Consider the following 42,171-nt stretch of genomic DNA (forward strand, 5'->3'; position numbering starts at 1 on the left):
AGGAGGGCGAGGTCCTCTACATCGACAAGGTCGAGAGCCGCTACCCGGTGCGCATGTACTCGCGGATCGGCAAACCGGTGGCCATCACCGTCGCCGCCGTCGCCAAGCTGCTCCTGGCCGACCTGCCCGAGCCCGAGCGGCGGGCCCTCGCCGAGAAGCTCGACTACCCCATGTACACGGCCCGTTCGACACCGAACGCGGAGGCCTTCCGCAAGGAGCTGGCCAAGGTGCGCGAACAGGGCTGGGCCACCGACCTCGGTGGCCACGAGGAGTCCATCAACTGCGTCGCGGCCCCCATCCGCGGCGCCGACGGCCGGGTCGTCGCCGCGATGTCGGTCTCCGCGCCCAACGTCGTCGTCACCGCCGACGAACTCCTCACCCTGCTCCCGCAGGTGCGCCGTACCGCGGACGCCGTCAGCGGCGAGTACTCAGGCAGAACCCCGATCAAGGAAGCACCCTAAGGAAGCCCCCTGATGACCGAGAAGACCGCCCTCACCCCCACGACCCACACCACCCCGCCCGCCAAGTTCTCGCACGGCGTGCGCAAGGGCAACATCCTCCAGGTCGCCGGCCAGGTCGGCTTCCTGCCCGCCGAGGAGGGCAAGCCCCCGACCCCGGCCGGCCCGACGCTGCGCGAGCAGACCCTCCAGACCCTCGCCAACGTCAAGGCGATCCTGGAGGAGGGCGGCGCCTCCTGGGACGACGTGATGATGATCCGCGTCTACCTGACGGACGTCGACCACTTCGCCGAGATGAACGGCATCTACAACACCTACTTCGAGGAGCAGGGCCTCACCGCTCCGCCCGCCGCCCGCACGACGGTCTACGTCGGGCTGCCCGCCGGCCTCCTCATCGAGATCGACGCCCTCGCCGTCCTCGACGCCTGACCTCCCTCTCGTCACCCGCACCCCCCGCACACCGCACGCCGGTCACGGTACGGCGCCGCCCCGGGCGCCGTACCGCGATCCCCCCTGCCCGAAAGCACGATGTTCCCCAGAAGAGGACCCCCATGTCGTCCCTGCCTCTCGCCGCTCCCGCACCGGCACCGGCCGCTCCACCCCACACCGGAGGCCTGCTCCTCCTGCTCGACGGCACCGCCGGTCTGCTGACCGTCGCCGCCATCGGCATCGCCCTGCTGCTCTTCCTCATCATCAAGGCGCGGCTGCAGCCCTTCGTCGCCCTGCTCACCGTCTCCATAGCCGTCGGCCTGCTGGCCGGTCTCTCGGTCACCGAACTCTTCGGCACCGTGCAGCGTTCGGACGCCGTCTCCACCATCGAGTCCGGCATGGGCGGCATCCTCGGCCACGTCGCGATCATCATCGGCCTGGGCACCATGCTCGGCGCGATCCTCGAAGTCAGCGGCGGGGCGGAGGTACTGGCGGGACGGCTCCTCGGCTTCTTCGGGGAGAAGCGGGCGCCCCTCGCCATGGGCCTGACCGGACTCGTCTTCGGCATCCCGGTCTTCTTCGACGTCGGCATCTTCGTGCTGGCCCCGCTCGTCTACGCGGCCGCCAAGCGCGGCGGCAGGTCGATCCTGCTGTACTGCCTCCCGCTGCTCGCCGGTCTCTCCATGACCCACGCGTTCCTGCCCCCGCACCCCGGCCCGGTGGCCGCCGCCGCGCTGCTCCACGTCGACCTCGGCTGGGTCATCCTCATGGGCGTCGTCTGCGGCATCCCGGCGGTGCTGGCCGCCTGGGCGTACTCGGCCTGGATCGGCCGGCGGATCTTCGTCGCCGTGCCGCAGGACATGGTCGAGGCGGCCGACGAGGCCAGGCAGGCCGTGCTGGCCGAGCAGCGGGCGTCCGGCGTCGAGCCGCGGGAGAAGCCCGTCGCGCTCGGCACGGTCCTCGCCATCATCGGTACGCCCCTGGTGCTGATCCTCGCCGCGACCTTCTCCTCCATCGCCCTCGACCCCTCCACCGGGCGCTCGGTGATCGAGTTCTTCGGTACGCCGATGGTCGCCCTCACCCTCGCGCTGGTGCTCGCCTACTACCTGCTCGGCATCCGGCGCGGCTGGTCCCGCAAGTCCCTGGAGGCGGTGTCCACCGCGTCCCTCAAGCCGGTCGGCAACATCCTGCTGGTGGTCGGCGCCGGCGGGATCTTCGGCGCCGTGCTGAAGGCGAGCGGGGTCGCCCAGGCCCTGTCCGACACCTTCCACGGCGTGGGCCTGCCGGTGATCGTGCTCTCCTACCTGATCTCCGTGGTGCTGCGGGTCGCGCAGGGCTCGGCGACGGTGGCGATCGTGACCACGGCCGGCATCGTCGCCCCGCTGCTGAGCGAGGGTCACCACTCCCAGGCCTTCGTCGCCCTGGTCATCATGGCGGTGTCGGCGGGCTCCATCTTCGCCTCGCACGTCAACGACGGCGGATTCTGGATGGTCGCCAAGTACTTCGGCATCAGCGAGCGCGACACGCTGAAGACCTGGACCGTGCTGGAGACGGTTCTCTCGGTGGCCGGGTTCGCGGTCGCGGCGGTGCTCAGCCTCTTCGTGTAGGCGTCTGATAACGAAGTCGGGGCTGGCTGTGTCCGGCACAGGTTCTTGGACCATACTGCCCGCTGTGGAGCAGCGCATAGGAGCCAACAGCCAGCCCCTGGAAGGCGCCGGATTCGACCCGGCCTTCATCCCCGGGCTCACCTCGCCCGTGTCCGCCGGTCCGGCGGACGCCGAGGCGCGGGCCGCCGGTGCGGAGGAGGCCGGGGCCGTGCAGGACACGGCCCGACCGGCGTCCGCGAGCGGTGACGAGGTCACGACGGACGGCGCCACGGCGGACGAGGACGACGCGGAGGCGGCCGCCGGCGGTCCCCGCTTCGAGGCCTCCGACCGGCGCGCCCGGATAGTGGCCGACCGCCAGGGCGTGCGCCTCGCCCTCGACGAGGAGAACTGCGAGTTCCGCTGGGACGAGATCGGCGCGATCGAGACCGAGACACCGCGCTTCGGGAAGCGGTTCACGATCACCGTCCACACGCCGGAGCGCCGCTGGTACCCCATCGAGATCGAGGCGACGTCCCGCTCCCGCTTCAAGGAGTGGGAGGACGACCTGGACGCCGTCCTGGACGCGTACTTCGAGGACGGCGAGGAAAAGGCGGACGCCCCGGAGCCGGAGGAGAAGACCGAGGCCGAGGCCGGGGCCGAGGCCGAGGCCGGAGTCCGGGCCGAGGACCAGGTCCCCGACGAGAAGTAGTCCGGCGCGGGCGGCCCCGGCCCCGGGTCCGTGGCCGCCTAGCCGCAGTACTGGGCTTCCTTCCCGATCGACCGGTACATGCAGTCCGCGTTCTCCAGCAGCTGGAACACCGCGTCCCGGTTCCTGGAGGTCTCCCGTTCGATCACCTCGTCGGGCGGATAGAACCCGCCCGACGAACTGGACGTCGGATACATCTCGAACGTGAAGTCGAAGATCTTCTGGGTGCCCCAGAGATAGTCGTCGATCGACCCGTCCGTGATGTACAGATCGCTGGACTGCTCCGGCGTGTAGCCGTTGCTGGCCGCCATCTTGCGCCCCACGGCCTTGAAGGCGGCCGCGTCGTCCGCGGTCATCCCGGTCGCGGTGTCGGCGGTCGTGTACCCGTAGGGCCACAGCACCAGTTCGCTGTACGTGTGGAAGTCGATCCCGGCCTTGATCTGCTGCTTGCCGCCGACGACCCGGCCGCGCACGAAGTCGGCGACGACCTTCACCTCGGGCGCCGACTCGGCGGCCGCGCCCCGGTAGGTCTCCGCGGACGCGCTGCCCGAGGACCCGCCGCAGCAGCCCCACTTGTGGTTCCAGTTCCGGTTCAGGTCCGTACCCACGTACGAGGAGCCGGAGTTGGGCTGCCGGTTCTTGCGCCAGGACCGGTAGGAGCCGGTGGCGATGTCGTACTCGCCGCCGTCCGGGTTGAGGTCCGGCACGATCCAGATCTCCCGGCTGTCGACGATGTTCCGCACCCGCGAGTCGGTCGCGTATCCCGCGCCCAGCTCGCGCAGCAGGTACAGCGCCATCTCCACCGTGAGGTGCTCGCGCGCGTGCTGGTGGAAGGTGAGGAGGACCTCGGGTTCGTTCTCGTCCGTCGCCACGTTGTCGCTGACCTTGACCGCGACGATGTCCCGGCCCTGGTACGACCTGCCGATCACCCGTTTGCTCATGATGTCCGGGTAGGCGGCGAGACGCTGGTCGATCTCGGCGTTCGCCTCCGCGTAGTTGTGGTACTTCGCGTCGGCCGTCGGGAAGTCGAACAGGCGCAGTCCGTCGGCGGCGGTGGACCGGTCGGGGGCCGCGCCGAGCGGGGTGACCTCGTAGCCGAGGCGCTTCAACGCGGCGATCTGCGAGGCCCGTCCGGAGACGACCACCGTCTCCTCGTCGGCCTCGTCCACGGTGACGCCGGTCCGTTGGATGGCGGCGCGGGTCACGGGGGTGGTGCTCCGGTGGATCTCGTACTGCCGGACGTCGTCGGCGGAGGACGGCGCCGGGCGCGCGCCGGCCGCGGCCGCGTGGCCGCCCGCCGCCGAGACGGGGGCCGCGAGGGCGAGGGCCAGCAGGGTGCCGAGTACGGCGGTCCGGCCGCGGCTGCCGGAGCCGCGCATGCGAAGTCGCATGAAGTCTCCTGGGGGAGGTGGGGGTGGTTCAGTGCGACGTATCTGTGCAGTTGTCGTGCGGACGCTGTGCGGGTGCCGCTCATCGTCCAAGGAATGGCATGAACAGGTCAAGATGGTAAAACCGGCCGTGGGAACGGGCCGCGCCGAAAAGCCGCGCAGTGTACGCCTTTACCCCTGACCGCAGGAGACCCCCACCGAAGTGCACCCGCCCGCGTGACACCCGGGTGTGTGTCACCCGTCCGGCGGGAGACCGTGGACACACGGACGGACGCACGGCCGGGCCGGGGCCGGCCGGTCGCGGGCGGACCTGCGCGGTGCCGGGGCCGGGCCGCGGCACCCCGCTCGCCGCCGGGCGCCGCCCGGCGCTGACGCACAGGAGACCCGATGAGCACCAGCACGAGCGCCCGCACCGGCGCGGGCCAGGGGCGCTTCGACCACCGGATGGCCGTGTACGGCTAGCACGACGCGTTCGTCGCCGCCGCGCTGCCCTTCCTCGCCGAGGGCCTCGCCGCCGCCGGTGAGCCCCCGCCGGTCGCGATCGCCGCCCCCGGGCCGCTCGCCGCCCTGCGGGACGCGCTCGGTCCTGACGCGAAGGAGGTCGGGTTCGTCGACCACACCGACTGGTACACCGGGACCGCCGCCAACGCCGTGGCGCAGGCGGCCGGATTCCTCGCCGCGCACGCCGGACCCGGGGGCCGCATCCACCTCGTCATGGAGCCCGACTGGGCGGGCCGGGCCGGGCGTTCGGCGCGCGAGAGCGCCGAGTGGATCCGCTACGAGTCGCTCGCCAACCTGCTGTTCGCGCCGTTCGCCACCACCGTCCTGTGCGCGTACGACACCCGGACGGCGGGCCCGGCCCTCGTGGACGCGGCCCGCCGCGCCCACCCGGGCAGCGGGGTGTACGAACAGCCGTCGGTCCTGGTGCGCGAGCTGGACGCCGTACCGCTGGCGCCGCCGCCGGGGACGGTCGTCCGGCTGGCGGCCGCGGAGTCGGTGGCCGCCTGGTCGGCGGCACAGGGGCTGGCGGCCGAGGAGGCGGAGCTGTTCGCGCGGGCCGTCGCGGCGGCCGCCGCCGCCCACGGGCCGGTCGTCGACTTCGTCGCCTGGGGCGAGGCGCCCGCGTGCGTGTGCGAACTGCGGCTGTGCCGGGCCGTCGCCGACCCGCTCGCCGGGTTCGTGCCGCCGGCCGACGCCGAGCCGGAGCCCGGCCACGGACTGTGGTTCACCCGGCAGGTGTGCGCGTACGTCGACGTGCGGGACGGCGCGGCCGGGGACGGGGCGAGGATCAGGATCCAGTACGGGTGAGCGGAGCGCGCCGTGCGGGCCGCGGCGATGGGGGGCGTCGCGGCCCGCGGGCGGGGACGGGAGCGGCGTGGTGGGGTCCCGTCCCCGACGGGGCCGCACACCGGTGCGGCCCCGCGCCTGTCCGGGGTGCTACGGCAGTGCGTGGACGTGCGCACCGACCGAGTTGGACCAGGCGTTGCCCGAGGACGCGTCCCAGTTCGTCGACCAGGTCATCGCGCCGCGCAGGTCGGGATAGGCCTTCGACGGCTTGAAGGAGCCGCAGTTGGTGAGCTTGGTCAGACAGTCCAGGGCGTTGTTGACCACCGTGGGCGAGACGTAGCCGCCGCCCGCCGCGCTGGTCGACGCCGGCAGGCCCAGACCCACCTGGGAGGGGCTGAGCCCGCCCTGGAGCTGGATGCAGGCCAGCGCGGTGAGGAAGTCCACCGAGCCCTGGCTGTACACCTTGCCGTCGCAGCCCAGCATGGAACCGCTGTTGTAGTACTGCATGTTGACGACCGTGAGGATGTCCTTGACGTTCAGGGCCGTCTGGAAGTACCCGTTGGACGTCGACTGCATGTCGATCGTCTGCGGGGCCATCGTGATGATCAGCGACGAGCCGGCCTTGGACGACAGCGAGCGCAGCGCCTGCGACATGTAGGTCGCGTTGATGCCGTTCTCCAGGTCGATGTCCACGCCGTCGAAGCCGTACGTCTGCATGAGCGAGTAGACGGAGTTGGCGAAGTTCGTCGCGGACGACGAGTCGCTCACCGAGATGGTGCCGTTCTGGCCGCCGATCGAGATGACGACCTTCTTGCCGGCCGCCTGCTTCGCCTTGATGTCGGCCTTGAACTGGTCGGCCGAGTACCCGCCGAGCCCGGCCGAGTCGAGGGTGAAGCTGACCGCGCCCGGCGTACCGGTCGCGTCCGCGAAGGCGACGGCGATGATGTCGTAGGAGGAGGGCACGTCGGAGATCTTCTGCACGGTCGCGCCGTTGTTGAAGTTCTGCCAGTAGCCCGTCACCGCGTGCTTGGGCAGCGTGCCGCCGCCGTTGCCGCCGGAGGCGGTCGTGGTCGCCGTCACCGCCGACGACTTGCCGGACTCGCCCGCCGAGTTGGTCGCGGTGACCTGGAAGGAGTACGACGTCGAGGCGGCCAGGCCGGTGACGGTGGCCGAGGCGCCGGACACCGCGGTGACCTTGGTGCCGTTGCGGTAGACGTTGTAACCGGTCGCGCCCGACACCGCGTTCCACGCCAGCGACGCGGAGGACGAGGTGGTGCCGGAGACGGTGAGGCCGCCCGGGGTCGCCGGGACGGTCGGCGCCGGGTCGGTCCCGCCGCCGCCGTCGGGGCCGAAGACCGAGACGTCGTCGGCGTAGTAGGCGGCCTGGCCGTACCAGCCGTGCGTCCAGACCGTCACCGAGGTGGTCGAGGCGCCGGTGGTGAAGGTCGTCGACAGCTGCGTCCAGGACGTGTTCGGGGTCCAGGTCGACACGTCCGTGGTGCCGGTGCCGGTGACGCCGAGGTAGGTGTAGGAACCCTGGACCCACGCGCTCAGCGTGTAGGTGGAGTTGGCCTTCACCGCCACCGTCTGGCTGCACTGGGCGTAGTCCTGCCCGGCCGGGGTCGCCTTCAGGGCGGCGGCGCCGGAGTGGACGGGGGAGGAGACGGTCGTGCCGCTGGCCGCGGAGCAGGTCCAGTTGGCGAGGGCCGACTCGAAGCCGGCGTTCTTCACGTTGTTGACGTCCGCCGCGGCGGCCGGGGAGGAGGCCAGGCCTGCCATCGCGAGTGCCGTGGCGAGCGCGGCCACGGCCGACCAGGTTCGGATACCTCGCTGTCCGGCATGCCGGGACACGAGTCGGGGGATGAGTCTGGGCATGACAATCAAGGTGGTCCAGACCAATTCACGTGTCAATAGGTCCAGACCAAATTCCGTGCGAGCGCTGACCGGATCAGACCCCGGACATATGCTCAACCTGTCCCGATTTGGCGCACCTTGTATGGTCACGGATCCCAGACAGCTGGACAAACGCTGTTCTCCGGCCACAGAGGCGTGGTTACAGTGCTGAGGTAGTCACGCAATGAAGTCGTCCCGGCTCATTGGAGTAACACCGGTGGGCCGCCGGGGTGTGAAGAGCGGGGAGCTGCGCGTGCCAACTGCCATTGCCGTGACCAGCGCCGACATGGCGCTGCCGGTGCAGGACGAGCGGACCGTGCCCGCGGTCGTGCTCCGGGACCTGGACAAGCGGCCCCTGGACCAGACCCTCGCCGAGTTCACGGGTCTCCTCGAACAGCACGGACACGTGATCGTCGTCTGCTCCGCCGCCGTACCCGACGCCGTCACGCGACGCCTGCACACCCTGCGCGGCCTGCTGGAGAGCGACCGGATCGCCCTGTTCCGCCCCGACCTGCCGCCCCTCGGCATCGCCGTGCTCGCCAGGCAGCTGCGGCAGCTGGCCTCCTGCGACCTCAGCCCCGGCGTCCTCGCCTCGGCCGGCCGGCTGCTCACCCACTACATCCACTCCGGCGCCGTCCTCGGCTCGGTCACCAAACTCGACCGGGTCCCGGTCACCCTCAAGGCGCACGCCAAGTCCTGGATGCCCGGCACCCAGTTCGCCGTCGTCGCCCATCCCGTGCCGCAACTGGTCCGGGTCGGCCCGGACACGACCCTGACCGGACCCGAGTTCAGCACCTGGATGCTGGTCGCCCGCGGCCAGCTGCAGACCGAGTGGGTCGGCGGCCTCGCCAAGTCCTGGGGCGCGTACGGGCTGCGCGAGACACCGCTGCCGGCCGAGTCCTCCCTCTGGTGGGGCACCGGCCGGATGATCGAGTTCACCAGCTACCTCGCCGACCTGTCGGTCCTCTACCAACTGGTCACCTCGGTCCGGCAGACCAGCTGCCACTGGTGCGGCATCGACGTCATCGGCGACCGCTGCGTCTTCTGCTCCGCCACCCCGCCCGACTACGACCCGCCGCCGCACCGCGCGCTGGAACGACGGACGACGCCCGCCTGACCCGCACCACCCACCGATCCGGTCCCCCACTTCCCCGCTTCCCCGATGAGGTCGCACGGTCCATGAACTCCCGTCAGCGCCGCGGCGTGATACTCCTGATCCTGTCGGTGATCTGCGCGCTCGGCGCGTTCGCCGGCGTGCTCTCGGTCATCGACAACGCGAAGTCCGAGGTCGGCCCCAAGGTCACCGCCTACAAGGTCCGGTCCGACGTCAAGCCGTACACCACCCTGAGCGCCGACCAGTTCCAGAAGGTCGAGATGCCCGAGCGGTGGCTGTCCGCCAACGCCGTCACGAGCCTCGCCGCGCTCCAGGGCAAGATCGCGGTCACCACGCTGAAGAAGGGCTCCCTGCTCCAGTCCGACATGATCGTGGACCAGCCCGCGCTCAAGGCCGGCGAGCAGGAGGTCGCGATCATGATCGACGCGGCCACCGGAGTGGCCGGCAAGATCACCCCGGGCTCGCTGGTCAACGTCTACGCCACCTTCCAGGGCAAACAGCAGAGCGACCCCGACCAGTCGAAGATCGTCGTGACCAACGCCCGGGTCCTGGACGTCGGCGCGCAGCTCAGCTACGTCGACCCGGACAACCGGAACCAGCAGCCCAGCGACGCCGTCCCCATCACCTTCGCGCTGTCCACGCTCGACGCCCAGCGCCTCACCTACGCGGAGTCCTTCGCCCAGCGGGTCCGGCTCGCCCTGGTCGCGCCCGGCACGACCACCACGGTGCCGGACAAGGACCGCACCTACGAACTCGCGACGGACAAGTGAGAGGCGCCTCGCATGCCCATCAGGATCCTCCCCGCCGTCGGTGACGTGGACGCCGCCCGCTCCCTCATGTCCCTGCTCAGCCAGCTGCCGGACTGCGAACCGCTGCCGCCCGTCGTCGACTCCACCCAACTGGTCGACACCCTGGCCCGGTTCGCCTCCGAGTCCGTCGACGAACTCCCCGAGGTCGTCGTCGTCCACGAACGCATCGGGCCGGTCCCGGCGCTGGAACTGATCCGCGAGGTCGCCCTGCGCTTCCCGGCGGTCGGCGTCGTCCTCGTCACCACCGACACCAGCCCCGGCCTGTTCGCCGCCGCGATGGACTCCGGCGCCCGCGGCCTGGTCGGGCTCCCGATGAGCTACGAGGAACTGGCCGGCCGCGTCCAGGCGGTCGCCCAGTGGTCCACCGGCGTACGGCGCCATCTCGGCCACGGCGCCGACGCGTTCGCCGGCGTCGGCGGGACCGTCGTCACCGTCAGCGGAGCCAAGGGCGGCACCGGCGCGACCCTGGTGGCGATCCAGGTCGCCCTCGCCGCCCAGGCCTCCGGTCACTCCACCGCCCTGGTCGACCTCGACCTCCAGACCGGGGACGTCGCCTCCTACCTGGACGTCCAGTTCCGCCGCTCGGTCGCCGACCTGGCCGCGGTGGGCGACATCTCGCCCCGGGTCATGGCCGAGGCCGTCTTCCGGCACGACTCCGGTCTCGCCCTGCTCCTCGCGCCGGCCGAGGGCGAACGCGGCGAGGAGGTCACCGACCGGGCCGCCCGCCAGATCCTCAGCGCCCTGCGCTCCCGCTACGAGATCGTGGTCGTCGACTGCGGCGCCCAGCTCGGCGGCGCGGGCGCGGCGGCCGTGGAGACCGCCGACCTGGCCCTCCTGGTCACCACCCCCGACGTGGTCGCCGTACGCGCCGCCAAACGGACGGTGCGCATGTGGGACCGGCTGCAGATCCGCAAGGCGGAGGAGACCACGGTGGTCGTCAACCGGCACACCAGGGGTACGGAGATCCAGCCGGCGCTGATCCAGCGGATCACCGGCACCGCGCTGGCCGGGACGGCGATCCCCGCCAACTTCAAGGAACTCCAGGGCGCGGTCGACGCGGGCCGCATGCACGAACTGGACGCCCGGAGCACGGTGAAGCAGGCGCTGTGGGCCCTGGCGGGGGAGCTGGGCCTGGTCCGCACGGCGGAGGGCACGGTGCCGCGCCGGACCGCGGCCCGCGCCCGCGGCGGGGAGCGGGCGGCGGTCGGATTCCGGCGACGGAAGGAGCTGCCGTGAGGATGCGCGGGGCGGGCCGTGGGGCGGGTGCGGATGCGGGCGGTGGCGGGGCGGGTGCGGCGCCGCTGTGGCCGGTCGCGCAGTTCCCCGCGCCCCTTGGGTACGTTTCGCCGCGGCGAGTCCGTCCAGGGCGCCCCGGGAACGCGCCCCTCAGGGGCGCGCGGAACTGCGCGAACGGTCCCCACCGGCCCGCGCCCGGCCCACGACCCACTGGTTCCGCCCCCGACCGCGGCCAGGTCTCCATAGAGCTCCTCGGCATGACCCCGATCATCATCCTCACCCTGGTGCTCATGTGGCAGGCCGTTCTCGTCGGCTACGCCTTCACGCTCGCCGGGAACGCCGCCGACGAGGGCGTGCGGGCCGGCACCGCCGTCCCGCCGGGACAACGGTTCGCCGCGTGTCAGCGCGCCGCCCTGGAGGACCTCTCCGGCTCCTGGCGCCAGGGCGCCGAGGTGAGGCAGTGCGGCGGCACCGGCATGGTGACCGCCGACGTCTACCTGCGCGTCCCGGTGCTCTTCCCCGGCTCGATCGACTTCCCCGTCACGGTGCACGGCCACGCCGGCACCGTGGAGGAGGTGAAGCAGTGACGCACCGCGTATGGCACGACAGAGGCCAAGTGGCCGTCGAGTACCTCGGGTTCATCCCGGTCCTGCTCATCGTCGGCCTGGCCGGCATCCAGCTCGGCGCCGTCGCCTACGCCGCCGAACAGGCCGGCACGGCGGCCCGCGCCGGCGCCAGAGCCGCCTCGCTGCGGCAGGACGTCGGCGCCGCCTGCTCCGCCGCGGCCGGCCTCGGCGTGACCTGCGCGACCTCCGGCGGCGGCGACTCCGTCACCGTCACCGCCACCGTCCACATCCCGAAGATCCTCTGGGTGGACCTCGGCAACGCCACCAAGTCCGCCACGATGCCCGTCGACCACTGAACGAGGAGCACGGCAACCATGAGCCTGCGGGCACGGATCAACTCCCCCGAGGAGCACGGCAGCCGGGGCGAGGACGGCCATCTGGTCTCCTCCTACCGGGCCAAGCTCCTGGAGGAGATCGACCTCGCGGAGATGAGCGCGCTGGCCGCCGCCGAGCGCAGGGCGCGCCTGGAACGCGTCCTCGGGCACATCATCAGCCGCGAGGGCCCGGTGCTGTCGACCGCCGAACGCTCCCAGCTGATCCGCCGGGTCGTCGACGAGGCCCTCGGCCTCGGCATCCTGGAGCCGCTCCTCGAAGACGTGTCGATCACCGAGATCATGGTCAACGGCGCCGACGCGATCTTCGTCGAGCGCGGCGGCCGGGTGGAGCAGCTGCCGTTGCGGTTCGCCTCCGCGGACCAGCTGATGCAGACCATCGAGCGGATCGTCTCCACCGTCAACCGCCGCGTGGACGAGTCCAATCCGATGGTGGACGCCCGCCTGCCCTCCGGCGAACGCGTCAACGTGATCATCCCGCCGCTCTCCCTGACCGGCCCCGTCCTCACCATCCGCCGCTTCCCGCGCTCCTTCACCCTCCAGGAGCTGATCGGCTTCGGCTCGCTCGACGAGCACATGGTGTACCTGCTGGCCGGCCTGGTGCAGGCGAAGTTCAACATCATCGTCTCCGGCGCCACCGGCACCGGCAAGACCACCCTGCTCAACGCCCTGTCCGGGCTGATCCCGGCCCACGAACGCATCATCACCATCGAGGACTCCGCCGAACTCCAGCTCCAGCAGTCGCACGTGGTCCGGCTGGAGTCCCGTCCGGCGAACGTCGAGGGCAAGGGCGAGGTCACCATCCGCGACCTGGTCCGCAACTCGCTGCGGATGCGCCCCGACCGGATCGTGGTCGGCGAGGTCCGCGGCGGCGAGTCGCTGGACATGCTCCAGGCCATGTCCACCGGCCACGACGGCTCGCTCGCCACCGTCCACGCCAACAGCGCCGAGGACGCCCTGACCCGGCTCCAGACGCTGGCCTCCATGTCGGACGTCGAGGTCCCCTTCGTCGCCCTGCACGACCAGATCAACAGCGCGGTCGAGGTCATCGTCCAGCTGACCCGGTTCGCGGACGGCGCCCGCCGGATCACCGAGATCGCCGTACTGGACAGCCACGGCAGCGAGCCCTACCGGCTCGCGACGGCGGCCCGCTTCGAGGCCCGGCCCATGACCCACGACGGCCATGTGCACGGCACCTTCCGGTACTTCCCGCTCCCGCGCCGCACCGCCGACCGCCTCTACATGGCCGGCCAGCCGATCCCGCAGGCCTTCGGCGTGGCCCAGCACGTCGACCAGCTCACCACCCGAGAAGCGAGGTAGGCCATGACCCTCCATGACCTCGTCGTCCTCACCACCGGCGTCACCCTGCTGACCTGCCTCCTGGCCGTGGTGGGGCTGCACACCTGGTCCTCCGGCCGGGCCCAGCGCGCCGCCCTCGTGGACCGGCTGTCCTACACCGGCCAGCCACCGGCCGCCGGCCGCCGGCGCCGCTTCCGCACCCTCGACCGGCGGCTGCGCGGTACGGGGCTCGGCAGGCGGCTGGAACTCCGGCTGGCGGCGACCGGCCTGGACGTGACGCCCGGCGAGTTCTTCGTCTACATGCTCGCCGTCGTGGTGGCGCTCTGGCTCGTCGGCCAGGCCGCCCTGGCGCCCTTCTTCGGCCCGATCGCCGGCCTCCTCGGCGTCTTCGCCGCCGTGCAGTTCCTCAACTGGCAACGCCAGAAACGCATCGAGCGCTTCATCGGCCAACTCCCCGAACTGGCCCGCATTCTGGCCAACGCCACCCAGGCCGGACTCGCGCTGCGCACCGCGATCGGCATGGCGGCCGAGGAGCTGGAGGCCCCGGCCGGCCAGGAACTCGGCAAGGTGGCGGACCAGTTGGCGATCGGCCACTCCATGGAGGACGCGCTCGGTGAACTCGCTCAGCGGCTGCCCTCCCGTGAACTGGTCGTCCTGGTCACCACCCTCGTGCTGTCCAACCGGGCGGGCGGCCAGGTCGTCTCGGCCCTGCGCAACCTGACCGAGACCCTGGAGGAGCGCAAGGAGACCCGGCGCGAGGTCCGCACCCAGCTCTCCCAGGTGACGATGACGTCGTACGCCGTGCCCGCGCTCGGCATCGGCGCCCTGTTCCTGATGAACGGGGTCAAGAGCGACACGCTGGACCGCATGACCGGTACCACCCTCGGACAGGCCGCGGTCCTGGTCGCGTTCGGCCTGTACATCGTGGGCTTCGTCCTCATCCGCCGTCTCAGCCGCATCGACGTATAGGGGCCCGCGACCATGGCACTGCTTCTGGCCCTCCTGACGGCCCTCGGCGTGTGGGGCGTCTTCGCGGGCGTCCGCATGTACCGCGCGGACGCGAAACTCCCCTCCGACCTCGCGATCGCCCTGGAGGTCGGCGCCACCCGCACCGGGGCCGCCAACTCCCTCATCGACCGGATGGGCATGCGCTACGCCCCGGCCGTGCTGCGCCTGATGGGCCCGCGCATGGTCGCCAAGTACCGCCGCAGGATCGACCTGGCGGGCAACCCCGGCGGCCTGACCATCGACCGGTACGCGGCCCGCCGCGCGGTCTACGGCGCGCTGGGCGCCGTCGGCTTCCTGGTCTTCCTCCTGCGCGGCCAGTGGCTGGTGGCCGTCCTGCTCCTCCTCTTCGGCGCGTTCTGGACGGAGGTCGGCATCTGGTCCGCGATGCGGATCCGCAAGGACGTCATCGAACGCACCCTGCCCGACTTCCTCGACGTCCTCGCGGTGGTGGTGAGCGCCGGCCTCGGCTTCCGGCAGGCCCTGGACCGGGTGTCCTCGCACTACGAGGGCCCCTGGGCGGACGAACTCCGCATCACCCTGCGCCAGCTGGACCTCGGCATGAGCCGCCGCCAGGCCTTCGCGGAACTCCGCCGCCGCAACGACTCCGAACAGGTGGCGATGTTCGTCACGGCACTGCAGCAGGGCGAGGAACTGGGCGCGCCGATCGTCGACACCCTGGTCTCCCTGGCCAAGGACATGCGCCGCACCGACGCCCAGAACGCCCGCCGCAAGGCGGCCCGCGCGGTCCCGAGGGCCACGCTGATGATCACCACGTTCATGGTCCCGGCCACCATGCTGCTGCTCGCCGCCGGCCTGCTGCTGGGCTCCGGGGTCGACTTCGGGTCGGTCACGGGGAAGTAGCCGGGGGAGGGGGTGAGGGCGATGACCGCAGGGGAGGACGACGGCAAGGTCGAGATCCGGGCGCTGCGCGCGATGGGCCGCCAGGTCTTCGGCTTCCGCCTGGCGATGATCGCCGTGGCGGCCCCCGCCGCCCTCCTCAACGCCACCCCCGGCCTCGGCACCCGCCTGGTCGGCTCGGCGGTGGTCGTCACCTTCATGGCCTCGTACGTCCTCTTCCGCGACTGGCAGCGCTTCGGCCCGCTGCTCCTGCGCCACCCCACCCTGCTGGCCGTCGACACCCTCTTCGGCTCCTTCCTCCTGGTCTCCGCAGGCCCCGACACGACCCTCGCGTACGTCAGCGTCTGCACCCCGCTCCTGGCCGGCCTCCTCTACAGCTGGCGCGGGGCGGCGGTCTTCGCCTCGCTGCAGTCCGTGATCCTCCTGGTCGTGGAGGAGACGCTGGAGCGCCACACCGGCGTGGCGGACTACCTCCTGCTGCCCGGCCTGTGCGTGATCACCGGCGCGATGGGCTCCGCCCTGCGCACCCTGATGCTCCGCTTCGGCACCGCCTCCGAGGCGCTCACCGAGACCCGCGCCCGGCTGGCGGCGGCGGAGGCGGTGAGCGCCGAACGCGCCCGCCTGGCCCGCGAGATGCACGACTCGGTGACCAAGACCCTCTACGGTGTCGCCCTGATCGCCGACGGCCTCGCGGAGTCGGCCGCCGCGTCCCCGGACCGCCTGGACCCGGCGCTGATCAGGCAGCAGGCCCGGCTGGTGGCGGACGCGGCCCGCAAGGCGGCCGAGGAGTCCCGGGGCCTGCTGGCGGACCTGCGGACCGCGACGGACGCCGGGACGTCCGACGTACTGGCCGAACTCCGCTCCCTGGCCTCCGACTTCACCACCCGTACGGCGCTCCCCGCCACCTACGAGGGACCCCCGGGCCCCTTCACCCTGGCCCTCGCCCCGGCCGCCCGCCGCCAGCTGCTGAGCATCACGGCGGAGGCCCTGGAGAACGCCTACCGCCACGCGGGGGCGACGAAGGTCGGCGTGCGGGCCCGGACCACACCCACCCACCTGGTGGTCACCGTCCGGGACGACGGCCGGGGTCTGCCCCCGGACACGCGCCTCGAAGACCTCGGCCGCACCGGCCACTTCGGCCTGCTCGGCATGACGGAACGCGCCGCGTCGATGGGCGCCCGCCTGCGGCTGACCACCGACGAGGGCACCGAGGTCCGACTGGAGGTACCGCTGACATGACGGAGCCGTCAGGAGGCCCCCCGATGCCGCACCACCCCTTCGCGGAGCGCGCGGAGCCCCCGCCCCCGCCCCTGCGCGTCCTGGTGGCCGACGACAACCCGGTGATCCGCGCGGGCCTGACGGCGGTCCTCGGCGCACAGGACGACCTCACGGTGGTGGCGGAGGCCGACGACGGCCGCGCGGCCTACGAGGCGGCCCTGCGCCTGCGCCCCGACGTCGTCCTCCTCGACGTCCGCATGCCCGGCGTCGACGGCATGGCCGCGCTGCCGCACCTGGTCCGGCTGGCCCCGGTCATGATGCTGACGTACAGCGACGAGACGGAGATCGTGCAGGAGGCGGTACGCCTGGGCGCGGGCGGCTACCTGGTGCACGGCGAGTTCACGACGGCACAGCTCGCGCAGGCGGTACGGGACGTCGGCGGCGGCCGGCCGCACTTCACACCGACCGCGACAAGCGCGCTGCTGGCTCATATCAGAGGGCCTGCAACTGCACACGCAAAGTCCGAACATCCAGCCCTCCCAACACATTTTCTCCCCAAAGGCCTTTCGCGACTGCAATCTCCTGTGGGACAGTCATCGAAGTCCCGGTTTCAACTGAGCAGCAGAGAGGCGGAGATCATGGACCTCATCGCGTCCGGCATGACCAACCAGCAGATCGCCGCCGTCTGTTTCATCAGCGAGAAGACGGTCAAGAACCACATCAACCGCATCTTCGCCAAGCTCCACACCACCACCCGCGCCCGGGCGACGGCCAAGTGGCTGGGGGTGGCGGAAGGATGAACAGGGTGAACTGGGTCCGGATTTGGGTCCTGGGACCCTCCACGGACGGGTATGTTCCGCCGTACGGTGCGAGGATCGGAACCGAACCCGGAGGGGAGCACCATGAGCGACCGGATGCTGAGGATGCTTGTCGCGCTGCAGCGCCGCGCCGACGACCGGGGGCAGACCGCGGTCGAGTACCTGGGGATCATCGCGGTGGTGGTGGCGATCGTGCTGGCGGTCACGGGTACCAGCATCGGCCAGACGATCCTCACCAAGATCACCGCGCAGATCAACAAGATCGTGTGATGCGTCCGCGCCGTTACGGCGACTCAGGGCAGGCCTTCCCGATCTACATCACGGTAGCGGGAGGCCTGCTCTTTCTCGCGTTCGCCTACTTCGCGGTCGGCCAGGCCGCGGTGAACCGGAACAGCGCCCAGACCGCCGCCGACTCGGCCGCGCTCGCGGCGGCCCTCGACACCCGTGACCAGCTCGCCAACCAGTGGCTGCTGGACGTTCTCGACCCGACCAAGTGGCAGGACGTCTTCCAGGGCAATGCCCCGGTCTCCGACTCGTGCCGGCGCGCCGACCAGCTCCTGTCGCAGAACGACGCCACCCGCCTGCAGTGCCGCGCGGAAGGTCCGCTGCGCTACGAGGTCGAGGCTCAGACCGTCAAGTCCATGGGGGGCTCCGTCGTACCCGGAACGGAGGGCATCAAGTCGAAGGCGGGAGCCACGGCCGTGATCGAGCCGCTCTGTACGTTCCGCGCCCCGGACCCGTCTCCCACCCCTGCCCCGGACCCCACCGCGAGCCCTTCCCCGGGCGGCGACGGGCCACTGCCCGAACTCACCTGCCGGGGCCGTGGCGTCTGGGACCTGGATCCGCGCCATCTCACGGATCTCCCGAAACCCGAAGACCTCTTCGATGTCCATCTGGCCGACGACTGACTAGCGAATCGACGAGTGAGGAAGGAAGCGGAGCCATGGACATTCGGTTCACTGCGAGGGCTCGCAGGGGGACGGTCGCGTTGGCCGTGACGGTCGGTCTGGCCCTCGGTGTGGCCGGATGCGGCGGCGGAGGCGACGACAAGGCGGACAAGCCCCGGACGTCCGCCTCCGCGTCCAAGGGCGGCGGATCGAACCCGAGTGCTCAGGAGGGCCAGTCCCAGGCCCCGCTCGCCGAGCTCAGGGGGACGGACGGGCTGCTGCTCCAGATCACCTCCGCCCAGCGGGACTCGGGCGGGTTCGTCACGGTCAACGGCACCCTCAAGAACGACGGTTCGGGCTCCGTCGTCATTCCCGCGCAGGTCAGCGGCGACGAGACGGAGATCACCAGGCACGGCTTCTCGTTCGGCGGGGCCACGCTGGTCGACTCCAAGGGCAAGAAGCGCTACTACGTCCTACGGGACACGGACGGCCGACCGCTCACCAGCATCGGCATCACCAACGTCGACTCCGGCCAGACCGTCCCCGTCTTCATGCAGTTCCCCGCCCCGCCCGCCGACACCACCGAGGTCACCCTCCAACTCCCCACCTTCTCCAGCGGCACGATCCAGATCTCCGGGTGAGGGCGAAGTGACCACATCACGCCTGCCCCTGACCCTGGGCGCCGCGATCCTCCTGCTGGGCGCCAGCCTGCACGGCGCGAGCACCGCCCGCGCCGACGGCGGCGACCCCAGCGTCCCGCCGGGCACCGAGCCCTCCGCCGGCGCACCCGTGAAGATCGACCCGACGGACCCCGACCTCAAACTCCCCGAGGGCGCCACCCTCGCGGATCCCAAGGTCCTGGACATCAAGTCGGTCGTCGAGGACCAGAGCGGTGACGAGCGCCGTGAGGACACCAACGCGGACGTGACGTTCGCCCTCCAGGCCGAGGTGCTGTTCGGCAAGGACAGCTCCAAGCTGAGCGCGGCGGCCAAGGCCCGCATCGACACCATCGCGCAGGAGATCAGGAAGCAGAACGCCACCCAGGTGCGCGTCTTCGGCTTCACGGACAACCTGGGCTCCTCGGCCCACGGCGACGTCCTCTCCCGCCAGCGCGCCAACGCCGTCCAGAGCATCCTCGACCAGGACCTGAACGACCCGAACATCACCTTCGACGTCCGCGGCTACGGCGAGCAGTACCCGATCGCCGACAACGCCACGGAGGAGGGCCGCAAGAAGAACCGCCGGGTGGAGGTGACGTTCCCGAGGACGGGGGAGTGAGCGGAGAGGCCGGCGCGTAGTCGGCGCGGCTACTCCGCCTCGACTGTCACCCGCGTCCCCGCCACCAGCCCCCACCCCGCCATCGCCCCGGCCTCGGCCTCCAGCACGTGCCGGGAGCGGAGCCGGGGCAGGCCGAGGAGGCCCGGGCGCATGGTGCGGACGGCGATGACGGTCAGCCTCCGGTCCAGATAGGCGACGTCGATCGGCATCCGCATCCGGAACGTGTGGATGCTGCCGGCGGGGGAGAGCAGAAGCCCCCCGTCGAGCGAGTCGCGGCCCAACAGGCCCTTGGTGCGGGCGCGGTAGGACGCGGCGATCTCCAGCGGGACGGTGACCCGGCCCCCGCCGCCGTGGATGACCAGCCGTCCTCGCCCGTCGCGCCAGCGCTTCATGTCCTGCCTCTCGTCCGTCTCGCAGGGTCCCCCGAAGCGACCGTATCCACAACACGGACGGGTGATGCTCGCGGCAGGAAGCGCGTGTGGGCAAAGAGCCACGGATAGCGTGGAAGTCCCACGTAACGAGGCATCCACATGGCTGAGCGCCTGAAGGTCGACGGGACGGAACTCGGGCGTCTCTTCAACGACTTGAAGAGGGCCCAGGAGTCGTTCACGGCCCTGCGGAGGGCATTGCGTGTCCCGGGCGTCGGCGGCCTGGGGACGGACGACCTGGACAAGGCCTGCGACCGCTTCCAGGAGGACTGGCGGTACGGCGCCGAGGAGATCGCGGAACAGATCGGTCAGCTCACGGACATCACGAAGAAGGCCAGGGACGACTTCCACGAGGTGGACGTGGCCCTGGAGAGGGCGTTGGAAAAGGCGAGGCGGAAGAGCGCGGACACGTGACGGTCACCCCTCCCTACCCGCACCTCGGTTTCGACCCCGCCCCCGGCAGCACGGATCTGGTGCGCGACCTCCACCGCAGGCTGTCCGGCTGCGCGAAGGAGATGGACAAGGCGCACGCCAAGCTCGGCAAGCTCATGAACGGCAGCTACTGGGAAGGCGACGCGGCCGTCGCGTTCCGGGAGCAGTTGGAGGGCGGCCCGCTGCCGCTCAACCTGAAGAACGGCGCGCACTCCGTCGACGCGGCCGCCAGACAACTGGACCTGTGGGCCGGGGAGCTCGCGGAGTTCCAGCGGCGCGCGAGAAGACTCGACGGCGAGGCGGAGGCCGCCCGGGCGGCGCTGCGGCGTGCCCAGGACCAGGCCGACAGCAGGCGCACTGCGGCGCAGGACGACCTGGACGACGTGCTGAAGCGGGCCCGCGGCCTCGCGGTCGAACACGAGGACACCGCCCGCAAGCGGGCCCGGCACATCGGCGCGGCCACGCGCAGGCTGGCGCCGCACGAGCCGGGCACGTGGGACCGGTTCACGGACTGGCTGGGGGACAACCTCCCGGACATTCTCAGCGCGTGCGCCGCCGTGCTGGGCGTGATCGCGCTGCTCGGCCTGACGGCCGTCGCCCCGTGGATGCTGTTCCTGGCGGCCGGCGTCCTCAGCGGCATGGCCTTCGGCCTGCGCGTCAGCGACCCCGAGGTCCGGGCGTCCCTGAAGGACGGCTTCACGAAGGGCGAACTGGACCTCGACTTCTGGGGCAACGCGCTGGGCACGGCGGGCGATTTCCTGGGGATGCTGCCGGGGCTCGGGGCGGTGGCCAAGGGCAGTTATCTCGGGCTCCGCGCGGTGGGCGAATCCGGACAGCTGGCCTCGCTCGCGAGCGAGGGCGAAGAGGTGCTGACGCTGGGACAGCGGCTCACGAGAGTCGGCTCCAACGCCGGGACGACCCTGGAGACCGTCGGGACCTCGATCAGGAGCGAAGCCGAGACGGCCGGCGGTGCCGCAAGCCTGCTCGCCCATCCGAGGGTGTTCGGCGGTCGGCTGGCCCCGATCGTGGAGAAGATCGACAAACCGGCGACGATCGCCGGGGCCGGGACAGCCCTCTACGGCGTGACGAGCAGCTTCGTGGACACGCTGGACAACGACGCGGCCAAGACGGTGGGGAACCTTCTCGACGGACCGAGGACGCTGGGCGTCGATGTGCCGGCGACCGTGGGCGCCCTCCACTTCCTGCTGCGCGGCGCCGGTGATGCCTCATGAGCGGTGTCCCTCATGTGATCGACGAGTCCGCCCGGGGCCAGGACACGGACATCTGGTTCGCGTTGCCCCCGGGATTCGTCCCACTGCCCTTCCGCGAACTGGCAGCAGCCGGGCGCGAACCGGTCCAGGACCGGGGTCGCTTCGCCGACGTCGGTCCCGTGCTCCGGCTCGTGCGGCTCCTTCTGGAAGCCGGAACGGTGCACTGTTGTCTCGGACTGCATGCGGATGACGAGGGAGACGACGGCCCACTGCTGTCTCTCTTCACCTTGGCCTGGCGACGTACCAACTGGGCCCCACGCAGCGTCCTCGCGGCTCGTGCCGTGGCCGGAGCGGACCGGCCCGAGCACATCCAGACCCTGGACCTGCCCGGCGGCCCCGCCTCACTGGTGCAGACCCGCCTGACGGCACCGTCGGAACTGGGACTCGGTGTCCCGTGCGAGCTGGTCCAGCTCACGGTCTACCTGCCGTGCCCGGACGGCGAACGCATCGCGGTCCTCTCGCTGTCCACGACGACCGCCACACGGGCGAAGCACTACCGTGCACTGCTTTTGGACATCGCCAGTACGGTGAGCTTCGAAAGCCCATTCCCGGAGAAGTCTGACGAAGTGACTGAAAAGGAGTGAAATGGCTGCTCCGTACCGCCCGACGGCCTGGGACGACCTGACCACCCGCCGTGCCTGGAGGAAGCTGCTGATCTCCGCAGCCATCGGCCAGTTGCTGTGGCCCGTGGCCTGGGTGGGACTGCTGGCGTGGTGCGCGGTCATGTCGGTCACTTGGACGGTGTGGCTCTTCGTCGTCCCGATGGCCTACACGTTCTACCGGACCTTTCTCCAGTGGGCGTACTGGCGCGGAGCCCTGCGTGCACGGCGCCTTCTGCGGCAATATCCCTGGCAGGTGTACGAGACCCCGGAAAGCGGCATCGGCAACCTCCCCGATGTCCGTGACGGCTACGCCTGGCTGAGGTTCCCCGACCCCGAAGCGCCGGACCAGCACGTGACGATGGTCATGCACTCACACGTCCGCTCAGTCTGGTGGGGCGGACGCCTGGGCAAGCGTGCCAAGGCCGCGCGTAAGGAGCAGGTGCGGGAGATCTGGTTCGCCGGCGACCCTCGGTTCGCCGCAGTGATCGCTGTACCGGGTCCACGCCACCTCTATGTGATCCACCAGAGGCCGAGTTACGCCCAGGGCATTCCCGCAGACGGCCATGGTGCTGGATCGCAGGCCCTCGAACTTGCCCGGCGGGCCGGTGTCCGGGTGCAGGGCCCCGATTCCGCCCGCTCGTGACGATCACCTCCGTCGGCAGTCGGCAACCCGATTGCGACACCCCCACCCCCGGGTAGAACCCACCCCATGACCGCACTAGGCGCCGTGTTCCGCCCCCAGTTGCCCCCCGAGCGGCTTCGGGACGTCGTTCGGGTGGGGGACGAGGTCGGGCTCGAGGAGTTGTGGCTGTGGGAGGACTGTTTCCGGGAGGGTGGGATCTCCGCCGCTGCCGCCGCCCTCGCCTGGTCGGAGCGGGTGCGGGTCGGGGTCGGGCTGCTGCCCGTGCCGTTGCGGAACGTCGCCGTCACCGCGATGGAGGTCGCCGCGCTGCACCGGATGTTCCCGGGCCGCGCGATCGTCGGCGTCGGCCACGGCGTGCAGGACTGGATGGGGCAGGTCGGTGCCCGTGCCGAGTCCCCGCTGACCCTGCTGCGCGAGCATCTCGACGCCCTGCGCGCGCTGTTGCGCGGTGAGCGGCTCACCGTCGACGGGCGCTACGTCCGGCTCGACGACGTCGCGCTCGACTGGCCGCCCGCCGGCCCCGTCCCGGTCCTCGCCGGAGCCGAGGGTCCCCGTACCCTCCGCCTCTCCGGGGCGGCCGCGGACGGGACCGTGCTGACCTCCGCCACTTCGCCCGACGGTGTCCGCCGGGCCCGGCGGCTCATCGAGGAGGGGCGGGCGGCCGCCGGGCGGGACGCGGCCGAGCCGCACGAGGTCGTCGTCTATCTCCTCACCGCCACCGGACCCGGCGCGGCCGCCCGGCTCCGCGCTGAACTCGCCGCCGGGGGAACGGAGCCGGTCCCCGGACCGGGCGTCGCCGGCGACGCGGGCGCCGTCGCGGAGGCCGTGCGGCGGCTCGCCGAGGCAGGCGCAGACACCGTCATCCTCCAGCCGACCGCGGACGAACCCGACCCCGAGGGCTTCGTGAGGTTCACCGCCGAGGAGGTCCGGCCGCTCGTGCCGTGAGCCGACCGGTCACCGGCACGGCCCCGGTCACGCGGTCCCGGTGGCCGCCGTCCGAGGGTGATCGCCCGTGGCCCCGTCGATCAGCTCCCGCAGGATGTCGAGGTGCCCGGCGTGCCGCGCGGTCTCCTCGATCATGTGGACCAGCACCCAGCGCAGGGAGACCTCGTGGTCCCGCCAGCCGGGCCGGCCGAGCGCGTCCAGCGGCCGCCCGGTGATCACCGCGTCGGCCGCGGCGCGGGCCCGGCCGTAGAAGTCGAGGATCTGGCGGGTCGTCTCGCCGGGGCCGACCGTCAGGTCGTCGTCCGTGTACGGGTCGAACCACAGGGGCTCGACCTCGCCGCCGAAGCTCTCCACGAACCAGCCGTACTCCACCGACGCCAGATGCTTCACCAGGCCCAGCAGGTTCGTCCCGGACGGGGTCATCGGGCGGCGCAGCTGTTCGTCGTCCAGGCCCTCCAGTTTCCACAGCACCGCGTCCCGGTGCCGGTCCAGGCTCGTGTGCAGGATGTCCTTCTCGCCGGCGGTGTACACGCTCTCGCTCGTCGTCATGGTGAGCGAAATTATCAGCGGGCACCGACAGTCCGCTGGGATCATGCGGACCATGGGAGAGCAGACGCACCGCAGCTTCGAGGACCTCGTCGCCGAGGGCGCCGCCGTGCCCACCGAGGGCTGGGACTTCTCCTGGTTCGAGGGCCGGGCCACCGAGGCGCGTCCCTCCTGGGGCTACGCGCGCGCCGCCGGCGGACGGCTGGCCCGAGCCACCGCCGCCCTGGACGTCCAGACCGGCGGCGGTGAGGTCCTCGACTTCGCCCTCGCCACCCTGGAGGGCGCGGGCACCGGCCGCCGGCCCCGGTTGCTGGCCGCCACCGAGGGCTGGCCGCCGAACGTCCGCAAGGCCGGCGGCCTGCTGGGCGCGCGCGGTGTCGTGGTGGTCGCCGCCGCCGAGGACGCCCCGCTGCCGTTCGCCGACGCGACCTTCGACCTGGTGCTCAGCCGGCACCCGGTGCGCGCGCACTGGCCGGAGATCGCGCGCGTGCTGCGGCCCGGCGGCACTTATTTCGCCCAGCACGTCGGACCTGCCAGCGTCTTCGAGCTGGTGGAGTACTTCCTGGGGCCGCAGCCGGAGGCGGTCCGCGGCGGGCGGGACCCCGGCCGGGAGCGCGAGGAGGCGGAGGCGGCCGGTCTGGAGGTCGTCAGCCTGCGCGCCGAACGGCTGCGGATGGAGTTCCACGACATCGCCGCCGTCGTGCACTTCCTGCGGAAGGTCGTGTGGATGGTCCCCGGCTTCACGGTCGAGGAGTACGAGCCGCGGCTCCGCTCCCTGCACCGGCGGATCGAGGCCGAGGGACCCTTCGTCGCGCACAGCACGAGGCACCTCTTCGACGCCCGCAAGCCGGCCCGCCGGGCCTGAGCACCGGCCTCCTCGACGCCCGCGGGGGCCTGATGCACCGGCCTTGCAATGCCAGGTGCCGAAGAATGGCCAGGAACTGCCGTTCGAGTCCGTGGGCTCGCACGGGCGGTCCGGGAGGCCTGGAAGATCGACGCGGGGCATGTCAGGGCACTACGGATCCAATCGGGTCAAGTGGTTCACCGCTTCCTGGATCTGCGCATACGCGAACATCGGGTCCTCTCGTTCACCCTCCGTTTCCACGGTGTTTTCGCATCGTTATCGCTGACGTCCGCCATCACCCCATCGGCTCGCGTAAGTTCAACTGACGGTAATTCGCGTGAGCAAAGCTGCGCGGGCGGCACCGCGCGGTGGAGGGGGCTGCGCGGTGCCGGAACGCCCCGCGGGACCCCGTCAAGCCGCCGTTCACGGCCGGGTTAGCCCGTCGGAGGGACGGGGGAGCAACTCGCCGAGGCGACCCCAAGACGGCTCAAACCCTCTTGATCTCCCCGAATGCCGCCAGTTTTCCTGGGATTCCGCTGCGAATCGGCCACGTGAGACCCCGTAATCCAGCGTTTCCGACCCCTGCGGGTGTCGCCGTTCGATTGCGGAGCGTAGTTGTGGCACGCCGATGCACGCAGCATCACTTACAAAGGGTTATGGTGGAAACCCCCCCTCGGGCCGGTCCGTCTCCCCCCCACGGACCGGCCCGTTTTATGTCCCCCCGGTTTTCGCCCGCCTCTCACGCGTCCTCCGCACGGCGCTCCGGACGATCCGCCGGGGCCCGCCCGACCGGCCCGGTTCCGCCCGGCGCGCGCGCCGCGACCCGGGCCCCAACCCCCTTGTGCGCCCTCCCCCTCGGCGCTCCCCCCGACGCCCGGAGGGGTAGGCTTCCGCCGCGGAACCCCGCAGCGAGACACGAGGGGCGGACTCAAGTGAACCTGCGCGACAAGCTGCGCGGCCTGCTCGTCAGGCTCTACGCACGCCGGGTGGAAGGTCACCTGGACCACGCTCAGGTGCCCAAGCACATCGGCGTCATCATGGACGGCAACCGCCGCTGGGCGAAGGCCGCCGGATCCAGCACCGTCCACGGCCACCGGGCCGGCGCGGAGAAGATCGAGGAATTCCTCGGCTGGTGCTCCGAGACCGATGTCGAGGTCGTCACCCTCTGGCTGCTCTCCACGGACAACTTCGACCGCGCCAAGGAGGAGTTGGTCCCGCTCCTCGGCATCATCGAGGACGTCGTGCGCACCCTCGCCGCCGACGGCCGCTGGCGGGTCCACCACGTCGGCACCCCCGACCTGCTGCCCTCCGCGATGCAGAACGCGCTCAAGGAGGCCGAGGAGGCCACCGCGCACGTCGACGGAATACTGGTGAACGTCGCCATCGGCTACGGCGGCCGCCAGGAGATCGCCGACGCCGTCCGCTCGATGATCCTCGACGCCCACGACAAGGGGGTCGCGATGGAGGACCTCGCCGACTCCGTCACCGTCGACGCGATCGGCCGTCACCTCTACACCGGTGCCCAGCCCGACCCGGACCTGGTGATCCGCACCAGCGGGGAGCAGCGGCTGTCCGGATTCATGCTGTGGCAGACGGCCCACGCCGAGTACTACTTCTGCGAGGTCTTCTGGCCCGCGTTCCGCAAGGTCGACTTCCTTCGCGCCCTGCGGGACTACGCGGCCCGCCACCGCCGCTACGGCGGGTGACGTCACCGTGACGGCGGACAGGAACACGGCACACGACACCTGTCACCGTCGCCACGCTGGATGACTGCCTGGCTACGGTGGATGACCCCACCGCGCCCATGAGGCATGAATCACCCATTTCGGGGCGCCAGTAACACGGAGTTCACCTGCGCGTCGTTGCAGACCGTGGCATGGCGGCGCATGTTCGAGGGCATAACGCAAGCAGGTCGATGCCCGAACCACGGGCATCGGATCTCAGCGGGCGACTCGGGGTCGTCCGCCCGGGAGGCCCTTTGCACCAGCCCGACCGTGCGGTCGCAGCACGGAAGAAGCAGCGGGGGGCCGGTTTTCGGCCCGTGCGGGGTGGCCGTCGACCGGTCCAGCTCCTCTTCGTCGCTCCCCGACCTCATCCGAGGGGGTACGTCCTTCCGTGGTGACCAGCACAGCGCGCCGCAAGTCCGACCGGCGCACCTACGTTCTCGACACCAGCGTCCTGCTGGCCGACCCGAACGCCATGACCCGCTTCGACGAGCACGAGGTCGTGCTTCCGATCGTGGTGGTCACGGAACTGGAGGCCAAACGGCACCATCCCGAACTCGGCTACTTCGCCCGGCAGGCCCTGCGCCTGCTCGACGACTACCGGGTCCGGCACGGCCGTCTGGACGCTCCGATCCCGATCGGGGACCTCGGCGGCACGATCCGTGTCGAGCTCAATCACTCGGACCCCAGCGTGCTGCCCAGCGGCTACCGCCTGGGGGACAACGACTCCCGCATCCTCGCGGTGGCCCGCAACCTGCAGGCCGAGGGATACGACGTCACCGTCGTGTCGAAGGACCTCCCGCTCAGGATCAAGGCGTCGTCGGTCGGCCTGCTGGCCGAGGAGTACCGCGCCGAACTCGCCATCACGGGCGCCTCGGGCTGGACCGGAATGTCCGAACTGACGCTCCCCGGCGAACAGGTGGACATCCTCTTCGAGGAAGGGCACGTGTACGTCCCGGAGGCCTCCGACCTCCCCGTGCACACGGGCCTGACCATCCAGTCCGAGCGGGGCAAGGCGCTCGGCCGGGTGACGGCCGACGGCAACGTCCGCGTGGTGCGCGGCGATCGGGAGGCGTTCGGCATCAAGGGCCGCAGCGCAGAGCAGCGCATCGCGCTCGATCTGCTGCTCGACCCGGACGTCGGGATCGTGTCGATGGGCGGCCGGGCCGGCACCGGCAAGTCGGCGCTGGCGCTGTGCGCGGGTCTGGAGGCGGTCCTGGAGCGCCGCCAGCACAAGAAGGTGATGGTCTTCCGTCCGCTGTACGCGGTCGGCGGGCAGGAGCTCGGCTATCTGCCGGGTTCCGAGTCGGAGAAGATGAGCCCCTGGGCGCAGGCGGTCTTCGACACCCTCTCGGCGGTCACCAGCCGCGACGTCATCGAGGAGGTCACCGCGCGCGGGATGCTGGAGGTGCTGCCGCTCACCCACATCCGCGGCCGCTCCCTGCACGACGCGTTCGTGATCGTCGACGAGGCCCAGTCACTGGAACGGAACGTCCTGCTGACCGTTCTGTCCCGGATCGGCGCGAACTCGAGGGTGGTGCTGACCCACGACGTGGCCCAGCGGGACAACCTCCGGGTCGGACGGTACGACGGTGTCGTCGCCGTGGTGGAGAAGCTGAAGGGTCACCCGCTGTTCGCGCACGTCACCCTCACCCGGTCCGAGAGGTCCCAGATTGCCGCCCTTGTGACCGAAATGCTGGAGGACGGGCCCCTGTGACCTCTCTGCTCCCCGTGTCCAACATGGGCTGATGACCCACTCGTTGGCGCCGTCCGGTAAAGGCCAAGAGCCTAGCCGGGCGGCGCCTTCGTGCGTGGGGGTTTCCTGAAATCCCCTGGGGGAAACGGGATGTGAGCTTTCACACGCAACTCGGAATTGCCACCCGGCGTCCGGTTACGGCAGAGTCTCATTCCTGTCAGGCCCCGCATACGACACACCTGTACCCCCAGCGGTACGGCAACACAGAAGCACCAGTGCTAATTCCATAGCGATGTCGTATGCCGCCCGAGCACCACACGGCGTTCCCCAGCGGGGAGCCGCTCGTCGGGCCCGTGCCTCCCGTGACCCCGCAGTTGGGAGGCCAGCGTCAGGGGAACGATCGCGTCCGCCAGGGTCACCGAAGCGGGCGATGCTGGAAGGAAACCGTGTGAGCCGGATTTCGGTCCGGGGATTCGCAGTGGCCTCGGCCACCGCGGTCACCGCCGTCGGAAGCGTTGTCGGTGTTGCCTCGGGCAGCGTCGCACAGCCGAACGACGCTGAGGCGACGGCAGCCGACACCACGCTTCTCGCGGAGATCCCCGCGGGACAGCAGGCGACGGTGCAGACCGCGTCCCTGACGCAGCAGGCCGACGCCGTGGCCATCCAGGCCGACGCGACCGCCAAGAAGGACGCCGAGCAGGCGGCCCGCGTGGCGGCGGCCAAGGCCGCGACCGCCAAGAAGGCCGAGGCCGAGCAGGCGGCGAAGGAAGCCAAGGAGCGCGTCGAGGCGAAGAAAGCCGCGAGCCGTTCTTCCGTCACCTTCGCGGTCCAGAGCTCGTACACCGTGGCGCAGATCCAGGCGATGGCGCAGCAGATGGTGGCGGGCGACCAGTTCCAGTGCTTCAGCAACATCGTGAACCACGAGTCCAGCTGGAACTACCGGGCGGTCAACGCCTCCTCCGGTGCCTACGGCCTCTTCCAGGCTCTGCCCGGTTCGAAGATGTCCTCCGTGGGCGCCGACTGGCAGACCAACCCGGCCACCCAGATCAAGTGGGGCCTGAACTACATGAACTCCCGGTACGGCAGCCCCTGCCAGGCCTGGTCGTTCTGGCAGGCGAACAGCTGGTACTAGAGGCCGTTCGGCTTCTCTCAACCTTCGGCAGCCCCTCCCCGTCCTAGGGGGAAGGGCTGTCGCCCTGTACGGTCGGACCGAACGACTCCAGGGGTGAGTGGTGAGGAGCACCCGGAGACACGGGGAAAGAGAGCGGATCATGTCGCGAGTGCCCGAGTGGCTCGGCAGGCTCGGTGCCGGACTGAGCGAGATGAGCGAGCGGTTGGACGAGCGCCGGGCCGAGGTGGAGCGCGAGCGCGCCGAACCCGAGTCGCCGGCGGTGCCCGCGCAGACCGCTCCGGCTCCGGTTGCCGCCCCTGCGGCCGCCGCCCCCAGGGCCGTACGCAAGCCCGCGCCCCGCCCCGAACCCGTCACGGCCATCCCGTGGGGTGTACGCGTCGCCGCCGAGGCCGGCTGGCGGCTGCTGGTGCTGGCCGGCACCGTCTGGGTCCTGATGCGGGTCATCAGCGCCGTCCAACTCGTGGTGTTCGCCTTCGTCATAGCGCTGCTGATCACCGCCCTGCTCCAGCCCACGGTCGCCCGGCTGTGCCGCTACGGCATGCCGCGCGGCCCGGCCACCGCGCTCACCGCCATCTCCGGCTTCGTGGTGATCGGCCTGATGGGCTGGTTCGTGACCTGGCAGGTCATGGAGAACATCGACACGCTCTCCGACCAGATCCAGAACGGCATCGACGACCTGCGCAACTGGCTGCTGAAGAGCCCCTTCCACGTCACCGACAAGCAGATCAACCAGATCGCCAAGAACCTCCGTGAGGCGATCGGCGCCAACACCGACCAGATCACCTCCTTCGGCCTGGAGGGAGTCCAGGTCGTCGTCGAGGCCCTGACCGGCATCCTGCTGGTCTTCTTCTCCACGCTCTTCCTGCTCTACGACGGCGCGCGGATCTGGCAGTGGTTCCTCAAGCTGGTCCCCGCCGCCGCCCGCGACGGCGTGGCCGGCGCCGGCCCGCGCGCCTGGCGCACGCTCACCGCCTACGTCCGCGGCACGGTCCTGGTCGCCCTCATCGACGCCATCTTCATCGGCTTGGGCATCTACTTCCTGGACGTCCCGATGGCCGTCCCGCTCGCCGTCTTCATCTTCCTGTTCTCGTTCATCCCGCTGGTCGGCGCGGTCGCCTCGGGCGCGCTGGCGGTGGTGGTCGCGCTCGTCACCCAGGGCGTCTTCACGGCGGTCATGACCCTCGCCGTCGTCCTCGCGGTGCAGCAGATCGAGGGCCACATCCTGCAGCCGTTCATCCTCGGCCGCGCGGTCCGCGTCCACCCGCTCGCGGTGGTCCTCACGGTCGCGGCCGGCGGCCTGGTGGCCGGCATCGGCGGCGCGGTGGTGGCCGTACCGCTGGTGGCGGTGACGAACACGGTGGTCGGCTATCTGCGCCAGTACTCGGACGAGCGGTACGAGGGCGAGGAGGAGCAGCCCGAACCGGACCGCCCGGCCGCCGAGGACGCCGTGCCCGGCGAGAGGGTGCCCGCCGGAGCGGAGGACCCCGCCCACACGGAGTGAGCGGGGTCCACGGGACGGGAGCGGCTACTCGAACTCGGCGAGCACGGCCTCCGCGTCCAGCGTCACACCGACGGCCTCGACCACCGAGGCGATCTTGAACGCCTCCTGGACGACCTCGCGGTCGACGCCGGCCTTGCGCAGCACCTGCTCGTGCGAGTCCAGGCACATCCCGCAGCCGTTGATCGCGGACACCGCGAACGACCACAGTTCGAAGTCGACCTTGTCGACGCCCGGGTTGCCGATGACGTTCATCCGCAGCCCGGCGCGCAGGGTGCCGTACTCGTGGTCGGAGAGCAGGTGGCGGGTGCGGTAGAAGACGTTGTTCATCGCCATCACCGCGGCCGCGGACTTCGCCGCCCGGTACGCCTCGGGCGAGAGGTTCGCCTTCGCCTCGGGCGCCAGCTCGCGCAGCACGATCGGGGAGCGGGAGGCGATGGCGGTCGCCAGCACCGTGCCCCACAGCTGCTGCGCCGGCAGCTCCGAGTTGCCGATGACCGAGCCCAGGTTCAGCTTCAGGTCCTTGGCGTGCTCCGGGACCGCGGACTTGAGGGTGTCGAGCGACAACTCACTCACCGGCCAGCAGCGCGACCGGGTCCAGCGTCTCGTCGCCCTTGCTCCAGTTGCACGGGCAGAGCTCGTCCGTCTGGAGGGCGTCGAGGACCCGCAGGACCTCCTTGGGGTTACGGCCCACCGAGCCCGCGGTCACCATGGAGAACTGGATCTCGTTGTTCTGGTCGACGATGAACACCGCACGCTTGGCGAAGCCGTCCTCGCCCTCGATGCCGAGGTCGCGCATCAGCTCGTGCTTCGAGTCGGCCATCATCGGGAACGGCAGCTCGCGCAGGTCGTCGTGGTCCTTGCGCCAGGCGTGGTGGACGAACTCCGAGTCACCGGAGAAGCCGAGGACCTGTGCGTCACGGTCGGCGAACTCCTCGTTCAGCTTGCCGAACGCGGCGATCTCGGTCGGGCACACGAAGGTGAAGTCCTTGGGCCACGCGAAGACCACCTTCCAACCCTGGTAGGTCTTGTGGGTGATCGTCTCGAACTCCCGGCCCTTCTCCAGCGAGACGCAGGCGGTCAGTTCGAACTCGGGGAACTTGTCACCGACAGTGAGCACACGCTCTCCTTGCAGCGCGGAAGCACCCCGGATCGCGGGGTCGCCTCCGATGGGTTGGACGCCGCCGATGGTGGCACACGGTGCATTGATTCCTGAAATAGCTACACTCGGTCGGGTTGATCGGAGGTGGCTATCAGTGGCTGTGGGTAATCCCCTGGGGAGCGGTGCGGGCGTGGGAGGCAAACGCCGTCAGCCGAGTCTCGCCCAGCTGCGCGCCTTCGCCGCCGTCGCCGAACACCTCCACTTCCGTGACGCGGCCGCCGCGTTGGGCATGAGCCAGCCCGCGCTGTCCGGCGCCGTCTCCGCGCTGGAGGAGACGCTCGGCGTCACCCTCCTGGAGCGCACCACCCGCAAGGTGCTGCTCTCGCCCGCGGGCGAGCGGCTGGCGGTGCGGGCCGGGGCCGTACTGGAGGAGGTGCGGGCGCTGCTGGCGGAGGCCGAGGCGGTGCGGGCGCCGTTCACCGGCGCGCTGCGGCTCGGTGTCATCCCGACCGTCGCGCCCTACCTGCTGCCCACCGTGCTGCGGCTTGTCCACGACCGGTACCCGGACCTCGACCTCCAGGTCCACGAGGAGCAGACCGCCAGCCTGTTGGACGGCCTGACCGCCGGCCGTCTGGACCTGCTGCTCCTCGCCGTCCCCCTCGCCATCCCCGGCGTCGTGGAACTCCCGCTGTACGACGAGGACTTCGTGCTCGTCACACCGCTGGACGAGCCGCTCGGCGGGCGGGCCGGCATCGCGCGCGAGGCGCTGCGGGAGCTGAACCTGCTGCTCCTGGACGAGGGGCACTGCCTGCGCGACCAGGCCCTGGACATCTGCCGCGAGGCCGGGCGGGAACTCAGAGGGGCCGGGCGGGGCGCCTCGGCCACGGGCGGCGGGCGACGCGAGGGCGCGCCGGTCACCACCACGGCCGCCGGCCTGGCCACCCTCGTCCAGCTGGTGGCCGGCGGCCTCGGCTGCACCCTGCTGCCGCGCACCGCCGTCCAGGTGGAGACCAGCCGCAGCGACCGGCTGCTCACCGGCGTCTTCGCCGAGCCCGCCCCGAGCCGCCGGATCGCCCTCGCCATGCGTGCCGGGGCAGCGCGCGGCGCCGAGTACCGGGAGCTGGCGGACGCGTTGCGCGAAGCGCTGCGGCCACTGCCCGTCCGGGTACTCGGCGCCGATGCGTAGGCCTCCCGGCCGCTACTCCGTGCGCAGCCCGTCCGGGCGCATCAGGCGCAGCAGCGGCGGCAGGCTCAGCAGCGTCACCGCGAGGACGACGGCCGCGCCGAAGCCGGTCATCGCCAGCACGCCGGGCCAGTCCACGCTCACCGTGGAGCCGACCATCTTCAGCAGCACCGTGCCCAGCGTCAGCCCGACCACTCCCGCCAGCACCAGCCCGAGCCCGACGGGGATCGCGGTCTGCCACAGCACCGACAGGCTCAGCGTGCGCCGCCGGGTGCCGAAGGCGACCAGCGCCGACAGCAGCTTCTTGCGCTCGCGCAGCTGCTCCAGCTGACCGACCAGCAGGCTCGCGCCGATCAGCGCCAGGACGGCGGCGGCACCGACGAACAGCCCGGTGCGGATCGAGTCGAACTGGCCGCTGCGCTCGAACGAGGTCAGCGTCTGCGCCTGCATCAGCGGGTCGAGCCGGGCCGCCGTGTTGATCACGTACTCGTTGGCGTCCCGCACCCCCGAGTCGACGGACAGGTAGACCACGCCCCGCACCGCGGTGCTGGAGCCGGCCGGCAGCGCGCCCGGGGTGAGCAGGAAACCGCCCCGCTCGTAACCGGTGGGGTCCTCGCGGGTCCGCGCCTGCTTCAGCCCGGCCGGTACCGTCCAGCGCACCGGAGCGCTGTCGGTGCCACCGCTGTAGGAGGGGTTCAGGTAGAGCGTCCGGCCCTGCCTCTCCCCGGACTTCAGCAGGTCCGTCGTCAGGGAGTCGCTCTCGGAGCCCTTCACCTGGAACGCGTCGCCGTCGTGGCAGGACGGCAGAGTGGCGACCTCCCGCAGCGAGGCGCAACTGCCCACGCTCACCTGGGCGGTGTGCTTCGGCTCCTTCTTCAGGTCGCCGGCCTCGCCGTCCGCGATCGAGACGACCTTGCGGACCCCCTTGGTGCCGCTCATCGCCTCGGCCACCTCGGGCACCGCGACACCGCTCGGCACCTGGACCTCCATCTGGGCCCGGTTGAGGTCGTTCCCGGTCTGCTTGGTGTAGTCGGCCTCGACGCCGGAGAAGAGCATCTGGAGGGCGATCGCGCCGGCCACCGCCACCGCGATGCCATTCACCAGCCGGGCGGCCGTACCGCTGCTCAACTGGAGCCGGCGGACGGCCAGCTGCCAGGCCACCGCGCCCCTGCCGAGCCGTGCGACGACCGATTCGACGACCCACGGCAGCAGCGCCGTGACACCGACCAGGAGCAGCAGCACACCGCCGGTGACCAGGTACTCGTTGAAGTCGCCGCCGCCGCGGCCCTGCCCGATCATCGGGAGGAGCGCCGCCAGACCGGCCACCGGGAGCAGCAGCCGCCACCACAGCCGGCGCCGGCGGGGCTTCGCCGTGCGCACCACGCCGAGCGGCTCGATGACCACGCCGCGCAGCGTGAACAGCGTCACCAGCACGGCCGCCGCCGGGACGGCCACCGCCACCAGCGCGGCCAGCAGCGGCGAGGGGTTGAGGTAGCTCGGGAACACGCTGATGCCGAACACCTCGGCGGTGCCCGCGAACTGCCGGCCCAGCAGGAAGAAGCCGACGCCGAAGACCAGGCCGAGCAGCGCGCCCGCCATGGCCTCGCCGGCCGCGATCCGCCGTACCATCCGGCCGTCCGAGCCGACCAGCCGCAGCGCGGCCAGCCGCCGGTCACGGCGTTCGCCGCCGAAGCGGACCGCCGCCGCGACGAACACGGCGACCGGCATCAGCAGCACCACGAACACCACGAGGACCAGCAGGGTGAGGACCGGGTCGGTCTCCGCGTCCGGCGACCTGGGGCTGCCGAAGTGGTCGATCCGGGCCACGTTCGGCGGGTCGATGTGGGCGGTGAGGTCGTCGGAGCCCGCGTAGTAGGCGAGTTCCTGCGAGCCGGTCAGCCCGCTCTCGGCGATGGTCGCGGTGATCCGGTACGGCAGCCGGGCGCGCAGCAGGGCTCCGTCGGAGGAGTCCAGCAGCCGCTTGAGCGCGGGTGAGACGGCCATCTCGCCGGCGGCCGGGTACCGGGTGAGGCCGGGCGGCACCGGAGCCTTCGCGCCCTCCCGCTGGATCATCCGGCCGCGGATGTCGCGGCCCTGGAAGGGGGTGTTGATGTCCGCGATGACGAACGTCTTCTCGCTCGGCTTCACCGGGTGGTAGACGTACGTGTAGTCCGCGCGTGCCACGTCACGCTGGTGGCGTACGGCCAGCGCGCTCGGGATGGCCGTGGTGAGCAGCAGCAGCGCCACTCCCAGGCCCACGCCGACGGCGGTCAGCGTGGCCCGGAACCAGCCCTCGCGTCCGCCTCCGAAGGCGAACCTGACCCCGAGGCCCAGATCCCTCGACCACTGCCTCACGTTCATACCGCCCGCTCCATGTCCCGGGACTTGCCGTCGCGGACGACGACCTCGCGGTCCGAGTAGGCGGCCACCCGGGCCTCGTGCGTGACGAGGACGACGGCCGCGTTGGTGGAGCGGGCCGCGTCGGTCAGCAGCTCCATGACGCGCTCGCCGTTGAGGGAGTCGAGCGCCCCGGTCGGCTCGTCGGCGAAGAGCACCCGGGGTTCGGTCACCAGCGCCCTGGCCACCGCGACCCGCTGCCCCTGGCCGCCGGAGACCTCGCCGGGCCGCTTGCGGCCGAGGTCGTCGACCTCCAGCTTCTGCATCCAGCCGAGCGCCCTGCGCTCGGCCTCCTTGCGGGAGGTGCCGTTCAGCCGCAGCGGCAGCGCCACGTTCTCCACGCAGGTCAGCTCGGGTACCAGCTGGCCGAACTGGAAGACGAACCCGAACTCGCTGCGGCGCAGGGCGCTGCGCTCGGTGTCGCTCATGGTGGCCATCTCGCGTCCGGCGTAGACGATCGAGCCGGAGTCGGGCGGCACGATGCCGGCGAGGCAGTGCAGCAGGGTCGACTTGCCGGAGCCGGACGGCCCCATCACGGCGACGACCTCGCCAGGATGTATCGAGAACCCGGCCCCGTCGAGGGCGAGGGTGGGACCGTAGGCCTTGTGCAGGTCCTCGGCCGCGAGCAGCGAACCGGCGGGAGCGGTCACCTGGTCACCTCCGTGCGGAGCTTGTCGAGACGGGCGGCGGTCAGTTCCAGCCAGCGCAGGTCCGCCTCCAGGTGGAACAGGGCGTGGTCGCAGACGAGCTGGTCGGCGAGGTCGCCGCGGCGCTTGCGGTCGGTCAGGATCCGCATGCTGCGCAGGTGCTCGGAGCGCTGGCGGTCGAGGATGTCACCGGCCTCGCGGTGGGTGAGCAGGGCGAGCACGACCTTGGTGTACAGGGTCGACTGGAGGTACTCCTCCGGCTTCTCCGGAGTCGCCAGCCACTTCTCGACGTCGGTGACGCCGGCGTCGGTGATGGCGTACCGCTTGCGCTCGGGGCCGCCGCCGGCCTCGATGCCGTCGACTTCCACGAGCCCGTTCTTCAGCAGGCGGGACATCGTCGAGTAGACCTGGCCGTAGTGGAGCGGCCGGTCGTGACCGAACTTCTCGTCGAAGGCCCGCTTGAGGTCGTAACCGTGGCGCGGGCCGGACTCCAGGAGCCCCAGGAGGGTGTGACCGATGGACATGAGCAGCACTCTACACACGGTGTATACCTGCCATGTATACGCTCAGTGTGTAGATCATGGCGGGGTGTGCGAACGCCCAGTTGGGAGCCGATTGTCACGGTTCTGCGACAGCCCGGCGCGAGGAATCCGGGGCGCAGCCGGGCGGTGGCGAGCGCCGGGGCGGACGTGCAGGGGCCGGGGTCCGCTGCGGGGCGGTCGCGGGGGAGTGCGGTGGTTCAGCTGGGCGGGGGCTCCGGGGCGGAGCCGCCCGGGGGGCGGCCGCGGCGGGGCAGGGGGCCCGTGTCGCGCGGGAGCCGGCCCGCCTCCGCGAGCGCGCGCCGCAGCAGGAACTCGATCTGCGCGTTGGCCGACCGCAGTTCGTCCCCGGCCCACCGGGCCAGGGCGTCGTACACGGACGGGTCCAGCCGCAGCAGCACCTGCTTGCGCTGCCGCGGCCGGCGCCGCGGCGCCTCCTCGGGCGAGTCGGTCACTGGTACAGCGTCCCGGTGTTGAGCACCGGCTGCGGGGCCCGGTCCCCGCACAGCACCACCATCAGGTTGGACACCATCGCCGCCTTGCGCTCCTCGTCCAGTTCCACGATGCCCTGCTCGGCGATCCGCGCGAGCGCCGCCTCGACCATGCCCACCGCGCCGTCGACGATCTGCCGCCGCGCGGCCACCACCGCGCCGGCCTGCTGCCGCTGGAGCATCGCCGAGGCGATCTCGGGAGCGTACGCGAGGTGCGTGAACCGCGACTCCACGACCCGCACCCCGGCCGCCTCCACCCGCGCCTGGAGCTCGACCGCCAGCTTCTCGGTGATCTCCTCGGCGTTGCCGCGCAGCGAGAGGCCGCCCTCGTCGTGGGCGTCGTACGGGTACTCGATGGCGATGTGCCGGACGGCGGTCTCCGTCTGCGTGGACACGAACTCCGTGAAGTCGTCGACCTCGAAGACGGCCTGGGCGGTGTCCTGGACCTTCCACACGACGACCGCGGCGAGCTCGATCGGGTTGCCGTAGGCGTCGTTGACCTTGAGGACGGCGGTCTCGTGGTTGCGGACCCGGGTGGAGATCTTGGTGCGCGAGGTGAAGGGGTTGACCCAGCGCAGCCCGTCCTGCCGGATCGTGCCCCGGTACCGCCCGAAGAGCTGGACGACCCGTGCCTCGCCCGGCGCCACCGTGTTCAGGCCGCGCATCGCGATGACGGAGGCGATCAGGACGACGACGCCTCCGGCCGCGAAGCCGGGATTCACCGAGGATGCGACGAACAGCGCGACGGCGGCGAGCAGGCCCACCAGGCCCAGCAGCAGGGCGAGTCCGCCGCCGATGCTGTGCGCGACGGACTCCCGCACGCGCGGGGCCGGCATCTCGGGTATGTCGGCGGTCGCCGACGGGTCGTGGACGGACATGGTCTCCCCCTTGGGTGACGGGCTGCGGCACTGACGTGCTCTGTCTAGCTTCCTTCTATCCAAGTGATATCACTTTATGCGTCGAGGCAACCCTGGATGCCTCCCGCTCGTCGGTTCCGTTGGGGCAGGGTGCTGATTGTCACGTCCATAAAGGGTGGATCATCTGCTCTTTGTCATAGAGAGCGGTGTTAGCTTTCGGAGCTGACCTGAGCCAAGTACTTGTGTGATGCCCGTACACACGTGTGACAGCCGAGACGAAGCGGAGCAGACGGACTCATGGGACGAGCGGAAGAGAGAAAAGCGCGCCAGCGCGGCGGCCGCCGCGCCGCGCCCGGACGCCGCTCGTCGCCGCCGGCCGCACCCGGGACCCCCGAGATCCTCGAGTCCCCCGGCGGCACCACGAGGGCGGTGCGGACGCCGCAGGCCGAGGGCGGCACCCGCGCGGAGCGCCGCAAGGCCGCCGCGAAGGGCGGCCCCGCCAAGGGCGGCAAGCCCGCCAAGGGCCGCATACGCCGGCTGTTCACCTGGAAGAAGATGCTCGGCACCTTCCTCGGCCTGTGCCTGCTCGGCATCGGCGGCTTCATCGTGCTCTACATGATGGTGTCGGTCCCCGCGGGCAACTCCCTCGCGCAGACGCAGAGCAACGTCTACAAGTACAGCGACGGCTCGGTCCTGGCCCGCAAGGGCACCGTCAACCGCGAGATCGTGGACCTGTCCAAGGTCCCGAAGGACGTCCAGCACACCTTCGTCGCCGCCGAGAACAAGTCCTTCTACAGCGACAACGGCATCGACCTGAAGGGCATGGCCCGCGGCCTCTACAACACGGCACGGGGCCGCGGCACCCAGGGCGGTTCGACGATCACCCAGCAGTACGTCAAGAACTACTACCTGGACCAGAACCAGACCGTCACGCGCAAGCTGAAGGAACTGGTCATCTCGCTGAAGGTGGACCGCGAGAAGTCCAAGGACGAGATCCTCGCCGGCTACATCAACACCAGCTACTACGGCCGCGGCGCCTACGGCATCCAGGCCGCCGCCCAGGCCTACTACCGCGTCGACGCCCAGGACCTCACGGTCCAGCAGGGCGCCTACCTCGCTTCGCTGCTCCAGGCGCCGAGCCAGTACGACTGGGCGGTTGCGGGTCCCATCGGCAAGAGGCTGGTGCGGGACCGCTGGAACTATACGCTGAACAACATGGTCGGCCAGGGCTGGCTGGACAAGACCAAGCGTGACGGCATGAAGTTCCCCGTGCCCAAGGAGCCCAAGGCCGCCTCCGGTCTGGAGGGCCAGAAGGGCTACCTGGTCGAACTGGCCAACACCCAGCTGGAGAACCAGCTGATGAAGACGCAGGGCCTCACCCGCTCCGAGGCGGAGGCCCAGGTCGTCGACCAGGGCTGGACGATCACCCTCAACATCGACCCGAAGCGGCAGGCCAAGCTGGAGGCGGCCGTCAAGGGCCAGCTCACCAGCAAGCTCGACGGCAAGAAGCGGACGGTCGACAAGAACGTCCAGGCGGGCGCCGTCTCCGTCGACCCGAAGACGGGCAAGATCGTCGCCCTGTACGGCGGCATCGACTACTACAAGCACTACACGAACAACGCCACCCGCGCCGACTACCAGCCGGCGTCCACCTTCAAGCCGATCATCCTCGCCGCCGCCCTGGACCAGGACGCCAAGACGCAGGACGGCAAGGACATCAACGCCAACACGATCTACGACGGCACCAGCGGCCGCCCGGTCAAGGGCAGCGACATCGCCTTCTCGCCGCCGAACGAGGACGACGCCGACTACGGGAACATCACCGTGCAGACGGCGATGAACAAGTCCGTCAACTCGGTGTTCGCGCAGATGGGCGTCGACGTCGGCATGAAGAACGTGATGAAGGCCGCCGACGACCTCGGCCTGGACACCACCAACCTGCCGGCGGTGCCCGCGCAGACCCTGGGCAGCATGGGCGCGAGCCCCCTGGAGATGGCCGGGGTCTACGCCACCCTCGACAACCACGGCAAGAAGGTCACCCCGACCATCCTCGCGTCGGCGGAGAAGACCGGCCGCAGGGTCGACCCGCCGGACCCGGTCGGCGACCCGGTGATCAGCATGAGCGCCGCCGACCAGGTGACCTCCGTCCTGACCGGCGTGGTCGACGACGGCACGGCCAAGGTGTCGGTCGCCCAGAACCCGCTGCGCAAGGGCCAGCAGGTGGCCGGCAAGACGGGTACCTCCGACAACAACAAGTCGGCCTGGTTCACCGGCTACACGCCCGACCTGGTGACGTCGGTGGGGCTGTTCGGCGAGGACTACAAGAAGCACAGCCAGGTGTCCCTCACCGGCGCCACCGGTCTGATCCCCGGCACCGGCCGCATCAACGGTGGCGGGTACCCGGCGCAGATCTGGGCGACGTACACCTTCGGCGTCACGAAGAAGCAGAAGTTCGACCTGAACACCGACCTCGGCGCGGCCGTCCAGCCGACCGAGTCCCCGTCGAAGTCCGCGACCCCGTCCGAGACGCCGTCCGAGACGCCGAGCCAGACCCCGACCAAGTCCGCGCCGCCGTCCAAATCGCCGTCCAACTCGCCGAGCCAGAGCGCGACGACGTCGGCGCCGCCGTCCAACTCGCCGTCGAACTCGCCGAGCCAGAGCCCGACGGGCGGCATCACGGACAACCCGCTGGACCCGGCGGCGGACGAATTCCAGTAGCCGTACGGCCGCGGCCCCGGTGGGGGCCGCGGCCGCACGGCGGTTCCGCGGCGCCCCGACACCGGCGGCGCTAGCGGTTCAGCTCGAACCAGACCACCTTGCCGGTGCTCAGCCGGGTCGCTCCCCACCGTCTGGCCAGTCTGTTGACGAGGTACAGCCCCCGGCCGCCCTCGTCCGTCGCACGGGCCTGCCGCAGCCGCGGCAACTGCGGCACGTCGTCGCCGACCTCGCAGCGCAGCACGTCGGTCCGCAGCAACCGCAGCGTCACCGGCCGGGTGGCGTACCGCACCGCGTTCGTCACGACCTCGCTGACGAGCAGTTCCACGGAGTCGGTCAGCTCCTCCAGGCCCCAGCGCGCCAGCGCCCGCCGGGCCAGCCGCCGGGCCCGCGCCGGCGCCGCGTCCTCCGGCTCCAGGAACCAGTACGCCACGTCGCTCGGCGCGATCCCGTCGAACCGGGCCGCGAGCAGCGCGATGTCGTCGTCGCGGTCACCGGGCCCGAGCATGTCGAGCACCTCGTCGCACAGCGCTTCGAGCGGCGGCGGATGGTCCGGGCCGGTCAGCTGCGCGGTCGCGGCGAGCTTCTCGCGCAGCTGCTCTATGCCGGTCCACACGTCCCGCAGCCGCGACTCCACGAGACCGTCGGTGTACAGCAGCAGCGTCGCCCCGGCCGGCGCGTCCAGCTCGACGGCCTCGAAGTCGACCCCGCCCACCCCGATCGGCGCCCCCGGCGGCACCCGCAGCACCTCGGCATGACCGCCCAGGTGCAGCAGGACCGGCGGCGGATGCCCGGCGTTGGCGATGGTGATGCGGTGCGAGACCGGGTCGTACACCGCGTACAGGCAGGTCGCCATCCGGTCGGTGCCCAGCCGCTGCGCCTGCTCGTCCAGGTGGTGCAGGACCTCCTGCGGCGGCAGGTCCAGGCCCGCCAGCGTCTGCGCGGTGGTCCGCAGCTGTCCCATGATGGCCGCCGAGGTCATCGAGTGGCCCATGACGTCGCCCACGACCAGCGCCACCCGGCTGCCCGGCAGCGGGATCGCGTCGTACCAGTCGCCGCCGACCCGCGCGGTCTCGGCGGCCGGCAGGTAGCGCGAGGCCAGCCGCACGCCGGTGGCGCTCGGCAGGTGCTCGGGCAGCATGGTCCGCTGCAGCTCGTCGGCGATGTAGGCCTCCCGGCCGTACAGCACCGCCTTGTCGATGCCGAGCGCGCTGTGCGTGGCCAGCTGGGCGGCGACCAGCAGGTCGTC

At 71.2% G+C, this 42,171-nt stretch carries 42 protein-coding genes and 1 pseudogene (1 of these 43 only partly in view); 31 read left to right on the plus strand and 12 right to left on the minus strand.

Going from position 1 to position 42,171, the window contains the following annotated elements; all coding sequences use genetic code 11:
* The 4 genes from ACIRQ9_RS05630 to ACIRQ9_RS05645 form a co-directional block, all read left to right on the plus strand.
* Positions 1 to 461, plus strand: the 3' portion of a protein-coding gene (locus tag ACIRQ9_RS05630; protein WP_404167422.1) for an IclR family transcriptional regulator. The gene continues 301 nt to the left of window position 1, outside the view; 461 of the gene's 762 nt are visible here — the last part of the coding sequence; its start codon lies off the left edge, out of view; it ends in the stop codon at positions 459 to 461.
* 12 nt (positions 462 to 473) lie between these two features.
* Positions 474 to 887 carry a RidA family protein gene (locus ACIRQ9_RS05635; RefSeq protein ID WP_404167424.1) on the plus strand — a complete coding sequence of 138 codons (414 nt, stop codon included), beginning with the start codon at positions 474 to 476 and terminating at the stop codon, positions 885 to 887.
* Between the two features lie 122 nt (positions 888 to 1,009).
* Positions 1,010 to 2,494, plus strand: coding sequence for a GntP family permease (locus tag ACIRQ9_RS05640; RefSeq protein ID WP_404167426.1), 1,485 nt, complete (start codon positions 1,010 to 1,012; stop codon positions 2,492 to 2,494).
* Positions 2,495 to 2,558: 64 nt separating this feature from the next.
* Positions 2,559 to 3,182, plus strand: coding sequence for a hypothetical protein (locus tag ACIRQ9_RS05645; protein ID WP_404167428.1), 624 nt, complete (start codon positions 2,559 to 2,561; stop codon positions 3,180 to 3,182).
* A 38-nt stretch (positions 3,183 to 3,220) separates the two neighbouring features.
* On the opposite strand, the gene ACIRQ9_RS05650 is transcribed toward ACIRQ9_RS05645, so the two are convergent.
* Complete coding sequence (locus ACIRQ9_RS05650; protein ID WP_404167430.1) at positions 3,221 to 4,570, minus strand: M14 family metallopeptidase; 1,350 nt, start codon at positions 4,568 to 4,570, stop codon at positions 3,221 to 3,223.
* 477 nt (positions 4,571 to 5,047) lie between these two features.
* On the opposite strand from ACIRQ9_RS05650, the pseudogene ACIRQ9_RS05655 reads away from it, so the two are divergent.
* Positions 5,048 to 5,875: pseudogene (locus ACIRQ9_RS05655) on the plus strand (MEDS domain-containing protein); the annotation flags it as partial.
* Between the two features lie 129 nt (positions 5,876 to 6,004).
* On the opposite strand, the gene ACIRQ9_RS05660 reads toward ACIRQ9_RS05655, so the two are convergent.
* Positions 6,005 to 7,729: a chitinase gene (locus ACIRQ9_RS05660; RefSeq protein WP_404167432.1), complete on the minus strand. Its 1,725-nt coding sequence runs from the start codon at positions 7,727 to 7,729 to the stop codon at positions 6,005 to 6,007.
* Positions 7,730 to 7,931: 202 nt separating this feature from the next.
* Here ACIRQ9_RS05660 and ACIRQ9_RS05665 point away from each other — a divergent pair, with 202 nt between their 5' ends.
* From ACIRQ9_RS05665 to ACIRQ9_RS05730, 14 genes are all read left to right on the plus strand, one after another.
* A complete protein-coding gene (locus ACIRQ9_RS05665) occupies positions 7,932 to 8,864 on the plus strand; it encodes a hypothetical protein (RefSeq protein WP_404167434.1) in 933 nt (310 codons plus the stop codon).
* 62 nt (positions 8,865 to 8,926) lie between these two features.
* Positions 8,927 to 9,631, plus strand: coding sequence for a Flp pilus assembly protein CpaB (cpaB, locus tag ACIRQ9_RS05670; RefSeq protein ID WP_404167436.1), 705 nt, complete (start codon positions 8,927 to 8,929; stop codon positions 9,629 to 9,631).
* Between the two features lie 12 nt (positions 9,632 to 9,643).
* Positions 9,644 to 10,906 (plus strand): CpaE family protein, encoded by a 1,263-nt coding sequence (locus ACIRQ9_RS05675; protein WP_404167438.1) that lies wholly within the window; start codon positions 9,644 to 9,646, stop codon positions 10,904 to 10,906.
* A 257-nt stretch (positions 10,907 to 11,163) separates the two neighbouring features.
* Positions 11,164 to 11,493, plus strand: a complete 330-nt coding sequence (locus ACIRQ9_RS05680; protein ID WP_351318754.1) for a pilus assembly protein — start codon at positions 11,164 to 11,166, stop codon at positions 11,491 to 11,493.
* Entirely contained in the window at positions 11,490 to 11,828 is a 339-nt protein-coding gene (locus ACIRQ9_RS05685; RefSeq protein ID WP_404167441.1) for a TadE/TadG family type IV pilus assembly protein, read from the plus strand. Before ACIRQ9_RS05680 ends, ACIRQ9_RS05685 begins: the two co-directional genes overlap by 4 nt.
* Positions 11,829 to 11,846: 18 nt before the next feature.
* On the plus strand, positions 11,847 to 13,184 hold the full coding sequence (locus ACIRQ9_RS05690; RefSeq protein ID WP_404167443.1) for a CpaF family protein: 1,338 nt from the start codon (positions 11,847 to 11,849) through the stop codon (positions 13,182 to 13,184).
* 3 nt (positions 13,185 to 13,187) lie between these two features.
* A complete protein-coding gene (locus ACIRQ9_RS05695) occupies positions 13,188 to 14,132 on the plus strand; it encodes a type II secretion system F family protein (RefSeq protein ID WP_404167445.1) in 945 nt (314 codons plus the stop codon).
* Positions 14,133 to 14,144: 12 nt separating this feature from the next.
* A complete protein-coding gene (locus tag ACIRQ9_RS05700) occupies positions 14,145 to 15,032 on the plus strand; it encodes a DUF5936 domain-containing protein (protein ID WP_404167447.1) in 888 nt (295 codons plus the stop codon).
* Positions 15,033 to 15,053: 21 nt separating this feature from the next.
* Positions 15,054 to 16,268 (plus strand): sensor histidine kinase, encoded by a 1,215-nt coding sequence (locus ACIRQ9_RS05705; RefSeq protein WP_404167449.1) that lies wholly within the window; start codon positions 15,054 to 15,056, stop codon positions 16,266 to 16,268.
* 23 nt (positions 16,269 to 16,291) lie between these two features.
* Positions 16,292 to 17,047: a response regulator gene (locus ACIRQ9_RS05710; protein ID WP_404167451.1), complete on the plus strand. Its 756-nt coding sequence runs from the start codon at positions 16,292 to 16,294 to the stop codon at positions 17,045 to 17,047.
* A gap of 102 nt (positions 17,048 to 17,149) precedes the next feature.
* Positions 17,150 to 17,335, plus strand: coding sequence for a hypothetical protein (locus ACIRQ9_RS05715; RefSeq protein WP_351318768.1), 186 nt, complete (start codon positions 17,150 to 17,152; stop codon positions 17,333 to 17,335).
* Positions 17,335 to 17,973, plus strand: a complete 639-nt coding sequence (locus ACIRQ9_RS05720; protein ID WP_404167453.1) for a pilus assembly protein TadG-related protein — start codon at positions 17,335 to 17,337, stop codon at positions 17,971 to 17,973. Before ACIRQ9_RS05715 ends, ACIRQ9_RS05720 begins: the two co-directional genes overlap by 1 nt.
* A gap of 35 nt (positions 17,974 to 18,008) precedes the next feature.
* Positions 18,009 to 18,593 (plus strand): hypothetical protein, encoded by a 585-nt coding sequence (locus ACIRQ9_RS05725; protein ID WP_404167455.1) that lies wholly within the window; start codon positions 18,009 to 18,011, stop codon positions 18,591 to 18,593.
* A gap of 7 nt (positions 18,594 to 18,600) precedes the next feature.
* Positions 18,601 to 19,230, plus strand: a complete 630-nt coding sequence (locus tag ACIRQ9_RS05730; RefSeq protein ID WP_404167457.1) for an OmpA family protein — start codon at positions 18,601 to 18,603, stop codon at positions 19,228 to 19,230.
* A 29-nt stretch (positions 19,231 to 19,259) separates the two neighbouring features.
* Here ACIRQ9_RS05730 and ACIRQ9_RS05735 read toward each other — a convergent pair whose 3' ends face one another.
* Positions 19,260 to 19,622 carry a DUF192 domain-containing protein gene (locus ACIRQ9_RS05735; protein ID WP_404167459.1) on the minus strand — a complete coding sequence of 121 codons (363 nt, stop codon included), beginning with the start codon at positions 19,620 to 19,622 and terminating at the stop codon, positions 19,260 to 19,262.
* A 138-nt stretch (positions 19,623 to 19,760) separates the two neighbouring features.
* Here ACIRQ9_RS05735 and ACIRQ9_RS05740 point away from each other — a divergent pair, with 138 nt between their 5' ends.
* The 5 genes from ACIRQ9_RS05740 to ACIRQ9_RS05760 all read left to right on the plus strand — a co-directional run bounded on the left by ACIRQ9_RS05740 (position 19,761) and on the right by ACIRQ9_RS05760 (position 23,551).
* Positions 19,761 to 20,072 (plus strand): hypothetical protein, encoded by a 312-nt coding sequence (locus tag ACIRQ9_RS05740; protein ID WP_404167461.1) that lies wholly within the window; start codon positions 19,761 to 19,763, stop codon positions 20,070 to 20,072.
* Entirely contained in the window at positions 20,069 to 21,322 is a 1,254-nt protein-coding gene (locus ACIRQ9_RS05745; protein WP_404167463.1) for a hypothetical protein, read from the plus strand. The genes ACIRQ9_RS05740 and ACIRQ9_RS05745 overlap by 4 nt, the downstream gene beginning before the upstream one ends.
* 14 nt (positions 21,323 to 21,336) lie before the next feature.
* Complete coding sequence (locus tag ACIRQ9_RS05750) at positions 21,337 to 21,945, plus strand: hypothetical protein (protein WP_404167465.1); 609 nt, start codon at positions 21,337 to 21,339, stop codon at positions 21,943 to 21,945.
* Between the two features lies 1 nt (position 21,946).
* Positions 21,947 to 22,606, plus strand: a complete 660-nt coding sequence (locus ACIRQ9_RS05755) for a hypothetical protein (protein WP_404167467.1) — start codon at positions 21,947 to 21,949, stop codon at positions 22,604 to 22,606.
* A 66-nt stretch (positions 22,607 to 22,672) separates the two neighbouring features.
* Positions 22,673 to 23,551: an LLM class flavin-dependent oxidoreductase gene (locus ACIRQ9_RS05760; RefSeq protein ID WP_404167469.1), complete on the plus strand. Its 879-nt coding sequence runs from the start codon at positions 22,673 to 22,675 to the stop codon at positions 23,549 to 23,551.
* A gap of 27 nt (positions 23,552 to 23,578) precedes the next feature.
* Here ACIRQ9_RS05760 and ACIRQ9_RS05765 read toward each other — a convergent pair whose 3' ends face one another.
* The gene (locus tag ACIRQ9_RS05765; protein ID WP_404167471.1) at positions 23,579 to 24,100 is read right to left on the minus strand and encodes a DinB family protein; all 522 of its coding nucleotides are present in this window, start codon (positions 24,098 to 24,100) and stop codon (positions 23,579 to 23,581) included.
* A 52-nt stretch (positions 24,101 to 24,152) separates the two neighbouring features.
* Between ACIRQ9_RS05765 and ACIRQ9_RS05770 the strand changes: the two genes are divergently transcribed.
* From ACIRQ9_RS05770 to ACIRQ9_RS05790, 5 genes are all read left to right on the plus strand, one after another.
* Positions 24,153 to 24,962, plus strand: a complete 810-nt coding sequence (locus ACIRQ9_RS05770; protein ID WP_404167473.1) for a class I SAM-dependent methyltransferase — start codon at positions 24,153 to 24,155, stop codon at positions 24,960 to 24,962.
* A 911-nt stretch (positions 24,963 to 25,873) separates the two neighbouring features.
* Complete coding sequence (locus ACIRQ9_RS05775) at positions 25,874 to 26,647, plus strand: isoprenyl transferase (RefSeq protein ID WP_351318792.1); 774 nt, start codon at positions 25,874 to 25,876, stop codon at positions 26,645 to 26,647.
* Positions 26,648 to 27,056: 409 nt separating this feature from the next.
* Positions 27,057 to 28,382 (plus strand): PhoH family protein, encoded by a 1,326-nt coding sequence (locus ACIRQ9_RS05780; RefSeq protein WP_404167475.1) that lies wholly within the window; start codon positions 27,057 to 27,059, stop codon positions 28,380 to 28,382.
* Between the two features lie 427 nt (positions 28,383 to 28,809).
* Positions 28,810 to 29,493 carry a transglycosylase SLT domain-containing protein gene (locus tag ACIRQ9_RS05785; RefSeq protein ID WP_404167477.1) on the plus strand — a complete coding sequence of 228 codons (684 nt, stop codon included), beginning with the start codon at positions 28,810 to 28,812 and terminating at the stop codon, positions 29,491 to 29,493.
* Positions 29,494 to 29,632: 139 nt separating this feature from the next.
* Positions 29,633 to 30,994, plus strand: coding sequence for an AI-2E family transporter (locus tag ACIRQ9_RS05790; RefSeq protein ID WP_404167479.1), 1,362 nt, complete (start codon positions 29,633 to 29,635; stop codon positions 30,992 to 30,994).
* A 24-nt stretch (positions 30,995 to 31,018) separates the two neighbouring features.
* Here the strand turns inward: ACIRQ9_RS05790 and ACIRQ9_RS05795 are convergent, their stop codons facing one another.
* The gene (locus tag ACIRQ9_RS05795) at positions 31,019 to 31,558 is read right to left on the minus strand and encodes an alkyl hydroperoxide reductase (RefSeq protein WP_404167548.1); all 540 of its coding nucleotides are present in this window, start codon (positions 31,556 to 31,558) and stop codon (positions 31,019 to 31,021) included.
* Position 31,559: 1 nt separating this feature from the next.
* The gene (locus ACIRQ9_RS05800; RefSeq protein WP_351318802.1) at positions 31,560 to 32,111 is read right to left on the minus strand and encodes a peroxiredoxin; all 552 of its coding nucleotides are present in this window, start codon (positions 32,109 to 32,111) and stop codon (positions 31,560 to 31,562) included.
* A gap of 172 nt (positions 32,112 to 32,283) precedes the next feature.
* Here ACIRQ9_RS05800 and ACIRQ9_RS05805 point away from each other — a divergent pair, with 172 nt between their 5' ends.
* Complete coding sequence (locus tag ACIRQ9_RS05805; RefSeq protein WP_404167482.1) at positions 32,284 to 33,279, plus strand: LysR substrate-binding domain-containing protein; 996 nt, start codon at positions 32,284 to 32,286, stop codon at positions 33,277 to 33,279.
* A gap of 12 nt (positions 33,280 to 33,291) precedes the next feature.
* Here ACIRQ9_RS05805 and ACIRQ9_RS05810 read toward each other — a convergent pair whose 3' ends face one another.
* The 5 genes from ACIRQ9_RS05810 to ACIRQ9_RS05830 form a co-directional block, all read right to left on the minus strand.
* Positions 33,292 to 35,637 carry an ABC transporter permease gene (locus ACIRQ9_RS05810; protein ID WP_404167484.1) on the minus strand — a complete coding sequence of 782 codons (2,346 nt, stop codon included), beginning with the start codon at positions 35,635 to 35,637 and terminating at the stop codon, positions 33,292 to 33,294.
* Positions 35,634 to 36,323 (minus strand): ABC transporter ATP-binding protein, encoded by a 690-nt coding sequence (locus ACIRQ9_RS05815; protein ID WP_404167486.1) that lies wholly within the window; start codon positions 36,321 to 36,323, stop codon positions 35,634 to 35,636. The genes ACIRQ9_RS05810 and ACIRQ9_RS05815 overlap by 4 nt, the downstream gene beginning before the upstream one ends.
* The gene (locus ACIRQ9_RS05820; protein WP_404167488.1) at positions 36,320 to 36,844 is read right to left on the minus strand and encodes a PadR family transcriptional regulator; all 525 of its coding nucleotides are present in this window, start codon (positions 36,842 to 36,844) and stop codon (positions 36,320 to 36,322) included. Before ACIRQ9_RS05820 ends, ACIRQ9_RS05815 begins: the two co-directional genes overlap by 4 nt.
* Before the next feature lie 215 nt (positions 36,845 to 37,059).
* Positions 37,060 to 37,314: a hypothetical protein gene (locus ACIRQ9_RS05825; RefSeq protein ID WP_404167490.1), complete on the minus strand. Its 255-nt coding sequence runs from the start codon at positions 37,312 to 37,314 to the stop codon at positions 37,060 to 37,062.
* Positions 37,311 to 38,228: an SPFH domain-containing protein gene (locus tag ACIRQ9_RS05830; protein WP_404167492.1), complete on the minus strand. Its 918-nt coding sequence runs from the start codon at positions 38,226 to 38,228 to the stop codon at positions 37,311 to 37,313. The genes ACIRQ9_RS05825 and ACIRQ9_RS05830 overlap by 4 nt, the downstream gene beginning before the upstream one ends.
* Positions 38,229 to 38,504: 276 nt before the next feature.
* Here ACIRQ9_RS05830 and ACIRQ9_RS05835 point away from each other — a divergent pair, with 276 nt between their 5' ends.
* Positions 38,505 to 40,925, plus strand: coding sequence for a transglycosylase domain-containing protein (locus tag ACIRQ9_RS05835; protein ID WP_404167494.1), 2,421 nt, complete (start codon positions 38,505 to 38,507; stop codon positions 40,923 to 40,925).
* Positions 40,926 to 40,995: 70 nt separating this feature from the next.
* Here ACIRQ9_RS05835 and ACIRQ9_RS05840 read toward each other — a convergent pair.
* The coding region (locus tag ACIRQ9_RS05840) for a SpoIIE family protein phosphatase (RefSeq protein WP_404167496.1) at positions 40,996 to 42,171 on the minus strand (1,176 nt) is incomplete at its 5' end.

This window comes from Streptomyces sp. NPDC101237 (genome assembly GCF_044767465.1).
GTDB classification, from domain to species: Bacteria; Actinomycetota; Actinomycetes; order Streptomycetales; family Streptomycetaceae; genus Streptomyces; species Streptomyces gramineus.

Coding starts and splice junctions, on each gene's coding strand:
- ACIRQ9_RS05690 (WP_404167443.1), top strand. CDS start 11,847: ATGAGCCTGCGGGCACGGATCAACTCCCCCGAGGAGCACGGCAGCCGG.
- ACIRQ9_RS05650 (WP_404167430.1), bottom strand. CDS start 4,570: ATGCGACTTCGCATGCGCGGCTCCGGCAGCCGCGGCCGGACCGCCGTA.
- ACIRQ9_RS05640 (WP_404167426.1), top strand. CDS start 1,010: ATGTCGTCCCTGCCTCTCGCCGCTCCCGCACCGGCACCGGCCGCTCCA.
- ACIRQ9_RS05820 (WP_404167488.1), bottom strand. CDS start 36,844: ATGTCCATCGGTCACACCCTCCTGGGGCTCCTGGAGTCCGGCCCGCGC.
- ACIRQ9_RS05810 (WP_404167484.1), bottom strand. CDS start 35,637: ATGAACGTGAGGCAGTGGTCGAGGGATCTGGGCCTCGGGGTCAGGTTC.
- ACIRQ9_RS05760 (WP_404167469.1), top strand. CDS start 22,673: ATGACCGCACTAGGCGCCGTGTTCCGCCCCCAGTTGCCCCCCGAGCGG.
- ACIRQ9_RS05740 (WP_404167461.1), top strand. CDS start 19,761: ATGGCTGAGCGCCTGAAGGTCGACGGGACGGAACTCGGGCGTCTCTTC.
- ACIRQ9_RS05755 (WP_404167467.1), top strand. CDS start 21,947: ATGGCTGCTCCGTACCGCCCGACGGCCTGGGACGACCTGACCACCCGC.
- ACIRQ9_RS05660 (WP_404167432.1), bottom strand. CDS start 7,729: ATGCCCAGACTCATCCCCCGACTCGTGTCCCGGCATGCCGGACAGCGA.
- ACIRQ9_RS05635 (WP_404167424.1), top strand. CDS start 474: ATGACCGAGAAGACCGCCCTCACCCCCACGACCCACACCACCCCGCCC.
- ACIRQ9_RS05765 (WP_404167471.1), bottom strand. CDS start 24,100: ATGACGACGAGCGAGAGCGTGTACACCGCCGGCGAGAAGGACATCCTG.
- ACIRQ9_RS05725 (WP_404167455.1), top strand. CDS start 18,009: ATGGACATTCGGTTCACTGCGAGGGCTCGCAGGGGGACGGTCGCGTTG.
- ACIRQ9_RS05735 (WP_404167459.1), bottom strand. CDS start 19,622: ATGAAGCGCTGGCGCGACGGGCGAGGACGGCTGGTCATCCACGGCGGC.
- ACIRQ9_RS05715 (WP_351318768.1), top strand. CDS start 17,150: ATGAGCGACCGGATGCTGAGGATGCTTGTCGCGCTGCAGCGCCGCGCC.
- ACIRQ9_RS05675 (WP_404167438.1), top strand. CDS start 9,644: ATGCCCATCAGGATCCTCCCCGCCGTCGGTGACGTGGACGCCGCCCGC.
- ACIRQ9_RS05770 (WP_404167473.1), top strand. CDS start 24,153: ATGGGAGAGCAGACGCACCGCAGCTTCGAGGACCTCGTCGCCGAGGGC.
- ACIRQ9_RS05665 (WP_404167434.1), top strand. CDS start 7,932: ATGAAGTCGTCCCGGCTCATTGGAGTAACACCGGTGGGCCGCCGGGGT.
- ACIRQ9_RS05835 (WP_404167494.1), top strand. CDS start 38,505: ATGGGACGAGCGGAAGAGAGAAAAGCGCGCCAGCGCGGCGGCCGCCGC.
- ACIRQ9_RS05720 (WP_404167453.1), top strand. CDS start 17,335: ATGCGTCCGCGCCGTTACGGCGACTCAGGGCAGGCCTTCCCGATCTAC.
- ACIRQ9_RS05790 (WP_404167479.1), top strand. CDS start 29,633: ATGTCGCGAGTGCCCGAGTGGCTCGGCAGGCTCGGTGCCGGACTGAGC.
- ACIRQ9_RS05680 (WP_351318754.1), top strand. CDS start 11,164: ATGACCCCGATCATCATCCTCACCCTGGTGCTCATGTGGCAGGCCGTT.
- ACIRQ9_RS05710 (WP_404167451.1), top strand. CDS start 16,292: ATGCCGCACCACCCCTTCGCGGAGCGCGCGGAGCCCCCGCCCCCGCCC.
- ACIRQ9_RS05695 (WP_404167445.1), top strand. CDS start 13,188: ATGACCCTCCATGACCTCGTCGTCCTCACCACCGGCGTCACCCTGCTG.
- ACIRQ9_RS05700 (WP_404167447.1), top strand. CDS start 14,145: ATGGCACTGCTTCTGGCCCTCCTGACGGCCCTCGGCGTGTGGGGCGTC.
- cpaB (WP_404167436.1), top strand. CDS start 8,927: ATGAACTCCCGTCAGCGCCGCGGCGTGATACTCCTGATCCTGTCGGTG.
- ACIRQ9_RS05830 (WP_404167492.1), bottom strand. CDS start 38,228: ATGTCCGTCCACGACCCGTCGGCGACCGCCGACATACCCGAGATGCCG.
- ACIRQ9_RS05705 (WP_404167449.1), top strand. CDS start 15,054: ATGACCGCAGGGGAGGACGACGGCAAGGTCGAGATCCGGGCGCTGCGC.